The sequence below is a fragment of the Laceyella putida genome (genome assembly GCF_042665195.1).
Lineage (GTDB): Bacteria > Bacillota > Bacilli > Thermoactinomycetales > Thermoactinomycetaceae > Laceyella > Laceyella putida.
Map to the genome: position 1 here is coordinate 346,029 of NZ_JBHTBW010000006.1, position 42,384 is coordinate 388,412.

Genomic DNA, 42,384 nt, shown 5'->3' on the forward strand with positions numbered 1-42,384 from the left:
AGCTTTGTGTCCGCTCATATGGGTGAACAACGTCTTTCACCGCTGCTCACTCTCAGGGAAGCCCCTTTGGAAGAATCCGGCCTCCCCTTTCCGTTTGATTGGGAAGGGCAAGCGAAGCGCCCCGTCACCTTGGTGGAACAGGGGAAGATTGTCGGCATGGTCTATGATGAGTGGACGGCGCGAAAAATGGGGGCCATGTCCACCGGAAATGCCGCTTTCCCATTGGAGGATATTCAAGGGGCGATCCCGTCTTACTTGGAAGTGGAGGAGGGAACCTCCCCTTACGAAGAGATGATTAAGCGAATGGACAGAGGCATTGTGGTGACCCGATTTCACTATCTGGCAACGGTTCATCCCAAAGAAACGATCATGACAGGCATGACCAGGGATGGCACCTTTCTGGTGGAGAACGGGAAGATTGTGGCACCCATAAAAAACCTGCGCATGACCGAGAGTGTGGTACAAGCCTTGCAGCAGATCATTGCGGTGGGGAAAGAAAGCCAAATGATTAGCCATGCGTACGGGTATTGCCGCACGCCCGCGCTGTTGATTGATCGTTTCCGGTTTACGGGTGGCACCGACCATTAACAAGAGAGCGTCCGCCGGACCGGGAGAGAGGGCCGTGCACCCGCTTTCGCGTCAACCGCCGTTCATATTTAGCCGGTTGGAAAGGAGTGTGATATAATCGCCGCAGAGGTGAACAGAGGTGGAACATGAACGTTGGATGCAGGAAGCACTACTCGAAGCCAAGAAGGCGGAAGCGCTTGGTGAAGTGCCGATTGGCGCCGTCATCGTGAAGGATGGCCAAGTGATCGGCCGGGGATATAATTTGCGCGAGATCCGGCACGACCCCACCGCCCATGCGGAAATGATTGCGATTCGCCAAGCGGCGGAGCATGTGGGTGGATGGCGTTTAAATGATTGTGATCTATACGTGACCTTGGAACCGTGCCCGATGTGTGCGGGTGCCATTATCCAAGCGCGCATCAGGCGAGTGATCTACGGGACGGAAGATCCTAAAGCGGGTTGTGCGGGGACGTTGATGAATATATTGACCGATGAGCGCTTCAACCACCAGACAGAGGTGGTGGTGGGTGTATGCAAAGAAGCGTGCAGCTCCATTTTGACCAACTTCTTTCGGATGTTGCGACAACGGAAGAAAGAGGAGAAGCGGCAACAGGCCCAATCGGCGGAGGAGGGAGCCTCTTTATAACCAGAAAGAGACTCCCTTCTCTTTTTGTATAAGAACCGGCAAATGATGTTAGATTATTCAGATCGTTCGGGTATAATATTCTTACATCTTTTATTGAAAGGGTGAATGGATATACAGGGCAATCGCGATCTGCTTTGGTTGATTGTGGTGGCGCTCATCGTGCCGCTTGTGGGCGAATTCAAGGTGAATCCATTTCAAGATGATTATCGGGTGAGCATGAGCATTCCTATCTTCTTTTTCTCCATCTTATGGATTCGAAGATACTCCCCGCTCACAATCGGCTTGGTTGTCTCATTGTCCGTGCTGGCTTGGCGAAGCGGTTATTATCTCTGGGACCATGGTTCCATCAGCTTGGAGCAGTTTCTAAGCAATCAGGTCCCCCCCTTTTCCTACTATCTGGTGTATGCGATTCTGCTCCACTTGGTCCGTGTGCGCGACTATCATGATCAACCCTTCGTCATTTTATTGATCGGTTTTGGAACAGAGATCATGAGCGGGCTGATGGAAATGACCCTGCGCAAGCAATTCAGCCCGGCTGAATTTGAGCTGAAGCGGTTTTTCTATCTGTGGGTTATCGCCATGATTCGCAATCTGACCGTCATTGGTGTGTATGCCATGATCATGTTTCAGCGGGAACGGCTGGAGAAACAACAAAAATTGATGTTGTTGGCCGGATTGTATGAGGAGGCCAATTACATGGACAAATTGTTGGCCCAAGCCAAACAAGTCTCCCATGACATCAAACATATCCAACAACAGTTGCAAGAGGGAGGCTTGGAACGGGAAGAGATGATCCGGCAGATGCGGCAAATCAGCGTGCAATGCCATGAAATCCACAAGCATCTGGAAGTGATCGATGTGGGGTTGTCCCGATTGATGAAGCGGGAACATGTGCCGGATGAAGTGAATGTGCATGAGCTGATGGAAATCGCTTTGTTGGCGGGGCGCAATTACGCGGAGCGGAAAGGGCGGCAGATCGACTTTGTGCGCCATGTCTACGGGGAGCATCCCACCTATCCGACCAACATGATGATATCCATTTTAAACAATTTGGTCAGTAACGCAGTCGAAGCGATAGAGCGGACAGGGATGATTAAAATCACCGCCATCGATGACACCGACTGGGTGCACTTTCAAGTGTGGGATAATGGGCCGGGAATCCGCCCCCCGGTTGAGCGCGTGTTTGCGGAGGGATATACGACCAAATGGGATGAACAAGGCAAGCAGTCTACGGGGATCGGCTTATTCCATGTGAAGAGCTTAGTTGAGCAGATGGGCGGGCAAGTGAGAGTGTGGAGCGATCAACAGCAGCGCAAAACCGAGTTTACGATTTCGTTGCCGCTCCCACTTCAGCGCTTGGAAAGAAAGGAGGAACGGGATGCGCATCTACCTTGTGGATGATGAAGAAGCGGTGAGATGGGTATTGTCTGATCTGATCGGGGATTATGAGCTGGGTGAAGTGGTCGGGGAAGCGGATGACGGGAATAAAATATCGACCGAGTTGTTGATCCAAAAGAAAGTGGACGTCTTGATCATCGACTACATCATGTCGGGCCGCGATGGGTTGGAAACGGTGGAGAGGTTGATTGCCGAGGGGTTTGACGGAAAAATCGTGATGATTTCCCAAGACCATCACATTAAGGATATCTCGTTGACCAAGGACGAAATTTACTACCATTTTGAAAAGCCGTTGAACCGCCTGAAAGTGCAACGGGTCCTTAAGAACATCAAGCGGGAGTTGGAAAATGAAAAGAAGCTGCGGGAAATCTTTCAGATTACCGCTCCGGCAGTTTCCGTTTTATCGCAGGCGACGACCAGTGCGGCGGATCGAATGCAACGGGCTGGAAAAACGATTTTGACGGAGTTGGGCATCTGGGATGAGAGCGGGCGGGTCGACTTGATGGAAGCGCTCCACTATCTCCATGAGCGGGAGCAAGCGGACCCTGGCCAAGAATTGCCGCAATTGAAGGAGATATGCCAAGTGCCGGTTAAGAAGCGGATGGGGTCGCAGATCACGGAAGATGAGTTGCAAAAACTGGAGAAATCGGTGAGGCAACGCATGCGGCGCGCCATTCGGGTCGCCTTTAAAAACTTGTCCGCAACGGCGGTCCATCAAGGATATGACCATGAGCATGTGGTACGGTACGGCGGGTTTTTCGGTGGAGCCGAGTTGAGCAAGATGATCCAACATCTGCGTCAGAACCAGGAGTATCATGCACGGCTGGATACGCGTAAGTTTCTCATCGCCTTTTACGAGTTGGCGAAAGAGGATAGCCAATCATAGAATGAATAACCGGATTCCCTTTCATTGGAAAGGGCAATTTTTTTTTACTAACCGTTTGATTCCTTTTGAAGCTTTTTGAAGTGCGCCAGGTACGATAAGGATACACTCCCGAAAAGAGGTGGGAAGGATGCGATTCTTAACGCAACTGGTGCAGCTCGTCTTGGGATTGGGAATTGGACTTTTGGGACTGGAGATGATGCGTGAAGCGCAAGTGGTTGAAGCAATCTCTCCGCTCAAGGAACTGTTGCTTCGCTTGTTGTCAGTCGTGTTTCCCTTGGTGTGGATAACGGTGATCGTGTGGCTTATCCGTCCGAGAAAAAACAAAAAATTCAGCTATCTGCGCCAAGTCGTTTTGTTGATGTTGCAGCTTCTCGTGATGGCAACCATCCTGAGTGGCTGTGTGGTTACCAAGACCGTCGACGCCTATACCGGACTGGAACTGTTGTTGCAGACGCAAACTGACCAACAACTAGGGTTTCAGGACGAGAAGAAGAAAAAAGAGTAAAGAGCGGAGAAGAGCTCGCGTCAGCTCTTCCTTGCTCTTCTCTTGGATCAAATCTCCGATGCGTATCTGATGGGGGACGCCGTTTCTTTCACGGCCCTGTCGATGCTGCTGTTGGTGTCGATGATCACGCTGTTGGCCCACGGCATCCCGATTTTCTCCTGTTGCCGCGTGATAGTCTTTGAACCCCGCCTATTTTTTGATCTGCGAAGGAGAGTCTGTTGGTTGATCATGAGGAAGAGCGATCCGGTGGGACGGAGAAAGAAAGGCAGTCGGTTGAAGCGAGAGTGGAAAAGTGTGACGTTACGACCTAATTGTATGGGGGGCAATTGAGTTGGTTGGTATTGTAAGATTCCCTGCGGGTGTCTCGGGCATGATTGGCATGCGGGTTCCTGTGTGCCCGAGAGCCGATGGGGGAAAAGTACGGGAACAGGCTTGATTTTTTTCTGTTTTCCTTTATAATATAGTATTGTTAACATCAAATTATATTGCATGGAGAGATGTCCGAGTGGTTGAAGGAGGCGGTCTCGAAAACCGTTGTGCGGGGTAACCCGTACCGAGGGTTCGAATCCCTCTCTCTCCGCCAAACACAAAGGGTTTCGCGATTGCGGAGCCCTTTTCATTTTGCCGAAATCAGGCAACCTTAACAATCTTATAACGTTAGTCTGCTAAAGTGTTTTTGATCTGAAAGCCAAAATAATATGAATGGAGGATATCATGATAATAAACAAACGAGAATTTTATGTTAATGGGTTGAATTATATTATCAGATCTGCAACCCTAAAAGATGCAAAAGATTTGTCTGAATTAAGATTACAGATTGATGGAGAGACTGAAAATTTGGACAGAGAAAAAGGGGAGGCGTTCATAGATATACCAGGATTTGAACAGATTATAAAAACGGACACTGAGAATCCAAGAAACTTATTTTTAGTTGCTGTAGTTCATGATCGGATCGTCGGGTTTTCAAGATGCGAAGGAATTTATTTAAATAGATTCTCTCATAAAGTAGAATTTGGAGTATGCGTATTAAAAGATTTTTGGGGATATGGGATTGGGAAAAATCTTTTAAAAGAATCTGTTTCTTGGGCTGACTCCAATGGCATTAAAAAAATTACTTTGAATGTTTTAGAAACAAATGATAAAGCCATTGAATTGTATAAAAGGTTTGGCTTTGAAGTCGAAGGCATATTAAAAAACGACAGAATTCTTTCTGATGGTAAATACTATAACACCATTATTATGGGAAGATTTTATGAATGATATCTTATAAAGCTGTAACAGAGATGTTTAACATAGCCTTTAAAAAAGCGCAATACTCGTTCCTTATTCATGGGCAGCCAAGTCTGCGTAATTCGCATATGTATCTTCCGCATAGACAGAGTTCCTCATTACTCTTTTCTTTTTATTTTGATATCTTGAGTTTGAGTTTAATTTCCGAATAAAAAGTTGTCCAACTTTTGGATAGCTTTTTTTGTATATTTGGCATTACGTGTGAATAGGGGTTTCGCGTTGGCGCAGCCCTTTTCATTTTGCCGAAATCGAGAAAACGGCTAATGCATACCACTTTTCCGAAAGACCTATTTTTGGATCTCTTCCCGTTTAAAACGACTTGCCAAGTGTCATTCACAAAACGTTCACTTCCTTAACGTGTCATAAAAATGCTCTTTCCGGTGTCTATGATATGGGACGGTTGGAAAGGAGGTTCAGAATGGAAGGGTTGGTATCTTTGCAAGAACAGCCGAGAGATGCCTTGCATGATTTTGAGGCGTTATTCAAAACCCACTATCCATTTGTTGTCAGACAAGTGATGCGTATCATTCCTTCACAATCGGTCGCGGAGGATATTGCCCAAGATGTATTTCTTCGGTTTTACCATGCGAACCGCTCCGGGGTTGAACATGTTGCCGCATGGCTGACGAGGGCGGCCATCAACGCTTCCTACAATTACTTGCGTTCCGAAAAACGGCATTCGGCTCGCGTCGAAAAAGAGACGATGCATTCTTCCGGCACAGCCCCTTCGACGGAAAGCAGATGGTTGGAACGGGAAGAGATTGCCGCGGTAAGGAACATCCTATCTCAAATGGATGAGCGGGAACGTAATCTGTTGCTGATGAAATACTCCGGCTTTAGTTATGATGAATTGGCAGAAGCCATCAACATAAAAAAGGAATCTGTGGGAACCCTTTTATCCCGCGCAAAAAGCAAATTCCGAAAACAATATAAACAGATAAGGGGGGATGACTGATGGTGTGCAAAGATCAAGCGCAATTACAGGCATATCTGGATGGGGAGCTGACCCGGAACGAACGGAAACAAATGGCGTTGCACTTGGAGCAATGCCCCGAATGCCAAGCGTTGCTTACGGAAATGAAAGAGTTGGAGGATTGGACTCGCATCAACATCAGGGAAAGCTTCCCTCATACCGACTCTTCCTTGGTGATTGATGGGGATGAAGCTTGGAGTCGCTTCACTGGGCGGTTGGAAACAAGTGAAAGTCAAATGAAACAACCGATACTAATACAAAAACAATCTGCAAAGAATGGGAGATGGAAGCATATGAAAAAATCAACAAAGCGTTGGATTTCCGGTGTCGCGGCGGCGGGAGCCGTGTTGGGAAGTTTAAGCATCCCACAGGTCCAGGCCGCCGCCAGTGAACTGCTCTCTGTTTTCCGTGTGGATCAGGTTGAGTTTGTGAAGCTGACGGAAAAAGACCTCGAGTCTGTGGAAAGGTTCCTCGAAAGCAAAAATGTCGGCTCATTGGATTTGAAAGGAATGGGGAAGATTCGGATCGAGGGGGATCAAAAGGAAGAGGGGGTTCGCCATTTCGATTCGTATGAGCAAGCGGTAAAATCGGGAGAGGCGTTACCGAAAATCCCGGCTGACGCGAAAGCGGTGGGCGAAGTCACTGTGCAGGAATCCAGGACGATCCATTTCCAGCTGGACACGGACAAAGTAAACAAATTGTTGCATCAATTGAACAGCGGGGTCAAATTGGATGACAAATTAAATGGGAAAACATTCAGTGTGGAGGTTCCCAAACAATTGGATTTGAATCTAATATCGGATAAGGGCGAATTTCAATACTCCATCACAAATATTCCACAAATCCAAGTGGAGAAAGATGTGGACATCATCAAACTCCGCCAAACCATCCTTTCCCTTCCGTTTATTCCGGAAAACATCAAAAGCCAATTGGTGGACATCAATGATTGGCAGCACACGCTTCCGATTCCCGTTTATGGAGAGCGTGACAAAGTGCGCGAAGTGCAAATCAATGGGGTGAAAGGAATCGTTGTTCAAGGGCCTACGACGGGGTGGGAAACACTCATCTGGCAAAAAGACGGGAAGATCCATTCATTAACCAATTACAGCGATCAGGTTAAAATGGACCAACTTATCGAAATGGCTCGGAAAATGGGCAAATAGAAAGCGGAAAGCAGAGTGACTTCGGATGAAGTGACTCTGCTTCCATTTATTCAACAAGAGAGAAGGGAAGAAAACGAATGGGTCCGTATGTGATTGAAACCGATCGACTCACCAAATTGTATGATGGAAACAAAGGATGCCGGGATATTACATTAAAAGTCCCGAAAGGGGTGGTCTATGGATTTCTGGGACCGAACGGAGCGGGCAAGAGCACATTTGTCCGCTCCTTGCTGGGACTGATTCAACCGACGGGAGGAACCGCCACCATTTTGGGACAACCTATCTCTTCGCTTGCTTCCCGTAAACAGGTTGGATATCTCCCGGAACTGTTCCGCTATCCCGATTGGATGACGGGAAGGAAGCTGTTGGAATTTCATGCAAACTTGTGCAAAGTGGATCCCAAACAGCAAAGAAGGTTAATCGATGAGTTGTTGGACCGGGTTGGGTTACATAATCGGGGAGATGAAAAAATCAGCGGTTATTCCAAAGGGATGCAACAGAGAATCGGGCTCGCCTGCGCCTTGATTTCCGATCCGGAGGTTATTTTTTTGGATGAGCCCACTTCGGCCCTCGATCCAATCGGGAGAAAAGAGGTTCGCGAATTGATCTGTGAGTTGCGGGACAAAGGAAAAACTGTCTTTTTAAACAGCCATTTGCTGAGTGAGGTGGAAACGATATGCAACCATGTGGCCATTATCAATAAAGGGAGGTTGATTGTCCAAGGCGATTGGCGCGAGCTTACATCTATAGAAACCCAAGTGGAGGTCACTCTTTCTTCCGTGCCAAACCAAGTATTTGCTTCGTTGTCCGATCTTGTGCTCAACAGCGAAAAAATCCGTGATGAAAACGGAAAAAGTTGTTGGCTATTAACCCTCAAAGAGGAAGAAAGTATTCCTTCCTTGATCTCGGCGATAACGTCCCAACAAGGGAAAGTGTACCAGGTGACGCCCAAGAAGCAAAATCTTGAGGATATTTTTATGTATTGGGTCAATCGGAAGGAGTCAACGGAACATGTGGACCATTGCTAAGTTAACGATAATAGAAATCTTTTATAAGCGCATATTTCTCGTTATCTTATTGATGTCATTGGCCTTCCTTGTCTTTTATGGTTTAGGAATCCATTTCTTGGAAGGTAAAATGGCTCCGGCGACCGGGAATGGAACGAACGCTGTTTTGGAAAAAGGCTTTTTGTCTACACAATTCTACGGAATGGGATTATACTTCGCCTCTTTCATCACTTCCCTTTTGGCCATTTTCAGCAGTGTGGGAAGCATATCGAGAGAAATCGAGAGCCGGCAAATCGACCCTTGGTTGTCACGTGCCCTCGCAAGGTCATCTTTTGTTTTTGGGCGTTTTGTCGGATTGAATCTCTTGCTGGTTTCATACTCGATTTTCCTCTTCCTGGGGGTGACGGCGATCAATCAATGGGTCGGGGATCAGCTGAAAGCGGATGTGTCCATGTTTCAACTCGCCCAGGCTTTGGGATTGTTCATTTTGCAACCGGTGATTCTTGTTGCCGTTTCCCTCTTTTTCAGTGCTCGGATTTCCACTCTGAACAGTGGAATCATGATGATCATGCTGTATGTGATCGGCATGTTTGGCGGATTCATTGAGCAGTTTGGCGCCATGACCCAGGTGAAAGTGATGGTGAACATCGGGATCATAACCAGCCTGATCTTTCCGATCGACTCTTTGTTCAGGAAAATGACGATCTATTTGTTTGACGCGGCAGACAATCCCATTTCCTTAGCCACTCAAGGAATATTTGGGAGCGTATCAATCCCAAGTGACATCATGATGGTCTATGCTTGTCTGTATGGAATGATTGCTGTTTGGCTTGCGATTCGTTCATTTTCGAAAAGGGATTTCTGAATTGGGGAACGATGCGCCATATATGGGGTCAAAACATCTAACGCGCAGTATTGTTCGGGGGTTATTCAGGTTAAATCAAGATTGGGATGGGTAATGATTCCATCTCGGCGTGTGAGGTTGAATCCCTCTTGGATGAGTCAATATCTCTGACAATGATCAACCAATAAATGAAAATTTTTATATAATATTATTATACTAAAATGCCATCCGAATCTTTTTTGAGCGATATCTTTCCTTGTTTCTTCCCATCAATTGCCGTGACTATGAATAACCTGAGATAGAAAATTTTTCGTTTTAAAAGTGTACACATGTTTCAGCATAATCCAGCATTAAAAAATTATCTCCTATACGAATGAAATAATATACGGAGGTGATTGATAGATGTTTAGAAAAATGAGTCAAAAATCGTTCGTTTTTATGGTCGCTGCGTTTATGGTATTGGGAGCTCCCGCCATCGCGCTCGCCTGCAACTGGGGCGCAAAAGCAGAAGGTGATTGCAACCAATTATCGGTAACGGTTAACATTGCCAGAGGAAGTGAAGAGGCGGCCGGTACATATGATTTGTATTGGGCTAAAGAGGGAAGTGCCAAAAAGGGACAAATTATTGCATCCGGTGAGGTTCCCGCCTTGAAAAGCGGCGAGGTCCACAAAGTCGTTTATAATCCCAAAGATAACAAAAACGGAAATGAAGGAAACTACATTTTCCATCTGAAGGAACCAAGAGGCAGCATTTGGAGCAACCAGGTCAATGTCCAAGGTTGCAAAAATCAAGATGATAACAATAGACAAAACCCAGGCACTCCGGGGAATGGTGATACCCCTGATAAAGGACAAAACCCAGGTACCCCGGAAAATGGTGATATTCCTGATAAAGGACAAAACCCAGGCACCCCGGAAAATGGCGATACCCCAGAGAAACCGGGCAACCCTCATTCGCCAGCGAACGGAGATCAGCCGGTCGCTGAAAAGCCAAATAACGGTTCAGGTGGAAAAATGCCAAAAACGGCTACGAACTATCCAATCGCCATGGCGTTGGGAAGCTCTTTGCTCTTGGCTGGTGTAAGTTTGTTTTTCTTCCGTCGTCATACGGCTTAAGATAAAAGCAAAGCTTTCCTCTTTATGGAGAAATTAGAAAGTAAGACAATCTAAATCAGAGCGCACCAGCTCGCGAGGATGTACCTTCAAGCCCGCCCTAGCTAATATGGCTAGGGTTTTCTTCGTTTTCCTCCCCCAGGGAATATATGCGAAAAATTTTATCATTCCAGTGGAATCACGAACTTTTTGGGTATAACGGCAAATCGCTAACAACTGACTCAAATTTATCAAAAATATTTATCTAATTGTTAATAAAAATATTACTCGCTAAGTATCATTTATCCTATTATTTAATCATGAATCTGTTACATCGAGAAAGAGGGAGCCAGCATGAATAGAATCATGATTTGCGCCATGATGCTCTCGCTGATCGTCAGCGGATGTTCGTCCACGGATGCGCAGTCGGGAACGAAAGAACAGCCAATGGTGCAAGAAACGAATGGGAAAGAAAGCGATACGGCCCAACTTGATGAAGCGGTTGCCTCCACCGAACCGGTCAAGCAGAGTCCGCAAGTCAACCAGAGCGGGAGTTCTGATCAGCCCAAGGTGTCGACATCGAACCAAAAGCTGTTGCAAAAGGTGAATTACTATAAGAAATCGGATAAAAAGAAGCCAGCGCCTGAACAAACAGCCTTATCAGCCATTAAAAAAGCGGCGCAACAACACCAAGTCAATGTCAAACCGGATGTCAATGATGCGAAGTTCCGCGAGATGGTGATTGTCGCGGCAACCAATATCCAATCCCTCACCCCCGCTGAAGCAAAAGCGGTGACGGAATATGCCAAAAAAGTGGATGCTTACGAAAATGAAACAAAAAACAAAATCATTAAAAATATGGAACAAAGGCTGAAGATGGGGGCGACTTTGACGGAGGAAGAAAAAAGCACACTGGAAGCTTTAACCCCCATCAATCCGGGACAGAAGCTGGAGATGAGCTCAGACATGTCCGGCCAGGGTCAGGGCAAGCAAGAAAAACCGAATAACAAACAACCACAACAACCGCAAAACGAAAAACCAAGCCAACAGCCCCAACAGGAAAAACCAGGTCAACAGCTCCAAGCGCAAAAGACAAGCAATCAGTACAATCCAATTGCGGCCAGGGATTATGCATACAAGTGGTGGAACAAGCGGAACAACAAGGAGTATGGCTATTACTCGCGGGTAAGCGGCGGTTGCGAAAACTGCTGGCCGGATTGCACCAACTTTGTATCGCAAGCGATTAAAGCGGGTGGCATTCAGGAGAGAAGAACCGGCACTTACTGGTATTACAGCGACCAAAAACCTTCTTATGCCTGGGGCGTGGCAAACAGCTTTTACAAGCACTTTAAAGACAGAGCGCAACAGGTAAAAGATTGGAAGGATTTATCGGTGGGGGATGTTGTCAGTATCGATTTTGACCATGATGGGGATATTGAACATTCGGCGATTATCACGCGCATCGGAAGACATGATGTCTATGTCACCCAGCATTCAAGCGACAAAAAGGATTCGCCCATTTCCCCCTGGTTGCTGGCAGGCTATGACGTGTACGCTTGGAAGATGAGCACGGCAAATAATAAATAAGTAATATGAGCCATCTGTAAACTGATGATCTTACCCAAGATCGCCAGTTTACAGATTTTTTTCTGTTGTGGCAGAAGACCCCTTGTCAGAAGATGAAGGAACCCGATCCTTTTTCGTCATAAAAGGCCCAAATCCATGGTTAATTTCGAAATAAAGGGGTATTAGATGTTGAACAATAGGATTATTTCTGCATCAGCTAATGGGGGAATCTTATGAGGAATCTGATTGCGCCTTTCGGGAAGTTCGGTGTACAGTTTATTCTGCTTTGGCTCTTATTTGTCATCATTGGAGTTTGGACGAAAGGGGTCATCCTGTTTTACGGTTCGCTTGCAATCATCATTTATGCCGTTGTTCAGTTGGTAAAAAAGCAACAGAAGAGAGGAGTCATTTATTTGGGAATCGGTGGGGGGTTTTTCATTTTAAGCCTCATCCTTGGTTTTGTCTACATGGAAGACCTGAAATCCAGTCAAGCAGATCTGTCCAAACAGAAACAATCCAAACGCATGACGAAAAAGGAACAAACGAAAAAACCCCTTGCCCCAGCCAAGCCAGAGTTATCATTTGAGGCCACTTCCATCACCACCAGGGAAACGAAGAACATCATCAAGGGCACAACAGAACCGGGAGCAACAGTGATGGTTTATTTCGAAGATACGTTTTTGTACAATGATCAACACGTGGATTTGCGCACAGATGGCAAAGGCCACTTTCAATATGAAGCCTCCACCCCATTCCCCGGACGATACCCTGTAAGATTTCAGGTAGAACAGGGCGGGATGGTTGTGAACGAACAGGTGGTTACCATTAAGCGTGAAGATACGCCAGACTTTGAAGCCGCATTCAAACAATCTTCTAAGATGGTCAAGTATGGTTTGCTTGCCAAAAACCCCGACGCTTATAAAGGGGAACGCTTGAAAATCAAAGGCAAAGTCTTGGATATCCGCGAGTTCCCCCATGAAGGACAAATCATCCTCTCCACCACCCGCAAAGGAAATGGCGAATGGGAGCCTGATGATATCGTCAAGATCAGCTATAACGGAACCAATGATATCGTCAAACGGGATGTCATTACCGTGTATGGGATCGGGCATGGGGATTATGCTTACCTGACCTCATCAGATAAGGTCGTTTACATCCCTTTGATCAAATCGCTCTATATCGAGAAAGCAAGATAACGGAGCATTTTTATTTTGAATGGGAAATAAAAAAGTCCGTCCAGCCGATGAGGACGGATTCTGTGTGTGGAACCGTCGCCAAAAATGGATGACGCGGGATGGCGAAGAGTCATTTGTTTGACAAGCGGTTCCTTTGCTAGTCATTGCATTGGAACCAGTTCCAGATGGAAGGTTTGCATTCCGGTTCTTCTTTTTGCGGTTTATCGTCGTCTTGGGATGGGGGCGGATTTGTGGGTTCCGCCGGTTTCGTCTGGTCTGTCGGTTCGGGTGGCGGGGATGGTGGATGGACCGATGTCTTCGACGGCGCATTTGTCTCTGACGGTTTGGATTTGGAGATGCTTTCAGTGGCGTTTTTTTGTTTGGGGGATGGTTGGTTGATTGTTTCAGAGACAGGTGCGGGATCGAGATGTTGAACGGTCTGTTGATTCCGCAAATTAGTAAAAACGGTTGGTTTGCGCCCCCTTGCGGGATCCGTTGCAGGGCTGGATGGCGTTTTGGCAGTGATCTTGCTTTTGTTCTCTTGTTGAGCACTCAGGGCATACCAAGCCGCAATGATGAGGAGAAGGGAGAGTGCCGCCGCCATAACAGACCATTTTTTGTAAGAATTCTGGCTCTTTCCCTTTGCATGATCCGAAGTGATCTCCGCTTTTTTTTCTTTATAATGGTTTTCCAAAAGGTTGTGTTTGATGGGTTTGTGATTTGACAACAACATGTGCTGACGCTTTTTCCAACGAGTGTCCATTGAAATGAGCCCCTTCTGATGGTCTTAACGCCACTCAAATGGTAGCATAAATGATTGCCATTTCCAATCCCATTGTCCCACGTTTAACAATATCGTTATCGTCCTCATGTGGGGGGTTTTGTGTATTGGAAACGTAGAATAACGTAATTACATATTGACTTTGTCTTTTTGTTCATAGTAAAATATATAATTTATTTGTAAATAATCAACCTCTGTGTTATGCTTGATAAATAGCGCTGATTTGGGGGTGATTGCATTGTTTCGGGTTGGAGATAAAGTTGTGTATCCAATGCACGGCGCGGGGATCATCGAAGCGGTGGAAGAAAAAGAGATTCTGGGTGTAAAACAGCCATATTATGTGCTAAATATTACAACAGGGAACATGCAGGTGATGATTCCCGTAACGAAGGCAGCCGAATTAGGGATACGTTCCATTGTGGATTTGATGGAACTGGATGATATACTGAACAACTCTTCAAAAACAAATCTTGATCCATCCATTCAGTGGAATCAACGGCATCGTGTATTCATGGATAAGATGAGAACGGGCAATATCCAAGATGGGGTTGATGTGATTCGTGAATTGGCATTCAGAAGCCAAACGAAAACACTGAGTCGGGGAGAGAAGACGGTGTTGGATCAAGCAAGGCAGATTTTTATCAGTGAACTGGTGTTGGTGAAAGGAATCACCGAGGATCAAGCGGTTGATTTATTGGAGCAAATGGTTGACTGCTAGCGACAGGGAAGATGGGGTGCATGGAACAAGAAAGCTGTCGGCTTAAATCCGACCCCGGTCGCTTTCGGCGATTTCCCGATCAATCCATGCCTGTTTTACCGCACTCGAAGTCGTCTCCATGTGGGGCGGCTTTTTATGGTATAACCGCAAAAGCGGTCGGTGGAACGCAATTAGCGATAATTATATCGATGGAGCGTAAATCATTTCATTTTAGTGAAGGAATTGATTGTATATAGGAGAATTCATTTAAAAAAACACATATTAATCCTCGGAGGTCGTCCATGCCAGACACTTTTTCTTTTTCCAATCAGGCGGATCGCAAGTACGCCATTGTAAAAATGGATGCGATCCCTTCTTGTACCGGAGAGCCGAACTACCATGACGAGTACTATTTCGTGTTTGAAACCAAACTTCTCGAAAAGACGAAGCTGGTTTCCGGTGAAGACATAGAACCCAGTATTGTCAATGTGGACATCGTGCACCACAAATGCCTTCCCCTCTTCAAGAAAGGCGTCTATCAAGCTGATAAGCTGTTGTATCAAGGGGGAAGAATGCGGGTGAATGCGTTTATTGAGATCGAGGAAATCACAAGCGCCTATGATACCAAATATATCGCCGTGCTGAAAGATCAGTTGGTGCAAAGAGGGGAGAGCAAACGAATCACCATGCAAAAGGTGCTGTTGTTGCAGGTTAACAAAGGGGAGCAAGGCCAGCTTGACAATTGCGAGCTGGTGAAATATGCGGCGCAGTTCGAGTCCGCCATTGCCTACCAGGAGGGGAAGCGGCGGATCAACCGATATTACGAAACCTTTTTTTATTTGGATCATCTCTTGAAAGAGAAGGGGAACGAAAAGGATAAAGAGTACATAGAACGCGTGTTGGAGATGGTTCGGTCCGAAAAAGAGCATGAGGAAAAACGGGATTTGGAACGTTTGCATCGTTATGAGGAGTTGCGGCGCAGTTTGTAGGGCTTCAGTTGAAGGGATTGGATCCAGTCGGGGGTGTTGGAATGGTGTTTTCCCGCAAAGTTGCAACTTGCCAACATGACGCCTTTCTCCGGCGGAAAGCGATCAGTTAGGGCGTGTCTGATAAATATGTCGGCGGCTCAACTTGATTTGCCAGACATGCCCTAGTCGGGTTTGAGCTCTTCGCACTCAGCTTATTCCCCTTAAACCCGGTTGTCCCGCCTGAGTGAGGCGGCTTTTTTATGAAAGCGATTCCTGTTAAAATTAATTGAATTATCATTCACTTTGGTTGACGGAGGTAAATATGAACAAGAATCAAGTGACACTCAAGAAGTTCGGGGAAGTTGGTTCCATTCAAGGACGGTTTATCCGTTTTGGAACCCCTTTCACTTACTGCCTGTACTTCGTCGATGGCCTGTTGATTGACACCGGTCCACCCAGACACCGGAAAGAAATTACCCGATTAACCGATTCGCTGGATATCAAAATGATCGGATTGACTCATTTTCACGAGGATCACTCGGGTAATGCGGCTTGGTTGTCCAGGCGTTATCAAGTGCCTGTATATATGGGCAGAAAGACCGCTCAGATCTTGCAACATCCTCCTTTGATTCCTTTTTACCGGCGTTATGTGTGGGGGCAAATGGAGTCGGTGCAAGGAGAAGTGCTGCCAAACGAACTGGTGACCTCCAACCATCGATTTTTGGTCATTCCTTCGCCCGGACATGCCAAGGACCATTGTTGCTTTGTTGAGATGGAACGAGGGTGGCTGTTTGCCGGTGACCTCTTTCTTGGCAAACGGCTTTACTATGGCCTGCGCGATGAATCGGTTCCTGATATGATTCAGTCGATCGATTCGGTTTTGTGCCATTCATCGGTACAAACGCTCTTTTGCGGTCATGCCGGCATCGTGGAAGAGGGACGGGAGGCGCTCAGTGCGAAAAAAGCTTACTTGGAACAACTGGTGAAACGGACAAAGGAACTGGCGGGCGCAGGCGTTGGCGAGAGGGAGATTGCCAAAGAGCTCCTTCCCCGCCACCCCCTATTGGAATGGATCTCTGGCGGTGAAATGGCTCCCGTTCATTTAATCCGCTCCATTTTAAAGGAAAACCGCTGAAAAAAATACGCCGCACAGCGGTTTTTTTGATTGTGGCAAACTCGAATTGTCAAAAGTTGTTCTCATTTTCCAATGTCTTGTTGATTGACTTCTAAGGAATGGTATTTTAGTATATTAATCATTCGGATATCGAAGGATTAATAAGGCTAATCTTTAGAGGGAGAAAGGATATGAACGGAAGGGAACTTCTCTATACCTTGGTTCGACTTTATCGAGACAGCCTTTATCTCTATCATCAGAAATTGCAAACGGAGTTCAAGGATATCGGCATCTCCCTTTTGCAAGCGAAGATCATTCATTTGTTGAAGGGGGAAGGGCCGCAGTCATTGAGTGAGGTGAGCAAAAAATTGGGCATGCCCAATAGTTCACTTAGTGAAATAGTTGATCGGCTGGAAGAGAGAGGACTGTTGTACCGTGAACGGGACCGGAAAGACCGTCGAATCGTGTGGATCCATTTGAGTCAAAAGTGTGAGTCGTTCTTGCAAACACTGGAAGACAAGGAAGTAAGACGGTTGGAGCAGTTATGGCCGAAAGATCAAATGGATGGTGATATCCGGTTGTTGGCTGAGATGTTACAGAGATTTGTGGAGATACTAACTTCACTCAAACAAGATGAAAATTCATGAGCAAGGGAGTTACCGCTAGATGAAACGCGTGTTAATCGGTGTGATTACGTTGGTTTTTATCCTTGCGGCGGTTGGCGGAGGGGCGTATTACATCCAACAGCACTCGCAATATGTCATCACAGACAATGCGCAAGTGAAAGCGGATGTCATTCCGATCGTGCCTATGGCGGTAGGGAAGTTGACAGAGTGGTCTGTCCATACAGGGGATCGGGTGGAACAAGGTGCCCCGTTGGGAGTGGAAGAAGTGGCATCAGGGAACCCCTCCCCGACAAATGGCGCAAAAGCTCAAACTCCGAACGTTGTGACAACGCCCATCACTTCCCCGATTGCGGGCACGGTGTTAATGACCCATGCCGTACCGGGGCAAGTGGTGGCGGCGGGGCAACCGATTGCGGTGCTGGCCGATTTGTCCAAAACATATGTGTTGGCCTATGTGGATGAAGCTGAAATGGGTGACATTCATAAGGGGCAACAAGTGGATGTTCAGTTGGCCTCCGACATGGATCGGGTCATCACCGGCCGCATTGCCGAGGTTGGGCTGACGGCGGGCACGGTCTTGTCCGGCACTTCAAAACAAGCCGCGACCGGAAACGATAAAGAAGTGCAACGTGTCCCAGTCAAAATCACAGTGGGTGAAGATGAGACAAATAAGTTGATCCCAGGAATGAATGCAATGATCAAAATCCATCGGTCCTAAACATTACAGCAAAAAGGAAGGCGAGAGAGTGTGAAAACAGGGAGATTATTGTTGTTGAATGCCTTTATATTCTTGGTCATCGTGGCTTTGGGCATTAGTGGATATTATTACTATTACAATACGACCAATTTCATCGACACCGAGGATGCCCGGGTGACAGGGGATATCGTTCCGGTATCGGCAACGGTCGGCGGAATGGTGAAAGACTGGAAAGGGCAAGAAGGGAAGACCGTCACGGAAGGGCAAGTGTTGGGCAAAGTGATGGTTGGGAATCAAGCGACCGACATTGTGTCCCCGATCGCGGGCACGATTGTGCAGAGCAAATTGGTTGATGGGCAAATGGTGGCGCCGGGGCAAGTTGTGGCCCAAGTGGTTGACTTAAGCAAACTTTACATTCAAGCCAATATTGAGGAAACGGTCATCAATGATGTACGGGTGGGACAAGAAGTCGATATAGTCGTGGATGCGGAACCCGACACGAAGATTGAGGGAAAAGTGGCACAAATCGGCCTGGCCACCAATTCCATGTTCTCGTTGATCCCGCAACAATCGGCGAGTGGCGATTACACCAAGGTGATCCAGCGCATTCCAGTGAAAATCGAAATGGACAATTACTCCGAAGCGTTGGTTCCAGGGATGAATGCGACGATTCGCATCCACAAGTAAATCGGTCAGGCGATTGAAGAAAGGAGGGAAAACGCGTGGCTACCAATGGCAAATCAGGAATAGGCCAACACATTCCCTTGCTGACCGTTCTGATGCTGGGGATGTTTTTGGCGGTATTGAACCAGACCCTGCTGAATGTGGCGATCCCACACCTGATTCATGAGTTTAATGTGGAAGCGACGACAGCGCAATGGTTAATGACGGGCTATATGCTGGTAAACGGGATTTTGATCCCTTTGTCAGCCTATCTCATTGAACGTTTTGGGATCCGTACCCTGTTTTTGTTGGCGATGGTGTTCTTTACAGGAGGGGCGCTCCTGTGCGGCATTGCCCCCAACTTTTCGATCATGTTGATTGGCCGCCTGATTCAGGCGGTTGGCGGCGGGATCTTGATGCCGCTTGTCATGGTGATCATTTTGTCTGTCTTTCCACCGGAAGCCCGTGGGAAAGGCATGGGAATCTTCGGCTTGGGGATAATGTTTGCCCCCGCTGTGGGCCCCACTTTATCCGGCTGGGTGATTGAACATTACAGTTGGCGCATTTTGTTTAACGGCATGGTGCCTTTGGGGTTCATCGTGATTGTGTTGGCGGCGTTCATGTTGCGGGATACCGGAGAGCGGGAAAAACCAAGATTTGACATGTGGGGGACAATCACGTCATCACTTGGGTTTGGCTTGCTGTTATATGGATTGAGCGAGGCCGGCTCCAAAAGTTGGGACGATCCGATTGTGGTGAGTTCGCTGGCTTTGGGGGCATTTCTGGTGTTCTTGTTTATCGCGTTGCAGTTGAGGGCGGAGAAACCGATGCTCGATTTCCGGGTGTTCAAATACGATATGTTCGCCTTGTCGACCGTGATCAGCGCCATTGTGACGATTGCGATGTTTGCGGGGATGTTTTTATTGCCGATTTACCTTCAGAACTTGCGTGGGTTTACCCCATTGGAGTCAGGTTTGCTCCTGTTGCCGGGGGCGATCATCATGGGGATCATGTCTCCGATTTCCGGCTCATTGTTCGATAAAATAGGGCCACGTCCCCTTGCGGTTGTCGGATTGCTGATTACGACGATCACGACCTATGAGTTTACCCGTTTGACGCTGGAGACAAGCTATACTTTTATTTTGATCCTCAATATGATTCGTTCATTCGGGATGTCGTTGTTGATGATGACGATCATGACCGCCGGATTGAATCAGTTGCCGCAGGAGAAGAATAGCCATGGCACGGCGATGTCCAATACGTTGCGGCAAATTTCCGGTTCCATGGGCATCAGCATCATGACGACGATTTTTTCGATGAGAATGGACTTCCACTTGGGCAAATTGAGCGATCAAATGAATTTGATGGATCCGACGTTTAGCCAGGCGTTTTACGCCAAAGCGGGTGACGTTGCGAGCGCCACTGGCATGCCGGTCGCAAAAGCGCAAGAGACGGTGGCTTCACTCTTATACGGGCAAGCGAGCCAGCATGCGGCGGTGTCCGGGATTAACGATGCTTTTTGGTGGGCGACCGGTTTTGCCCTCTTGGGGTTCATCTTGAGCTTTTTCATGCGGGATGTGCGGAAAGATCAGCGTAAGGCGGTTTAGGTTGCCTTGGTCAATCATGTTGCAAAGGAGTAGTCAGTGATGAAAATCTTTGTGATATATGACAGTGAGAGTGGACATACCGAAGCTTTGGCCCAAGCGGTTGCGGAAGGGGCGCGCCAAGCGGAAGGGGCTGATGTGGTGTTGAAACATGTGCGTGAAGCGGAAGTCAGCGACTTGGCGGAAGCGGATGCACTGATTTGGGGATGCCCCGGGCATTTTGGCACGATCAGCTCCGGTTTGAAACAGTGGATCGATAAGTTGGGACACGTCTGGATGACGGGACAATTGGTCGGCAAAGTGGGCGCCGCTTTTTGCACAACAGCCACTGTGCATGGTGGGGCGGAGATGACGTTGTGGAACTTAATCACGCCCATGCTTCACAACGGGATGATTATTGTGGGATTGCCAAGCAACCTTCCGGAAAATGCCTTGGTCGGCTCCTACTACGGAGCGGCGGTGACTTGCCCTGTGGAACTGGAGGAAAGCACCGTTCCGCGCCAGCTGATCTCGGACAACGACCGCGCTCTCGGAAGGGCGCTGGGCGCGCGCGTGGCGGAAGTGGCGAAAAAATTGAAGTAAAGAGGAAGGATCGAGATGGTGGATAATATCACGTGGCTTATCCTGTTTTATCTGGTTCTCTTCGTCGTGGGCGGAGGGTTATTGGTTGGAGTCAATCGGCGAGCTGGCCAGACCAACGAACAGAGGGAACAACCACAGAAACATGATTCCAATCCGGGTCCCTCTTCGCCGCTGACAAATGAGCAACAGGCAGATTCCGCTCGCCTCCCCCAAGTACCGGCGCAAACGGGTGCGGGCATATCGGACAGGCAATACCGCGAAGCCCTTCGCAAAAGCTTGGGCGTGGGTGCGGAGTCTAACGCTAAGCCGGAAGAGGCGAAGGATGCCCACAGCAGTGATAAACAATACCGGGATGCTCTGCGCGCCATGCATCAGAAGCGAAACGAATAGGCAGCCGTCCTTGCTTTGGCAGTTGAACGACCTGGGGAAGGCCGCAGTCGACGGCGAGAAAGGAAAACGATGTGCAGTGGTATAGAAAAGGCCGCATAGCACAAATGCGGCCTTATTAAGAGAGGCTGACTGAGGTGTCTGGGTGTTACTTTCTAGACAAAAACATCATAATGCATGTTTGTTACAAATGTTATACAAATACTATACAAAATTGTATAAAAAGATTTTAAAGAAAAAAGATATCGACTAAGTCGAAGTATTTTCTTCATTTGACTTTTCCTGCACTTGCGCCTCTTGATTCCTCGGAAAGATCAGGCGGATGGTTGTGCCTTCTCCCATTTCGCTTTTGGCTTCCACCCGTCCGTCCATCGCCTCTACCATGTTTTTAACCAAGGACAATCCGAGGCCGGCTCCTTGGGTTCGAGAACCGGAATTTCCCTGATAATACCGCTCAAAAATATAAGGAAGATCCTTCTCCGGAATGCCGGTTCCCGTATCGATCACTTCGATTGCCACCGACTCTCTATCCGCCTGGCATGTTAACAAGATCAGGGCGCCTTCAGGCGTGTGGCGCAAGGCGTTCCGCAGCAGGTTTTGCAAAATTTGCTCCAAAATCCGTTCGTCCGCTTGAATCGGCGGCAAGCAAGGCTCCAGTTTCAACTCCATGACGATTTTCTTCTTTTGCCAAGCGATGACGGAGAAGCTGGCATGGAGTTGCTTTAATAGGGGGGGGAGTTCACATGTTTTGACCTGCAACAGCGATTCCAGCGAGCGCTGGTCATCTTCGATCGCGGCGGAGAACAATTCGTCAATCAACCTTTTTAAACGGATGGTTTCCCGTTTTAACATGTCGATATCCACTGGCGCGTGATCTTGGGGCTGTTCTTCCAATAGCTCCAAGTAGCCCAGCAAGATCGCGATGGGATTCCGCAATTCATGCGAAACATCGGCGACAAATTCCCGTTTGCTCAAGAGCAGGTTTTCCACTAGGCGCTTTTCTTTGGCCAAATGGTTGGTTGTTTCTTCCAAGTTGGCGGCCACTTGGTTGAGTTGTTGGCTCAGCACGCCCAACTCATCTTGTTGCCTGTCTTGAATCCGCGCTGACAAACTGCCGGATGACCAAGCCTGGGCCGCCGAGGCCACTTCGCTGATGCGACGAGTAAGGAGTTTGGCCCGCAGATAAGCGAAGGGGAGCGCCAGCAGCAAGGCGATGCAGATGGTCAACAAGGTAACGGGAATCGAGAGTAACAGGAAGAGAAACATGACCAATACCACAATGTCCACATAGAAAAAATCATCGAACTTAATGATTTGGTTGACCACCCCGACGATTTGCCCGTTTTGTCCGCGGATGGGCGCACCGGTCATGTAGACGCTGCCGCTTTTGATCGGAATGCTGTGCAATTGTCCCTTCTGCACGATTTGGTGCACAAACTTTTTTTCTTCCATGGAAATGGGCCGAGTGGAAGGTACCTGATGGACGGTGTGATGGCAGTTCGTGGCCAATAGCCTGCCATGGCGGTCATAAATTCTCCAATGCCGTTCCAACTTGTAGGTGGTGTATTCATAAATGAGTTGATCCCACTTCGTGGTGGGAACGTGCTTGATCCATTCGGGAAATTGGCTGGTCAGTTGGTTTGACTCCATCAAGGGAGCCGCCAAGTCCGCCATTTTTTCCGTTTCCTGTTCCCCCCGCACAACTTGGGGGATCAGAAATGAAATGATGTAGAAGAGAAACCCGCATATGAGCAACATGACAAGGAATAGGAATAACGAGATATGGGACAATGTCATTTGGCGAACCAGCTTTTTGGATGCCCATTTCCATAACTTGTTGATAAACAGGAACAAGAGCCGAAAGGTGACAAACATGGAAAAAGAAAAAAACAGCACGAACAGGAGATCTTCTGGCAGTTCCTTCTGTTCGTTTAACAGGGCGGGGTATTGCTGATAGATGGGAGAGCGGTACAGCAACCACTCCATGACCCATTCGGTGACGACCACCAGACCCAAGTAGGGAAAGAGAAACGAGACCCACCACCAGATAGTTACACTTCTCCCCGCCCCTTTTTTAAGGCGGTAGGCGGGCCATAGGGCCATCCAAAGCTCCGGAATAAAGGTAAGGACATAGACCCACACCAACTCATTGAACGTGTTGACATTCCAGATAAGCAAAACCAGGTACAACAAAAGAAAAGGACTAAATGCCTCAACCAACGCGCGGCCGATATCGGCGGACCGAAACCCTCTCGGAAACAAGCGATTCCCCCCTTGGCTTCCCTAATGAATCCTGCCTCATGCGACCGCACCCATTACGGATCAACCCGTTCGATGACAAACTTATACCCGGTCCCCCAGACGGTTTGCAGTGAGCTGGAGTAGGGTTTCAATTTGCCGCGCAAACGGGAAATATGCGTGTCCACGGTGCGGTCAAACCCCTCGTAGGTGATATCCCACACTTTCTCCAACAGGTACTTGCGGCTGAAGACCCGACCCGGATGCTTGAGAAAAAGATGGAGCAACTCATATTCTTTGGGGGTGAGCTCGAGCAGGCGTTGATCGATCGACACTTCCCTTTTTTCCGGATCGAGTTGGATGAAGCCGTAATCCAAGATCTTGGGCGGTTGGACGGGGGAAGCCCCATGTTGATGCATCATGGCCATCCGCCTAAGCAAAGACCGGACCCTCGCCCGCAGCTCCCCCATGCTGAACGGCTTGGTCATATAATCATCCGCCCCGACATCAAGACCCCAGATCCGTTCCATCTCATGTCCCCGGGCCGTCAGCATGATCACGGGGGTGACGGACGACTCTCTCATTTTCTGGCAAACTGCCACTCCCTCCATATCGGGAAGGTTCCAATCCAAGATCACCAAGTCCGGCTTTTTCTCGCGCCAAAGCTCCATCCCTTCCTGCCCGGTTTGGGCCAAGATGGTTTCATGCATATCCAGGTGCAAATGCCGGGCGATCAGCTGGGACAATTCACTTTCATCTTCCACGATTAAAATCATCGCCATTTGCTTCCACTTCCTATATCCCTTTTTCTATATAAGCCGTGTTTCAACCGTTGTTCACGGGAGGATAACCTGAAATCGACTTCTAATGAGTTTTGCTGTGGCCATCCCGTTGATTTCAAAAGGTTTGTTCCTTTCCAATGGTAACGGAGAGGGAGGGGATATTCAATCTTTAACGACTAGTTAAACGCTTAAAACAACAGTTTCTATAAACATTAGAAAAACTTTTGTAAAAACTGATGATTATACTTTGTTTGCATGCTTGAGAAGAGGGAAGGTTCAACGGTTGAAGTGAAGATGAATCCGGACCCAGCCACATTCATTGTCGATATTCGGGGAGTGTTTGGGAAGAGCGTGGCTGGTTCCAGTGCCCAAACGCGCTGTTGGTAATGCAGGAGAATGGCAAGGGATCGATGCCGATACGGGTGTGGCCGACCGTAACTTGACCCTGATGTATCCCACATATGACAAACGATCCACCAAGATCGTGAGGACGGAAGGAAAATCGTTTACCGTCCGGCAAGGCATGCGGGTGGAATCAAAGTCATTAGGGGAAGGCAAATACTTGTAGGGCATTTTATATTACCGATTATACGCAACAAACAGCATGGTCGGAATGGATTCCAATCAAATAGGTTAATGCTTTGGTTTTGGTTTGGTTTTTGATAGTGGCTTCCTTGTTTAAGGGAGCTTTTTTTTGGCTTGAAGTTGGCGCTTGATGCAATCGTGCCATGGAAGTGGAGAAAGAGACAGATGTTGAGGGGATTCCTGCGGGTTTTTATATGGAACCACATATTCCCTTTTATAAAATATATTTAGGGATGACAGGATATTTTTGTCTTGTTTCGTCCTCATTTTTTGATTTTCAAGGAGTTTAAAACGGAATAATCATTCTTTTATGATAAGGTTTAATAGATAAATTTATTGATTATCATGCAGATTAATTATTTAATTTAAATTAAAAGCAAGGGAGTCGAAAGAAAATCAGTGATTGCTCGATTGATGCGGCAAAGGAAATGAAGGAAGATAATTCTTTATTTATCTATCATTACACTGCTGATGAGGTCGATCGGGATAGGGAAAGCCCCTATCGGCAAACAGGGTGATGGCCTTTCTTTGATTGTTTTGTTTTATTGTATATTAAATTATTTGTTATTATTTTATTTCCCTTTTATATACAGGGAATATATGCTCGTAATGGTATTTCCTTCTTCAAAGGATATCTTTTCCTTATTTTTCGTTGCCGACGATATGCTCATTCTATAGATATAATGGAGATGATATATTGTGGAGGAAAAAAAGAAAAAAGGGGTAGGAGATAAGTTATTCGTTTTCATCGGGATCGGCTTATTTGCTATATTTATTTTAGTCATACCTGTTTTAATTAATATCGGTATCCTTTCTTTGCTCAAAAACGTTGGTTTTTTAGGCATAAATATCCGATCAACAACGGGTATGGCTCAGTTTGGGATTGGCATGATATTGTATTTAATGCTGCTTTGACAGTAGGATTAATTATAGAGTTTAGTTTGCAGTATCTTTTAGGTGAGAGAAAAAAATCAAAGCTTTACTAGATGTCTTTGCAAATTTCTTGTTAGTCCTTTCATATATTTATATTCTAGATATAATCATTAATGATTTATCGCTTTCTCTTTATGGGCTTTTAAGTTTATCCTTTATTTATTCCCTTATCTTTGACGCTCTTGAAAATCTAAAGGGACCTTGGGAAAAGGTGAAAAAATACAATCTTTAAGAATATCATTTGCAAAAGTGCCCGAGGCACTTTTTTGTTTTGTTCGGGGGATTAACTTGCCTGTTCTATCATATTTAAGTAATATTCAGTCTTGTATCGATTTATTGTTTCGGTTATTTCATTCCTTTTTTCTATAGGACGAAATAAACAAAAGGCAAGAGCATAAACAGCTACGGAGCCCGTCTCGGACCCGTAGCTGTTTATCGCCAATGTGAAGATTTCGCTCGCCACAAAGCAACTGGTTCCCTCTTTGTAAGCGGTTAAGCGTTTCCTGCTATGCAGAAGGGGTCCTCTTGCGATGGCGGGTGGGGATCTTTTTTGGTGCCTATGCCGAACCTTGATGAACCACTTGATCGATGGTTTGAACAACGGCACCGGTATCGCAGGGAGCCAACTCAACCAGGTCGACGGCGATGTCCAATTTTTGATACAGGTTCCGAAAGTAGGATTTCGCTTCGGCGACATCTTTGCAGATGGCGAGCAGAGTCGGACCGGCGCCGCTTAACGCCACGCCATAAGCCCCATGGAGGGGGGCTTCCGCAATCGCTTCCTTCAATCCTGGAACGAGGGAAAGCCGGTAAGGCTGATGAAACAAATCATCCATCGCCACAGAGAGGAGATCCCAACGCTCTTGCAACAAGGCGGCCACCAACAGATTGGCCCGACTGCTTGACAGAACCGCTTGGCCTTTGGGGTAGGCGTCGGGCAATACCCCGCGAGCATGTTCAGTGAGCAAGGCCTGTTCCGGAATAACGGCGAGGAATGGCAGGGATGGAGACGGGCAAGGGATGATATGCACTTGTTCACCGTCCCATGAACCGACCACCACTCCGCCATAGAGAGAAGCCCCCACATTGTCGGGGTGCCCTTCCCACTGAGTCGTAAACCATAATAACTCTTCCTTGGACCACCGTCCGCCCAACATATGGTTGACCGCCACATAACCACCGACGATGGCTGCGGCGCTGCTGCCGAGTCCTCGTGCCAAGGGGATCTGGTTCTTAATTTCCAATGCGAACGGAAAGAACGGAACATCGGCTTCGGCGAAGGCTTGCTTCATCACTTTGATCACCAGGTTGCGTTCATCCAGCGGAATGTCCTCCGCATCTCCGTTGACGACGCGGATGTCGAGGGTGGGAGACGGGGAAAAGCGCAAGCGCAGGTAACGGTTAAACGCCATGCCGATGGAATCGAAACCGGGTCCCAGATTGGCAGTGCTGCAAGGTACGATCACTTCAAAAGGGGCAAATGGATTCATGCCAATGAACCTTTCTCTTCCTTCACGAATTGGAGGATGGCCTCTTTGCTGCAAGGGATGACTTCAGGTTGGACATCAACGGTTTCCAGGGCGGTGGTCGGATCTTTTAAACCGTTTCCGGTCAAGACACAGACGATGGTGGCACCCGCGGGGCATCGGCCTTGTTTGTGCAATTTGATGACACCGGCGACAGAGGCAGCGGAAGCCGGTTCACAAAATACCCCTTCCATACGTGCGATTTTGCGGTAGGCGGATAAAATCTCATCATCGGTGACGCTGTCGATGAAGCCATTGGATTCGGATGCGGCGGCTACAGCTGTTTTCCAACTGGCCGGATTGCCGATGCGGATGGCAGTGGCGATGGTTTCCGGTTGATCGATCGGCTCCCCCCGCACAATCGCGGCGGCTCCTTCCGCTTCAAATCCCCACATTTTGGGTAAGCGCTGGATGCGGTTTTCTTGGGAGTATTCTTTAAATCCTTTCCAATAAGCGGTGATGTTACCGGCGTTGCCGACGGGGATGGCCAAGATGTCCGGAGCTTCACCCAGTTGTTCACACACTTCAAAAGCGGCTGTTTTTTGTCCTTCAATGCGATACGGATTGACGGAGTTTACCAGCGTGATGGGGTATTCCTCGGTGATTTTCCGCACCAATGACAAAGCTTGGTCGAAGTTCCCTTCGATGGCCAAGACCTTGGCGCCGTACATGACGGCTTGTGAAAGCTTGCCGAGCGCAATATGATTATGCGGCACGACAACATAGCACTGAAGCCCCAATTTGGCGGCATAAGCGGCCGCGGAAGCCGAGGTGTTGCCCGTTGACGCGCACATGACCGCTTGGCTGCCCGCTTCCTTCGCTTTGGCGATGGCCATCACCATGCCACGATCTTTAAAGGATCCTGTTGGATTGGCCCCTTCAAACTTGAGATGTAGATTGACCCCCAGTTCCGCCGATAACCGGGTGGCATGATATAGAGGGGTTTCCCCCTCATATAGCGTCAAGGCAGGGGTTTGTTCAGTGACTGGCAAGAACTGACGGTATTTTTCCAAAATTCCTCGTCTCATCTCATCTTTTCCCTTCTGTATGATGGTTTGGCTGTTGTTGAAAGGTTGGATCTGTACTCCCAGAGCAAACAACTGTATGGTTATTGCGCACATTTTACCCTTTGTAAGCGGTATTGTTCAAGATGTTTTTGGTGAAATTTTTGTTTGTTTCGACGAAAGGTATTTTATTTCATGAAGCAAACATTATTTCTTGGAGATGCATCATGGCCCTGCAACTCTGCTAGCGGGAAAAAAGTCATATGGGTAAAGGGGTAGATTCATATATTAAATAAAAAATTGCTTTTGGAGGACAAAAAGGGCGGTTGCGTTCAAACGGGGGGAGTAAGGCGTATTTATTGGAAAAATTAGATGGTATAGTGAAGGATTCCTAATTAGAGTGTGAATTGGATACAAGATATTGTGGATACTGTGGATAAATATGTGGATATATTGATCGGGTTGGGGATAAAATCATTTGTATTGTGTATAAGTTGAGTTGGTGGATTGTTTCGGTGTATCACACGATAAGGGATTGGGTGCCAATCCGGGGAGGGTCCAGGGGATGAATCAGCAGACGGTGGTTGAGAAAACGGTTATCTATGTGAAAAAAACATTGCAACAGCAAGAGGGGAGCCATGACTGGTTTCATATTGAACGGGTGTGGAAAAATGCCGTCAAGATCGGACTGGCGGAACAAGCAGACATGTTTGTGGTGGAATTGGCCGCCCTCTTGCACGATATTGCTGACCATAAATTTCATGGCGGGGATGAAACGATGGGCCCCCGTGTGGCCAGGGAGTGGTTAACTGAGTTGGGTGTGGATCGCGAAGTGGTGCAGCATGTGTCACAAATCATCGCGGATCTCTCGTTTAAAGGGGCCCACACCCAAACGGTCATGAAGACCAAGGAAGGCATGGTTGTACAAGATGCGGATCGTTTGGATGCGATTGGGGCGATTGGTATTGCTCGTGCGTTTGCTTATGGGGGATATAAGGGGCAAGCGTTGTATGATCCGGAGATCCCGCCAACGTTGCATGCTTCGTTCGCCGAATACAAGCAAGCGAAAAGCACGTCAGTCAATCATTTTTATGAGAAACTCCTTTTGTTGAAAGACCGCATGAATACAGAGGCGGGAAGGAAAATGGCGGCAGAACGCCATGCATTCATGGAACAATTTTTGGAGCGGTTGCAAGCGGAATGTGGAGTGACGTTTGAAAGACCTGAAAGATAACGGGAATCCCCCATTAGCTAGGGAAAGCGGTGTCGCTCCAGAAAAATGAAGCTCCGCCGAGAGTGGCTGGGTTGGAATGGATCACACGCGGTTGCTTTGAAGGGACGTTCTTTCACCCTTCTCACATCTCTTATTCACACCATCACCGCCCTTTCCTGTAGCGGCTGCTTTTTCGGCCATAAAAGGAGGAATAATTGTGAAAAAGGCAGTCATGCTGTGGATAGGTGGGATTTATGTTGTCGGTTTGCTCAGTTGGTGGGGATACGAAGCATGGCAAAGTCCCGAGCGGAATGTCATGATTATGGCGGACCCCGTCGTGGCGCATGACTTGAAGCAGATGAGCCAAGAGGCCTCCTTGATTGTGGTCGCGATCAGCGAGGGGGAGGCGGGGCAAAGGTCAACCGCGTCCTCAACCGAGGTGAAGACGTTCTCTTTTGCGGTGCACGAAACGTTAAAGGGGAAGGCGCCGGCCAATATGCAAGTCCGTGTGCCCTATCGCCGTGTGGAGACGCTGTCCATGGATGGCGAACGAGCGAAAGTGGCTTTGAAGAAACCGATGGTTGTCGCTCCTGCCGTGGGAAAGAAAGTGGTGTTGTTTTTGGATCGGCGCTCAGCCGATGGCGCTTATCACGTCGCCTTTCAACCTTATCTGATCGAACAGGATGAACAGGGAAAAGCGAAGCTCATAATCAGTAAAGAAAGCCAAGCGACTGTGGAGCTGGAAGATGGAACGCGCGTCACGTTAAAAGAGGATGCGCAAATCAAAGACACGATTACGGGTCGGCCTTTTGCCGATGTGGTCAGGGAGATTAAAAACATGGCAGTAAAGCGGTCTGGTTCTTAGCGCCAGACCGCTTTTCTTATTGTTAATCTTCCAATTCGAGATCGAGATCCAAGCCATCCCCATCCAGTTCCAATTCCAATTCCACATCGCCAATTTCAATCTCCAGTTCATCTCCGTCGATCTCAACATCAAATGGTTCAAACAGATCCATTTCATTGGCTCCTTCAATGTGAAGTTTGATACATTTCCATTATAGACAGTCGATTGGAGCAAAAGTTGATGGGAATATTAAAAAAGATTGAAAAGAAGCGGATGGCAAGGGCAGCCTGTTTTATCCAGAAAAAGAACAGGTTGACTCGCATCCCATCTTTACCGATGATATGAATTGCGTTACAATAAACTTAATCACATAAACGAACGACATGGAGGAGCCTGTCATTTGACGGGCTCCTTTTGTCTTTTTAGGGGGAGTGGAGAAATGCTGAATCCAACCTTGATCGCGGTTGCTGTCTTTTTGATTGTGTATGGATTTATTATTTCTGAAAAAGTGAATCGGGCCGTGATTGCCTTGTTGGGAGCTTCGGCCATTATCATGCTGGATGTGCTCGACACGGAAAAGGCGTTCAGGTACTACATTGAATGGGATACGATCGTTCTCCTGATCGGGATGATGATCTTGGTTGGGATCACCAATCGGACGGGTGTGTTTCAGTACGTGGCGATCAAATCGGCCAAAATGGCCGGGGGGAATCCGGTTCGCATCTTGGTCATTTTCTCGTTGCTCACCGCGGTGCTGTCCGCGTTTCTGGATAATGTCACCACCGTTTTGCTGATTGTTCCGGTCACTTTCTCAATCACAAGGATTTTGAAAGTGAACCCCGTGCCTTACCTCATTTCGGAAGTGCTCGCTTCCAATGTGGGGGGGACGGCGACGCTCATCGGGGATCCGCCCAACATCATTATCGGTTCCGCCAACAAACATCTCACATTTAACGCTTTTTTGGTCAACTTGGCTCCCATCGTCATCCTGATCTTGGTGGTTATCCTATATCTGTTGTATCTTATCTATCGGAATCAGCTGAGAGTGGATGAGGGGCACATTGAAAAATTGATGGAGATGGATGAGAAGAGCTATATTCACGATGTGGCCCTCATGAAGAAATCCTTGTTCATCCTTGGCTTGACGATCCTTGGCTTTTTGTTGCACTCCGTTCTCCATCTCGCCGCCTCGGTTGTGGCGATGCTGGGCGCCACTTTGCTCCTGTTGATTGGGTTGAAAGAAGAAGAGATAGAAAAGACCTTTGACTATGTGGAGTGGCAAACGATCTTCTTCTTTGCCGGTTTGTTTATTCTCGTGGGCGGGTTGCAGGAAGTGGGCGTCATTAAATTGTTGGCCACCCGGGCATTGGACATCACGGGCGGCGATGTGGCATTGGCGGGAAGCCTCATCTTATGGGTGTCAGGGATCGCCTCCGCATTTATCGATAATATTCCGTTTGTCGCGACCATGATTCCCTTGATCAAGGAGATGGTTGCAGGGCTTGGATTGGCTGCGGATTCCGCACATGCTAATGCCTTGTGGTGGTCCCTTGCTTTGGGGGCCTGTCTGGGGGGCAACGGCACGGTTATCGGCGCCTCGGCCAATGTGATCGTGGCGGGACTGGCCGCTCGGGAGAAGCACGGGTTTAGCTTTATGGAGTTCTTTAAAGTGGGGATGCCGATCGCCCTTGTCTCCTTGGTTCTGGCACACGCGTATATTTACCTGCGCTATCTGATTGCCTTGTGAGCGGGCGTTTCATTTACCCTGTTTCGTTATCCTAGTATAATTGGAGGAGTAAAGAAACCATACTAATAGGGAGCCCTTTCTTTTGTCTGGGCTCCTTTTATCTTGCAGAGAGGGGAGAGAAACCATGAGCCCAACTTTTATTGCGGTTACTGTCTTTCTTATCGTTTATGCTTTGATCATTTCGGAAAAAGTAAATCGGGCTATCGTGGCTTTGCTCGGCGCATCCGTGGTCATCGTCCTCGGCATACTGGACACGGAAAAAGCGTTTCATAGGTACATAGACTGGGAGACCATCATTTTGTTGGTGGGGATGATGATCCTGGTGGGGATCATCAACAAAACGGGAATCTTCCAGTACCTCGCCGTCAAATCGGCCAAACTGACTGGCGGAAGCCCGATCCGCATCCTGATTATGCTTTCGGCGTTGACCGCTTTGATTTCGGCCTTTTTGGACAATGTTACAACGGTGCTTCTGTTTGTGCCGGTCACTTTTTCGATTACGCGGATCTTGAAGGTAGATGCGACACCATTTTTGATCATGGAAGCGATTGCATCCAATATTGGGGGAACCGCCACATTGATTGGGGACCCGCCGAATATCATCATCGGGTCGGCCAATGAACATCTGACCTTTAATGATTTCTTGTTGAATTTGGCGCCGGTGGTTATCCTCATCCTGATCGTCGTCCTGTTTCTCGTGTATGTGGTTTACCGTCGCCGCATGAAGGTGGATCAGGCGTTGACCGCGCAACTGATGGAGATGGATGAGAAAAGTTATCTAACCGATGTTGCGCTGATGAAGAAGTCGTTGGTTGTGTTGGCCTTGACGATTGTGGGATTTGTCCTGCACTCCGTGATTCATATTGAACCGGCGGTCATCGCCATTACCGGGGCGACGCTGTTGATGCTGATCAGTGTGAAAGAGGCCGACATGGAGAAAGTGTTCAGTTATATTGAGTGGCAAACGATCTTCTTCTTTGCGGGTTTGTTTGTGTTGGTGGGGAGCTTGCAAGAAGTGGGGGTCATTAAGCTGTTGGCAACTGAGTTGCTCAGGGTGACAGGGGGGGATGTTTCGGTTGCGGCGGTGCTGATCTTATGGGTATCCGGGATCGCTTCCGCCTTTATCGACAACATTCCGTTTGTCGCCACGATGATTCCCCTGCTTCAAGATATGATAGCGAGTCTCGGCTATCCGGTGGATGGCGTACACGCTGAGGTTTTGTGGTGGTCCTTGTCCTTGGGAGCGTGTTTGGGCGGAAACGGAACCATCATCGGGGCGTCCGCCAACGTGGTGGTGGCTGGCCTCGCCGCTCGAGAAAAGCAAGGCTTCACTTTCTGGCAGTTCTTGAAGGTGGGCATGCCCATCACCTTGATCTCGTTGGCGATTTCCCATTTATATGTCTACCTGCGCTATTTGATTGATCTGCCATAAGCATGCCGACCGCTCATTCGTTCCAATGGGCGGTTTATTTCGTTTGCCGCAAAGATTTTTGCGCTGACGGATGCGATGGTGTCATAAAGAGAAGGGAAGTGAGAGTGCTCAGGAAAGGAATGCAAAGTGGTGGGCGCATGGCTGGCAGCCCAATAAAAAAGAGCCCTTGGTCATGCCGATTGGCACAAACAAGGGTTTAAGCGTGTGCAGGGATAGGGATTCGTCATCCCTGCCAGATTACTTAATCAAACCGTTGAAGTAGCTTTGGATACCGGTAGAAACAGAATCGGTGCCACCCAAGATGTACACGACATCCGTGTAGTAGTCTGGCAACTCATTTTGCAGGTAGTTGGTGACGCTGGCATCGATTTTGGTGGCCGTCGTCAACAGGATGGGCGCGTAACGGTTAGCCGCGAGCGGACCACCTGGCAGCGCATCGGAGAAGATCATTCCGTTGGCCACGACCAAGTTGCGTGGGTCCATCCCGAAAAATTCGGTGTCAAAGAAGTATTTGATCAAGTTTACGCCAACGGCAAAACGATTTGCGCCACCCACGCGGTCCACATTTCCGCCGGTCAGTGTTTTCAATCGGTTGAGCACATTGTCGGACACGGTGTCCGATCCGCCGACGATGACAAAGTCTCTAATGCCGTTCTGTTTGATATACGCTTCCACAGAAGCTGGCACTTTGTCCGTGCTTACTTGCAGGATCGGATAGAAGTATTGTCCCGCTGGGCTGGAAGCAGATAGCGCATCCGGGAAGTTCAAGCCGCTGGCGATGATAGCCTTTTGCGGTTCGAAGCCAAGATCAGTCAAGGCTTGCCCCACATTGGCGGAAACGGCGAAACGGTCAGCGCCGTCGATCCGTTTGGTTTCCAGGCCCAAATCTTTCAGTTGCTGTTCTACGGCTGGGGTGACCGAATCGATTCCTCCCAGCATGATCGCTTGCTTCGCGCCCAACCGCGTGATCTCCGCTTTGATGGGGGCCGGCAACGATTTGGGGTTGGTCAACAGCACAGGCGCTTGCAGCGCGGCTGCCAATGGGCCGCCGGACAGCGCATCGGTATATAAGTCCCCACGGGCAATCAAGATGGTATCGGTGCCATAGGGGTAATTTTCTTTGCTGATATTAGCGGATACGGCATAACGATCCGCCCCGTCAATCCGTTTTACCCCTGGATTGGTGATCTCCAACGTTTTGAAGACCATGTTTTCGGAAGCCTCTTCCGCCATCATATACACCGTGTGGTCTCCGATTTCGAGCGTCAGTGTTTTGTTGAACGTGGTTCCCAACTGTTCGTCATTTGAACCGTCCACGCTTAAATAAACGGAAGCGGACTCGGATACTGATCCGGTCAGATTAACCGTTTTGGCCCCTTTTGCCATCCGGAACGGGTTTTTCGCGGGGCTGGTCAAATTGATTTGCGGAACCGTCGTATCAACGGTCATGGTGACGCCGTTCACGTTGTATCGATAAGGGACCGACCATTCCTCCAGGGATTCCACCATAAAGTAGTAGTCTCCAGCGGGAATGGTATCGCCGTCAAAATACATCGCAGGCATGTCGGGATCGGAATCGACGGCTGAAAGGGGGATCAAGGTATAGAAATGTTCGCCTTGTTCCGCATTGGAGTTGATGTGGATCGTTCCGCCTTGGGAGACGTGGATTTTGTATAAGTGAGCCCCGGAGAAGTCAATGGAACCGGTAAAGGTGGCATCCGTCACTTCTTGAGCCGTTACGCTGCGGGTGCTTAGTTTGGCGGATGATTTGTTCTCATAAAGATAACGCTCAACCTGTTGAATGGTTTTGGTACGATGAGCTTTTTCTACATCAGACGCATTGTGCGCTTTTCCTTCCGCAGAACCCAGTCCTGGGAAAGCGACAACGGTACCCAACACGGCTGTTGTAAGCACGCCAGCAAAAATCTTTTTGCGCAAATGATTATCCCCCTTCACAACTGTGGTAAAATGCACTCAGTATAAAGATTCGTATGCTTTGCCGTTTTTTGATGTCGAAAAAAATGGCGAAATGTCGAACGCGAATGACATCATCGGAGGGATAAATAGATGGAGGAGCGGAAAGCGCGGATTCGCGAACAGGCCAAGCGATACCATGCCCAATTCAAAGGCAGGGATGAGATGGAGGAGTATGCGGGAAACACCCGGGCTTGCTGCGAGTATTGCGACAAGGATGTGAAGCCATGGGAAATCCATATCGTCACTTCGGCGGATAAAGAACGCTGGGCATGTCGGACATGTGTGGAGAAAGAGGGGCTTACGCTATCGGAGAGTGAACAGGCGATTCACTTTGAAGCGGTGCGGTTGGCCAGTAAGTGGATTTATATTCGAGGATAATTATTTGGTTTTTGGAACATATTTTTAAATGGATGATGAAGAAGAGGTTGATGCACAATACAATTACTATATACCCAAGCTATATATTCATCATATTTCAGTAAAATATATCCACCCCGTTGCTCTGGCCGAATGCTTGTGTTATGATAGAAACACCGCGCTAGATGGGGAGCTGGCGGTGCCCTGTAACCCGTAATCCGCCTTAACGGGGTTGAATTCCTATCTGAGGCGCATCTTGTGCGAGGTCTGGTCTGGATGATCAGTGTTGATGATTGGGTCCTACGCAACGAAGCCTTCCGAACCGTGTCAGGTCCTGACGGAAGCAGCACTAAGGGAGAATCTTCGTGTGCCGTAGGGGTGCCTGGTTTGAGCTGACGATCCAGCGCCCGCTCGGGCTCGATGCGTCAAAGGTAGGTGCGCGGCTACATAAGATGAAGCCAAACCCAAGTTCCAATATTGGAGCTTGGGTTTTTTTGTTATTCCATCGGTTATTTTGTTCGGTAAAATGTAAAAAAAGCCCATTTTCTTGAAGGAAGAAAATGTAAAACGGCGAATTAGAAAATATCACAATTTTGACAAAAAAGTTCGAATCATAAATGTGTCGCGAATGGAGGTGACTCGTACCGAGAGGGGTTCGTCCTGTTTTTCTTGATTGTAGCGAGACGGGCGAATGACACTTGGCACGTTTGATATCTGTCAGCGATGGATAGCAACAGTCCGAATCAGCGGCTTGTCCGAGGCGACATCTTGTGCAAGAACCGTATTCACGCTGGAAAAGCGAGTACAAGAGAAGAAGGGAAGCGACGATGTGGCGGTGCGATTATGATTAATATGAACATGAAAACCTCAATAGAACATGCTGATCATCCATCTTGCCAGTACCTGCCTTTTTATCCGATGACAACGGTTGAGCGCATGACCGCCCAGATGATATCGAAGATTCATCTTGGGATCATTGTGCTGGATGAGTGTAGCCAGGTGTTGGAGATCAATCCTGTGGCCGCTGCGCTGTTAGGATTGGATCGCGCACAGGTGCTTTATCGTTCATTTGAGGAATTGGTAGCTCAGCTGGGCTTGCATGCGCATGAAAAAGAACGGTTGACGTCATTTGTTTATTCCGTCCAAGACGGACGAGAGATGGAGTGGGAGTGGCATGATGAGGGGGAGGCGCGGTATCTCACGCTCCGGATGCAAGCGATCAAGGATCATGAGCTTCGGTTGCAAGGGTACATGTTGGTGATAGAGGATGTCACCGCGCTTCGATTATTGGAATTGCAGGTACGACGTAACAATCGTTTAGCGACCATTGGACAAATTGCAGCCGGTACGGCGCATGAGATTCGCAATCCACTGACGGCGATAAAAGGGTTCTTACAAGTGATCGGACACAAGTTGAAAGATGACGGGCAAGGCAAGGAATGCGGCTATATCGAGATTATGTTGAAAGAAATCGAACGGATCAGCAACTTGGTCGGCGAAATCCTGCTGTTGAGCAAACCTCGCCAAACAGATTTGCGCGCTGTGAATGTGACCAAAGTCCTAAGGGAGATCTTGCCCATTATTAAAAACGAGGCCTTATTACATAATATAGATGTTTTTTTTGAGAAGAGTGTCTCCCCCCTTCCGGTGGTCATCGCTGACGGGGAGATGTTGAAGCAAGTGTTTCTCAATTTGTGCAAAAACGCGATTGAAGCGATGAAACAAGGGGGGCTGCTGACCATTCGTTTGGCCACGATGGTATCGGAGCGGAAATTGCGTGTGGAGATTATTGATTCGGGAACGGGAATTCCCGACGATGTGCGAGAGAAAATTTTCGAGCCATTCTTTACGACGAAAGAGAATGGCACGGGTCTTGGACTTCCGATTTGCCGTCAAATCCTGCTGGAGTTAGGGGGGACGATCGAGCCGGACTCAAGCGAATCGGGGACGACGATGCGAGTCTATTTGCCCCTGGGGATGAAACCGGAATAACCACATTCTGGTGGTGGTAATCGGGATCGGGCCGGGGGTGATTTTTGAACAAATGGATGTGGTTTTCTCTGATTTCGTTTCAACCCACTTTCATGGTGGGTTTTTGTTGTTTCTGCGAAATGTCGCCTTTTGGAAAAAAGAGAGTCAGTGTAGTATGATAATAAGGATCATCAGATTTTGCCCCGCATGGGGAAGGCTGGAGTGTTGGTTGTGTCCTATCGGGCATTATATCGGGTATGGAGACCGCAACGTTTCGAAGATTTAGTTGGGCAGGAACACGTGACAAAAACGCTCAAAAATGCCTTGAAAGAGAAGCATCTCTCTCATGCTTATCTCTTCAATGGCCCGCGAGGCACAGGGAAAACCAGTGCCGCCAAGATCTTTGCCAAAGCGGTTAACTGTGTGCACGGCCCTGCGCCCGAACCGTGTAACGAGTGTGAAGCATGCAAGCGGATTACGGAAGGCGCGATCATGGATGTGGTGGAGATTGACGCCGCTTCCAACCGCGGGGTGGATGAAATCCGCGAGCTGCGGGACAAGGTGAAGTATGCCCCGACAGAAGTGCGCTATAAGGTGTATATTATTGACGAGGTGCACATGTTGACGACGGAGGCGTTTAATGCCCTGTTGAAGACATTGGAAGAACCTCCGACACATGTGATTTTTATTTTGGCAACGACGGAACCGCACAAACTTCCTCCGACGATCATTTCCCGCTGTCAGCGTTTCTCTTTTCGCCGCATCTCTTTTGAACACATTGTCGCTCGCATGAAACTGATATGCGAATCGATGGGGATTTCCTATGAAGAAACAGCCTTATATGCGGTAGCGCGAGCGGCTGATGGCGGCATGCGTGATGCCTTGAGCCTGTTGGATCAAGCCTTGGCCTTTGCCGGGGATCGATTGGATGAGCAAGCCGTCATGGCCGTTACCGGGGCCGTGTCAAAGGAGATCGTGCTCCACATGCTCCAAGCGGTCGCGGATGCTTCCGTTCCCGAGGCGTTGAAGCGGTTGGATGAAGCCGTCATGGCCGGAATGGAACCGGAAAAGCTGATTCAGGATTTCATTCATGCAGTTAGGGACGTTCTGTTATATAAAACGGCGCCACAGTTGGAAGGAGTCAAATCGAGCTTAGGGTATAGCGAGCTTTTTCCGCGTTTGAGCGAACGGCTTTCCATCGGACGTTTAACACAGATGCTTGATCTCTTACTCCATTACCAGCAGCAGATGAAATGGGTTGCCCATCCGCGGATTGTGTTGGAAATGGCGTTGCTTCGTTTGATTGAAGCGGGGGAGTCTGAAGCAAAACAAGACGCCTCTGTTCCGGTAGCCAAGTTGGAAGAGCGGATTCGTGAGCTGGAGCAAGCCCTGCGCAAGTTGCAAGCAGCTCCCTCCGCGTCTGCTGAGCGAACCGCGCCTTCCACACCGGAAAGCCCAAAACAGCCGGCTATTGGCAAAAGCCAACCAAGGTTTACCTCCTTGAATGAGCAATGGTTCACAAGGTTGTCCGCTGAAAAGTTGAAGGAGGTTAGACGTGTCTGGCCGGAAGTCTTGCATCGGGTCAAAGAAGACAAGATCATGGTGCACGCCTGGTTGGTGGATGGCGAAGTGGTAGGGGCGACGCAAGATACCGTTGTCGTTGCCTTCCGCAGCAAAATCCACTGTGAGACAGTGGAGAATAAACATAAAGACTGGATTCAACAAGTGATGGCGCAAGCGATGGGAACGCCGATGCGACTCAAAACCATCATGATGCCGGAGTGGCAAGAATTTATGAACCGGCATGGCAAACAGGCGAAAGATGAACCGGAGGAACCCGATGAACCAAGCGGGCAAGATGATATCATTAAGAAGGCTATTGGTTTGTTTGGTGAACAACTGGTGAAAGTGATTGACCAAAATTAGTGTGGGGAGGCAAATCCTTATGATGCGTAATATGAACCAGATGATGAAACAAGTGAAAAAAATGCAACAGGAAATGGCGAAAGCGCAACAAGAACTGGAGCAAAAAGAAGTGGTGGGCACCGCGGGTGGCGGTGTGGTGAAAGTGACGATGAACGGCCACAAGCAGTTGAAAGGGATTGAGATCGCACCGGAAGTGGTTGATCCAGATGATGTGGAAATGTTGCAGGACCTGATTACGGCCGCGTTTAACGAGGCAATGAAACAAGTCGATGAGCTTGTGGCGAAAGACCTGGGCAAATTTACGGGCGGGATGAACATTCCCGGACTGTTCTAGTGAAAAAGCTAGGGGTGGCGAACGTTGTATGTGCCTGAACCAATATCAAAACTGATTGAAGGATTTATGCGCCTGCCGGGGATCGGCCCCAAAACAGCGCAAAGATTGGCGTTTTATGTGTTGACGATGGAAGAGGATGATGTGCTGGATTTGGCCAAAGCCTTGGTTCGGGCCAAACGCGATCTGCATACCTGTTCGATCTGCGGAAACATTACCGATCATGACCCATGTTATATCTGCTCAGACAAGCACCGGGACCGTTCCGTCATCTGCGTGGTTCAAGATACCAAAGACTTGATGGCGATGGAACGCACGCGGGAATTCAACGGGTTATACCATGTGTTGCATGGGGCGATTTCCCCCATCGAGGGAATCGGGCCCGAAGAATTGAAAATCCCTGAGTTATTGAAGCGTTTGGAAGATGATCGCGTGCAGGAATTGATCTTGGCGACCAATCCCAACATTGAGGGAGAAGCCACGGCCATGTATCTGTCACGCTTAATCAAACCGTTTGGATTGAAAGTGACGCGAATCGCGCATGGGTTGCCGGTGGGCGGTGATTTGGAATACGCGGATGAGGTGACCTTGACGAAAGCGCTGGAAGGCAGACGTGAGGTTTAATCTGACAAGCCCGCGCATATAGTAGAGCGACACTCTTTTTCTTGGAAAGGGGCGTCGCTCTTATTTTTTTCAAAGCGGGTGAACGAATATTGATCAATATGCTAAATGGTGGATGGACGATAGTGGATCAGCTTCGACACGGGGTGGCTTGGTGTTTGTGCGCAATGTTTTTTCTTATGGTTCCCCTTGAATTTGCCTCATTGGAGTGGCGTTTGACCCCGCATGGGACCTGGTTGATCACGCCGGCGGAAGCTTCTTCTGCCCCTTTGGCCTTGGTGATGGCAATCTGTTCGATCCTTGTGTTGGTGGGCAGCTTTGTCTTTGTGTTGTGTGGGTGTTTGCGACGGTTCACCCATGAACAAAGGTTGTTGGAATCGACACTCCAGGCGAGGGATATCGCTTACTTTACGGCTTGGGTTCAGACCTTCAATTTGTTTTTCACTCTGATGCTCCTGTTGTTTCCCGGACTGGGTGAAGCGATGGCTTTATCTTTGTTCACCCCATACCTTCCCTTCTGTTGGATGTGTTTGTCCGCAGCTTGGATATTGAAGGGAAGATGGCGGCAAATCGGCTTTGTCCAGTTGGATTCGGCCTTTTGGGTGAAAGTTCCTTTGGCTGTCATTGGCATTTATCTCCTCTTTGTGTTTGTGGTGGATCGCCACTTGACCGAGTGGTTTGCCGATGTCTGCTCATTGGAGCTGTCATCCTGGCGTGAAGACAGCATCAGCGAGGGGATTAAACAGGCGAGCGGGCTGAATCCACTCTTGGTGGTTTTGCAATTGATCGCGATTGGATTGATTGGGCCGATGGCGGAAGAAATCCTGTTTCGGGGATTCTTGCAGGATTGGCTGACGAAGGATTGGGGGGCAGGCGTGGGAGTGATGGCATCGGCGCTGTTGTTTGCCTTGTTTCACATCGATGTGCCGTTATTGCCCACCCTCTTTTTGTTGGGAATGGCGTTGGCCTTGCTTAAAAGTTGGACAAAGAACCTTTGGGCGCCGATCTTGTTTCATTGTTTCAACAACACCATTGCGACCTTGGTCGACATGAGCGGAAGTGGGCTGGTGGGATATTTTTGAAGTTGGGGACATAGGTATGAGAATAGCTTGTCTATTGCGGAGGGATGAAGATGTTGGAGATCAAGTGGTGGGGGTTGGCGTTGGTTGGGGCGGTTATGGTGTTTATGTTGATCAATCGTTCCGTCACCAAACCGTTGTATTGGATATGGCGTGGTTTTTTGTACTCTGCCATCGGCGGTTTGGTTTTGTTTTTGATCAACTTGGTCGGACAGTTTGCGCACTTCCATATTCCCATTAATCCGGTGACCGCTTTTGCAGCGGGCATATTGGGGGCGCCGGGGGTTTTTTATCTTGTGGTGGTCAAACTGATCTTTATTTCATAAGAAAAAATGAAAAAAAGTGTTGACGAGTGTAAAAGATGGTGGTAATATCTTATTTGTCGCCGCGAACGAGCGGTGAGTTGAACAAAATGAAGTGTTCCTTGAAAACTAAAGAGTGAACGTGACCTGTCAATTCAATGTGACACTTCGGTGTTACCAATGAGCATAGACTCAAACCTCAAGTCTGGCGCTTAGCGCTAAGACCTTTAACGGAGAGTTTGATCCTGGCTCAGGATGAACGCTGGCGGCGTGCCTAATACATGC

At 48.3% G+C, this 42,384-nt stretch carries 42 protein-coding genes, 1 tRNA gene and 1 other RNA gene (1 of these 44 cut by a window edge); 37 read left to right on the forward strand and 7 right to left on the reverse strand.

Annotation, left to right across the window (positions count from 1 at the left end):
* The 14 genes from ACFQNG_RS03355 to ACFQNG_RS03420 form a co-directional block, all read left to right on the forward strand.
* Window positions 1-588, forward strand: the final stretch of a protein-coding gene (locus ACFQNG_RS03355) for a TldD/PmbA family protein (protein ID WP_379863421.1). Its footprint begins 774 nt before the window's first position; the window shows 588 of its 1,362 coding nt (coding positions 775-1,362); its start codon lies beyond the left edge, outside the window; the stop codon is at window positions 586-588.
* Between the two features lie 118 nt (window positions 589-706).
* Window positions 707-1,213, forward strand: coding sequence for a tRNA adenosine(34) deaminase TadA (gene tadA, locus ACFQNG_RS03360; RefSeq protein WP_379863422.1), 507 nt, complete (start codon window positions 707-709; stop codon window positions 1,211-1,213).
* Window positions 1,214-1,318: 105 nt separating this feature from the next.
* Window positions 1,319-2,614, forward strand: coding sequence for a sensor histidine kinase (locus tag ACFQNG_RS03365; RefSeq protein WP_379863424.1), 1,296 nt, complete (start codon window positions 1,319-1,321; stop codon window positions 2,612-2,614).
* A complete protein-coding gene (locus tag ACFQNG_RS03370) occupies window positions 2,592-3,497 on the forward strand; it encodes a DNA-binding domain-containing protein (protein ID WP_379863425.1) in 906 nt (301 codons plus the stop codon). The genes ACFQNG_RS03365 and ACFQNG_RS03370 overlap by 23 nt, the downstream gene beginning before the upstream one ends.
* Before the next feature lie 127 nt (window positions 3,498-3,624).
* Window positions 3,625-4,002 (forward strand): hypothetical protein, encoded by a 378-nt coding sequence (locus tag ACFQNG_RS03375; RefSeq protein WP_379863426.1) that lies wholly within the window; start codon window positions 3,625-3,627, stop codon window positions 4,000-4,002.
* Between the two features lie 491 nt (window positions 4,003-4,493).
* Window positions 4,494-4,585: transfer RNA gene (locus ACFQNG_RS03380), tRNA-Ser, on the forward strand.
* 131 nt (window positions 4,586-4,716) lie between these two features.
* Window positions 4,717-5,262, forward strand: coding sequence for a GNAT family N-acetyltransferase (locus ACFQNG_RS03385; RefSeq protein ID WP_379863427.1), 546 nt, complete (start codon window positions 4,717-4,719; stop codon window positions 5,260-5,262).
* Window positions 5,263-5,710: 448 nt separating this feature from the next.
* Window positions 5,711-6,247, forward strand: a complete 537-nt coding sequence (locus ACFQNG_RS03390) for an RNA polymerase sigma factor SigX (protein WP_379863428.1) — start codon at window positions 5,711-5,713, stop codon at window positions 6,245-6,247.
* A complete protein-coding gene (locus ACFQNG_RS03395) occupies window positions 6,247-7,428 on the forward strand; it encodes an anti-sigma factor (protein ID WP_379863429.1) in 1,182 nt (393 codons plus the stop codon). Before ACFQNG_RS03390 ends, ACFQNG_RS03395 begins: the two co-directional genes overlap by 1 nt.
* Window positions 7,429-7,505: 77 nt before the next feature.
* Complete coding sequence (locus ACFQNG_RS03400; protein WP_379863430.1) at window positions 7,506-8,456, forward strand: ABC transporter ATP-binding protein; 951 nt, start codon at window positions 7,506-7,508, stop codon at window positions 8,454-8,456.
* Window positions 8,440-9,300 (forward strand): ABC transporter permease, encoded by an 861-nt coding sequence (locus tag ACFQNG_RS03405; protein ID WP_379863431.1) that lies wholly within the window; start codon window positions 8,440-8,442, stop codon window positions 9,298-9,300. The genes ACFQNG_RS03400 and ACFQNG_RS03405 overlap by 17 nt, the downstream gene beginning before the upstream one ends.
* A 381-nt stretch (window positions 9,301-9,681) precedes the next feature.
* On the forward strand, window positions 9,682-10,395 hold the full coding sequence (locus ACFQNG_RS03410) for an LPXTG cell wall anchor domain-containing protein (protein WP_379863433.1): 714 nt from the start codon (window positions 9,682-9,684) through the stop codon (window positions 10,393-10,395).
* A gap of 330 nt (window positions 10,396-10,725) precedes the next feature.
* Window positions 10,726-11,958 carry an amidase domain-containing protein gene (locus ACFQNG_RS03415; RefSeq protein WP_379863434.1) on the forward strand — a complete coding sequence of 411 codons (1,233 nt, stop codon included), beginning with the start codon at window positions 10,726-10,728 and terminating at the stop codon, window positions 11,956-11,958.
* Between the two features lie 212 nt (window positions 11,959-12,170).
* Complete coding sequence (locus ACFQNG_RS03420) at window positions 12,171-13,133, forward strand: hypothetical protein (RefSeq protein WP_379863435.1); 963 nt, start codon at window positions 12,171-12,173, stop codon at window positions 13,131-13,133.
* A gap of 136 nt (window positions 13,134-13,269) precedes the next feature.
* Here ACFQNG_RS03420 and ACFQNG_RS03425 read toward each other — a convergent pair whose 3' ends face one another.
* Entirely contained in the window at window positions 13,270-13,875 is a 606-nt protein-coding gene (locus tag ACFQNG_RS03425) for a hypothetical protein (protein ID WP_379863436.1), read from the reverse strand.
* 247 nt (window positions 13,876-14,122) lie between these two features.
* Here ACFQNG_RS03425 and ACFQNG_RS03430 point away from each other — a divergent pair, with 247 nt between their 5' ends.
* From ACFQNG_RS03430 to ACFQNG_RS03470, 9 genes are all read left to right on the forward strand, one after another.
* A complete protein-coding gene (locus ACFQNG_RS03430; RefSeq protein WP_379863437.1) occupies window positions 14,123-14,611 on the forward strand; it encodes a CarD family transcriptional regulator in 489 nt (162 codons plus the stop codon).
* A 281-nt stretch (window positions 14,612-14,892) separates the two neighbouring features.
* The gene (locus tag ACFQNG_RS03435) at window positions 14,893-15,579 is read left to right on the forward strand and encodes a hypothetical protein (protein ID WP_379863438.1); all 687 of its coding nucleotides are present in this window, start codon (window positions 14,893-14,895) and stop codon (window positions 15,577-15,579) included.
* 301 nt (window positions 15,580-15,880) lie between these two features.
* On the forward strand, window positions 15,881-16,693 hold the full coding sequence (locus ACFQNG_RS03440; RefSeq protein WP_379863439.1) for an MBL fold metallo-hydrolase: 813 nt from the start codon (window positions 15,881-15,883) through the stop codon (window positions 16,691-16,693).
* A 170-nt stretch (window positions 16,694-16,863) separates the two neighbouring features.
* Window positions 16,864-17,319: a MarR family winged helix-turn-helix transcriptional regulator gene (locus ACFQNG_RS03445; protein ID WP_379863440.1), complete on the forward strand. Its 456-nt coding sequence runs from the start codon at window positions 16,864-16,866 to the stop codon at window positions 17,317-17,319.
* 19 nt (window positions 17,320-17,338) lie between these two features.
* Window positions 17,339-18,016 carry an HlyD family secretion protein gene (locus tag ACFQNG_RS03450; protein WP_379863441.1) on the forward strand — a complete coding sequence of 226 codons (678 nt, stop codon included), beginning with the start codon at window positions 17,339-17,341 and terminating at the stop codon, window positions 18,014-18,016.
* A 51-nt stretch (window positions 18,017-18,067) separates the two neighbouring features.
* Window positions 18,068-18,682 carry an HlyD family secretion protein gene (locus tag ACFQNG_RS03455; RefSeq protein ID WP_379863442.1) on the forward strand — a complete coding sequence of 205 codons (615 nt, stop codon included), beginning with the start codon at window positions 18,068-18,070 and terminating at the stop codon, window positions 18,680-18,682.
* A 35-nt stretch (window positions 18,683-18,717) separates the two neighbouring features.
* On the forward strand, window positions 18,718-20,265 hold the full coding sequence (locus ACFQNG_RS03460; protein ID WP_379863443.1) for a DHA2 family efflux MFS transporter permease subunit: 1,548 nt from the start codon (window positions 18,718-18,720) through the stop codon (window positions 20,263-20,265).
* Between the two features lie 39 nt (window positions 20,266-20,304).
* Entirely contained in the window at window positions 20,305-20,844 is a 540-nt protein-coding gene (locus ACFQNG_RS03465; RefSeq protein ID WP_379863444.1) for an NAD(P)H-dependent oxidoreductase, read from the forward strand.
* A 15-nt stretch (window positions 20,845-20,859) separates the two neighbouring features.
* Entirely contained in the window at window positions 20,860-21,234 is a 375-nt protein-coding gene (locus ACFQNG_RS03470) for a hypothetical protein (protein WP_379863445.1), read from the forward strand.
* Between the two features lie 246 nt (window positions 21,235-21,480).
* Here ACFQNG_RS03470 and ACFQNG_RS03475 read toward each other — a convergent pair whose 3' ends face one another.
* Both ACFQNG_RS03475 and ACFQNG_RS03480 read right to left on the reverse strand, forming a co-directional pair.
* Window positions 21,481-23,493 carry a sensor histidine kinase gene (locus ACFQNG_RS03475; protein ID WP_379863446.1) on the reverse strand — a complete coding sequence of 671 codons (2,013 nt, stop codon included), beginning with the start codon at window positions 23,491-23,493 and terminating at the stop codon, window positions 21,481-21,483.
* 53 nt (window positions 23,494-23,546) lie between these two features.
* A complete protein-coding gene (locus ACFQNG_RS03480; RefSeq protein WP_379863447.1) occupies window positions 23,547-24,251 on the reverse strand; it encodes a response regulator transcription factor in 705 nt (234 codons plus the stop codon).
* 340 nt (window positions 24,252-24,591) lie between these two features.
* On the opposite strand from ACFQNG_RS03480, the gene ACFQNG_RS03485 reads away from it, so the two are divergent.
* Both ACFQNG_RS03485 and ACFQNG_RS03490 read left to right on the forward strand, forming a co-directional pair.
* Complete coding sequence (locus tag ACFQNG_RS03485) at window positions 24,592-24,819, forward strand: hypothetical protein (protein ID WP_379863449.1); 228 nt, start codon at window positions 24,592-24,594, stop codon at window positions 24,817-24,819.
* Window positions 24,820-25,535: 716 nt separating this feature from the next.
* The gene (locus ACFQNG_RS03490; protein WP_379863450.1) at window positions 25,536-25,751 is read left to right on the forward strand and encodes a hypothetical protein; all 216 of its coding nucleotides are present in this window, start codon (window positions 25,536-25,538) and stop codon (window positions 25,749-25,751) included.
* A gap of 575 nt (window positions 25,752-26,326) precedes the next feature.
* On the opposite strand, the gene thrB is transcribed toward ACFQNG_RS03490, so the two are convergent.
* A complete protein-coding gene (gene thrB, locus ACFQNG_RS03495; RefSeq protein WP_379863451.1) occupies window positions 26,327-27,259 on the reverse strand; it encodes a homoserine kinase in 933 nt (310 codons plus the stop codon).
* Window positions 27,256-28,323: a threonine synthase gene (gene thrC / locus ACFQNG_RS03500; protein WP_379863452.1), complete on the reverse strand. Its 1,068-nt coding sequence runs from the start codon at window positions 28,321-28,323 to the stop codon at window positions 27,256-27,258. Before thrC ends, thrB begins: the two co-directional genes overlap by 4 nt.
* 541 nt (window positions 28,324-28,864) lie before the next feature.
* On the opposite strand from thrC, the gene ACFQNG_RS03505 reads away from it, so the two are divergent.
* Window positions 28,865-29,533, forward strand: coding sequence for an HD domain-containing protein (locus ACFQNG_RS03505; protein WP_379863453.1), 669 nt, complete (start codon window positions 28,865-28,867; stop codon window positions 29,531-29,533).
* Between the two features lie 196 nt (window positions 29,534-29,729).
* Entirely contained in the window at window positions 29,730-30,377 is a 648-nt protein-coding gene (locus tag ACFQNG_RS03510; protein ID WP_379863454.1) for a hypothetical protein, read from the forward strand.
* 22 nt (window positions 30,378-30,399) lie between these two features.
* Here the strand turns inward: ACFQNG_RS03510 and ACFQNG_RS03515 are convergent, their stop codons facing one another.
* Window positions 30,400-30,528, reverse strand: coding sequence for a hypothetical protein (locus tag ACFQNG_RS03515; protein ID WP_379863455.1), 129 nt, complete (start codon window positions 30,526-30,528; stop codon window positions 30,400-30,402).
* Window positions 30,529-30,795: 267 nt separating this feature from the next.
* On the opposite strand from ACFQNG_RS03515, the gene ACFQNG_RS03520 reads away from it, so the two are divergent.
* A complete protein-coding gene (locus tag ACFQNG_RS03520) occupies window positions 30,796-32,103 on the forward strand; it encodes an ArsB/NhaD family transporter (RefSeq protein WP_379863456.1) in 1,308 nt (435 codons plus the stop codon).
* 124 nt (window positions 32,104-32,227) lie between these two features.
* Window positions 32,228-33,535 carry an ArsB/NhaD family transporter gene (locus ACFQNG_RS03525; protein ID WP_379863457.1) on the forward strand — a complete coding sequence of 436 codons (1,308 nt, stop codon included), beginning with the start codon at window positions 32,228-32,230 and terminating at the stop codon, window positions 33,533-33,535.
* Between the two features lie 237 nt (window positions 33,536-33,772).
* On the opposite strand, the gene ACFQNG_RS03530 is transcribed toward ACFQNG_RS03525, so the two are convergent.
* Window positions 33,773-35,473, reverse strand: coding sequence for a cell wall-binding repeat-containing protein (locus ACFQNG_RS03530; protein ID WP_379863458.1), 1,701 nt, complete (start codon window positions 35,471-35,473; stop codon window positions 33,773-33,775).
* 129 nt (window positions 35,474-35,602) lie between these two features.
* Here ACFQNG_RS03530 and ACFQNG_RS03535 point away from each other — a divergent pair, with 129 nt between their 5' ends.
* From ACFQNG_RS03535 to ACFQNG_RS03570, 8 genes are all read left to right on the forward strand, one after another.
* A complete protein-coding gene (locus tag ACFQNG_RS03535) occupies window positions 35,603-35,890 on the forward strand; it encodes a hypothetical protein (protein WP_379863459.1) in 288 nt (95 codons plus the stop codon).
* Window positions 35,891-36,045: 155 nt separating this feature from the next.
* Window positions 36,046-36,312, forward strand: an RNA gene (gene ffs / locus ACFQNG_RS03540) — signal recognition particle sRNA large type.
* A gap of 400 nt (window positions 36,313-36,712) precedes the next feature.
* Window positions 36,713-37,861 (forward strand): two-component system sensor histidine kinase NtrB, encoded by a 1,149-nt coding sequence (locus ACFQNG_RS03545; RefSeq protein WP_379863460.1) that lies wholly within the window; start codon window positions 36,713-36,715, stop codon window positions 37,859-37,861.
* Between the two features lie 210 nt (window positions 37,862-38,071).
* Window positions 38,072-39,766, forward strand: a complete 1,695-nt coding sequence (gene dnaX, locus ACFQNG_RS03550) for a DNA polymerase III subunit gamma/tau (protein ID WP_379863480.1) — start codon at window positions 38,072-38,074, stop codon at window positions 39,764-39,766.
* A 22-nt stretch (window positions 39,767-39,788) separates the two neighbouring features.
* Window positions 39,789-40,100, forward strand: coding sequence for a YbaB/EbfC family nucleoid-associated protein (locus tag ACFQNG_RS03555; RefSeq protein ID WP_379863482.1), 312 nt, complete (start codon window positions 39,789-39,791; stop codon window positions 40,098-40,100).
* A 24-nt stretch (window positions 40,101-40,124) separates the two neighbouring features.
* Complete coding sequence (gene recR / locus ACFQNG_RS03560; protein ID WP_379863461.1) at window positions 40,125-40,721, forward strand: recombination mediator RecR; 597 nt, start codon at window positions 40,125-40,127, stop codon at window positions 40,719-40,721.
* Between the two features lie 122 nt (window positions 40,722-40,843).
* Window positions 40,844-41,800: a CPBP family intramembrane glutamic endopeptidase gene (locus ACFQNG_RS03565; protein ID WP_379863462.1), complete on the forward strand. Its 957-nt coding sequence runs from the start codon at window positions 40,844-40,846 to the stop codon at window positions 41,798-41,800.
* A 50-nt stretch (window positions 41,801-41,850) separates the two neighbouring features.
* Entirely contained in the window at window positions 41,851-42,123 is a 273-nt protein-coding gene (locus tag ACFQNG_RS03570; protein WP_379863463.1) for a pro-sigmaK processing inhibitor BofA family protein, read from the forward strand.
* The last annotated feature ends 261 nt before the right edge of the window (window positions 42,124-42,384 follow it).

Bases quoted from the DNA above. Each gene is read 5' to 3' on its own strand.
- ACFQNG_RS03365 (WP_379863424.1), top strand. From the start codon at position 1,319: ATGGATATACAGGGCAATCGCGATCTGCTTTGGTTGATTGTGGTGGCG.
- ACFQNG_RS03370 (WP_379863425.1), top strand. From the start codon at position 2,592: ATGCGCATCTACCTTGTGGATGATGAAGAAGCGGTGAGATGGGTATTG.
- ACFQNG_RS03375 (WP_379863426.1), top strand. From the start codon at position 3,625: ATGCGATTCTTAACGCAACTGGTGCAGCTCGTCTTGGGATTGGGAATT.
- ACFQNG_RS03385 (WP_379863427.1), top strand. From the start codon at position 4,717: ATGATAATAAACAAACGAGAATTTTATGTTAATGGGTTGAATTATATT.
- ACFQNG_RS03390 (WP_379863428.1), top strand. From the start codon at position 5,711: ATGGAAGGGTTGGTATCTTTGCAAGAACAGCCGAGAGATGCCTTGCAT.
- ACFQNG_RS03395 (WP_379863429.1), top strand. From the start codon at position 6,247: ATGGTGTGCAAAGATCAAGCGCAATTACAGGCATATCTGGATGGGGAG.
- ACFQNG_RS03400 (WP_379863430.1), top strand. From the start codon at position 7,506: ATGGGTCCGTATGTGATTGAAACCGATCGACTCACCAAATTGTATGAT.
- ACFQNG_RS03405 (WP_379863431.1), top strand. From the start codon at position 8,440: ATGTGGACCATTGCTAAGTTAACGATAATAGAAATCTTTTATAAGCGC.
- ACFQNG_RS03410 (WP_379863433.1), top strand. From the start codon at position 9,682: ATGTTTAGAAAAATGAGTCAAAAATCGTTCGTTTTTATGGTCGCTGCG.
- ACFQNG_RS03415 (WP_379863434.1), top strand. From the start codon at position 10,726: ATGAATAGAATCATGATTTGCGCCATGATGCTCTCGCTGATCGTCAGC.
- ACFQNG_RS03420 (WP_379863435.1), top strand. From the start codon at position 12,171: ATGAGGAATCTGATTGCGCCTTTCGGGAAGTTCGGTGTACAGTTTATT.
- ACFQNG_RS03425 (WP_379863436.1), bottom strand. From the start codon at position 13,875: ATGGACACTCGTTGGAAAAAGCGTCAGCACATGTTGTTGTCAAATCAC.
- ACFQNG_RS03435 (WP_379863438.1), top strand. From the start codon at position 14,893: ATGCCAGACACTTTTTCTTTTTCCAATCAGGCGGATCGCAAGTACGCC.
- ACFQNG_RS03440 (WP_379863439.1), top strand. From the start codon at position 15,881: ATGAACAAGAATCAAGTGACACTCAAGAAGTTCGGGGAAGTTGGTTCC.
- ACFQNG_RS03445 (WP_379863440.1), top strand. From the start codon at position 16,864: ATGAACGGAAGGGAACTTCTCTATACCTTGGTTCGACTTTATCGAGAC.
- ACFQNG_RS03450 (WP_379863441.1), top strand. From the start codon at position 17,339: ATGAAACGCGTGTTAATCGGTGTGATTACGTTGGTTTTTATCCTTGCG.
- ACFQNG_RS03465 (WP_379863444.1), top strand. From the start codon at position 20,305: ATGAAAATCTTTGTGATATATGACAGTGAGAGTGGACATACCGAAGCT.
- ACFQNG_RS03470 (WP_379863445.1), top strand. From the start codon at position 20,860: ATGGTGGATAATATCACGTGGCTTATCCTGTTTTATCTGGTTCTCTTC.
- ACFQNG_RS03480 (WP_379863447.1), bottom strand. From the start codon at position 24,251: ATGGCGATGATTTTAATCGTGGAAGATGAAAGTGAATTGTCCCAGCTG.
- thrB (WP_379863451.1), bottom strand. From the start codon at position 27,259: ATGAATCCATTTGCCCCTTTTGAAGTGATCGTACCTTGCAGCACTGCC.
- thrC (WP_379863452.1), bottom strand. From the start codon at position 28,323: ATGAGACGAGGAATTTTGGAAAAATACCGTCAGTTCTTGCCAGTCACT.
- ACFQNG_RS03505 (WP_379863453.1), top strand. From the start codon at position 28,865: ATGAATCAGCAGACGGTGGTTGAGAAAACGGTTATCTATGTGAAAAAA.
- ACFQNG_RS03515 (WP_379863455.1), bottom strand. From the start codon at position 30,528: ATGGATCTGTTTGAACCATTTGATGTTGAGATCGACGGAGATGAACTG.
- ACFQNG_RS03520 (WP_379863456.1), top strand. From the start codon at position 30,796: ATGCTGAATCCAACCTTGATCGCGGTTGCTGTCTTTTTGATTGTGTAT.
- ACFQNG_RS03525 (WP_379863457.1), top strand. From the start codon at position 32,228: ATGAGCCCAACTTTTATTGCGGTTACTGTCTTTCTTATCGTTTATGCT.
- ACFQNG_RS03535 (WP_379863459.1), top strand. From the start codon at position 35,603: ATGGAGGAGCGGAAAGCGCGGATTCGCGAACAGGCCAAGCGATACCAT.
- ACFQNG_RS03545 (WP_379863460.1), top strand. From the start codon at position 36,713: ATGATTAATATGAACATGAAAACCTCAATAGAACATGCTGATCATCCA.
- ACFQNG_RS03555 (WP_379863482.1), top strand. From the start codon at position 39,789: ATGCGTAATATGAACCAGATGATGAAACAAGTGAAAAAAATGCAACAG.
- ACFQNG_RS03570 (WP_379863463.1), top strand. From the start codon at position 41,851: ATGTTGGAGATCAAGTGGTGGGGGTTGGCGTTGGTTGGGGCGGTTATG.